This window comes from Photorhabdus stackebrandtii (assembly GCF_011189495.1).
In the GTDB taxonomy this organism is placed as follows: Bacteria; Pseudomonadota; Gammaproteobacteria; order Enterobacterales; family Enterobacteriaceae; genus Photorhabdus; species Photorhabdus khanii.
On record NZ_PUJV01000004.1, the window covers coordinates 1 to 57,671 of the forward strand.

A 57,671-nucleotide genomic window follows, 5' to 3' on the forward strand; every position below is an offset into this window, starting at 1 on the left:
TATCACGGCAGGTGTGATGGAGGTGTTCAAGTTCGGCTTTTTGTTCATCGGTAATGAATATTTTCATGACGGATACCCTGAACCTCATTTGGGCGAAAATCAAGCAGTTTCAATGAGCACAGGTATAAATCTATCAGTTAAAAATGAGAAAAAATTGGTTTTATTAATGCTTATATACCCCGTAAAAAAGACAAATAAGAATATTAAATAGATTAATCAGACAATATATTTAAAAAAAGGAACCGACTTTAATAATGTTTTCAACCGGGGAATAAACTTTCCCATAAGCCAGTTAAATAATCACATATTAGAATAGTTTTATTATGTCACTATCAAATTATCAATATTCTCTATGGAAAGATTACCGTGCAAGCAGGACGGAATATTACCCTGGCCAATACCACCCTGGAGAATAACGGTAACGTAACCGCGAACCGGGATATGCGGGTATGGGGTGACACCGTGCGTAATACTGGTGATAAAGCCTTACTGCAAACCAACGATAATCTGTGGATACAAAAAAATGCGCAGGGGAATAAAGGTCAGTTAATCGAAAATAGATCGGCGACGATAAAAACCGTGAATGGGGATTTGGTTATCAGGACAAAAGAGCTGAATAATACCCGCAATGTCTTTGTTATTCAAAATAAGCCAGTAACACCGGATTTTACAGACAGAGGCATGACCGTTTTTAATGATGTCAGTATTTTTGGCGATCCCTATACTATCACAGCAGAGCTGACACCACTTCCTGATAAATAATTTGGGCATGCCTATTTTAGTCGTCTTGGTATTGAGAATAACGGAACAGGAAAAGCTTATCTAAATAATACTCGAATTAAAAGCAGGGTATTAGAAAACTCTCTGCCGGGTTTTATCTTCTCGGGAAGAAATACCTATATTAACAGTGATAATTTATCCAATCAGATAAGTAAAGTTGAAGCTGGAAAAGACATTTTTCTGACTGGAAATAAATTTATTAATGAAAGTAAAAGAAAAAGTTCACTCAATCATTTTATTATTTATGATCTTAAACTTGAACCCGTCCCGACGGTCTATCCTTACAAAAAAGTGAAAGTTGCACAAATTTTAAAGGAAATCAGCTATTTAATATCCGAGATGGATGGGGTGAAAAAAGTGTGATCCAAATATTAGGTGAATCATTAATGAGAGGAGGTGGGAAAATGGATATACTCCTTGGCTACATTAATAGCTGGATAAAATATGAATATCAGAAATAAGCACTACATCTACAATTTAACCAAGATGGCTTATTGTGTGGTGCCCGTTTAATGTTGTGATAAATCTATATCCCAGCCTAAAAGTGGGGAGCTTCTTATAAACATTTAAAATATATCATAATCATCTTAAAAACAAAATGAATAGTAGTGATTTATGGAATCATCTCAGGATCGCCAGTAAATCTTATCGTAAACGATATTCAACTTAAAAATAAAAAAATGAATCACTTTCACTATCAAAAACTATGGAAATAATTCACATCCAGTCAATAAGATGCCCAATTATTATGGGCATCTTATTGATAATATTAAGCCAGTTCTGTCATCACTAACTTAGCTATTTCGAAATAAATAATCAGGCCAGTTCCATCAATAAATGTGGCAATAAAAGGCGCAGATACAACAGCCGGATCAATAGAGAACCTTTTCAATACCATCGGAATAATGGAAGAAACAATAGCACTCCAAACGGTGATAGCAATGATGGTCAAACTGACAACAATTGTCACCTCAATGCCTACACCTAATATCCAGGCACGGATAAGCGCAGCAAAACTAATTGTTACAGAAACTAAAAATGAAGTGGAAACCTCTTTGCGTAACACAGCCCACAGATTACGCAAACTCACTTCCCCCAATGCCATTGCTCTGACTAACGTTGAGGTAATCTGTGTACCACTGTTGCCCCCCGTTCCAATTAATAACGGGATAAAAAACGCCAGAGAAATTGCCGCTTCCAGTTGATCTTCAAAAGCTTTAAGTACCGCGCTGGTATAGGCTTCTGCAACAAATAATAACAATAACCAACCAACCCGTTTGCGCCATAATGTTATCGGACTAGTGCTGAGATAAGGTTCATTCAAAGGCAAGGTTGCCCCTTGCAAATGAGCATCTAATGTATTTTCATCTTCAATCAATTCAGCAATATCCTGTGGTCGCAGCACTCCCACTAATTTGCCAAAATGAATAACCGGTACACTATCCATACCACTGTGATTTATCAGACTATAAATATCATGACGCGACTGTTCCGGTGATACGGAAAAATAACTCTGCCTCATAATATCTGATACAAATAAATCATCGGCTACCGTCAATAACACCTTCACCGGTAATATGCCATTCAGATAGCCTTCATCATCAATAACATACAAATAGGTTGGGATCTGTTCTCCTTCAAGCTGATCAATCAGATTACTTTTTACCGATAAAACAGAGTCAGCAACGGATACAGAAATAAAACATTGACTCATATATGCACTGACAGTTGCATCTTCATTTTTCAATTGATGTTTCTGCTGCTGATCAGCATTTTTTTCATTAATGGAATGATTAGCCATAGCTAATACATCCACTTTTTCATGGGATGTGACTTTCATGATGTTAGTCCCTATTACTGTTGTGAACTTCAAACAGTACTCACATAGGGGCGAAACCAGATGAGAGAGAATGCAACAGCTATCTCCACGTCTCAGTTTTAGCACTATACAACGTATCCTGAATTCTCAGAAAGTTACATGGGGATATACCTTGGTTCGATATATCCTGTCCTAATCTTGGGCGTCTCTCGACGTCGTCAGATCAGCAACCTGTGTTTGTATAGGAGCCTCGCCTAACGAGATACTGCACTTAGAATGCGGCGCAAATTATAAGCAAAAATCAAAATAATTCAAGATTTATAGCCTGCTTGTTTAGATTTCATTTAATTTACTAACGATAATAAAAAAACGGCACAGATCTTCACCTTTTGCCGTTTAGTGCAAATAATCCTATGAAGGAATTATTTATTTTCTGATTTCTTAGCTTCAACGCTTTCAGCTTCAGTAATCAGTTGGTCAGCCGTTTTACCATCCAGGGATTTATAAAATTTTTGTTTCAATTCTTTTATGTCGCCATTAGCACCTGATTTGACTAAGTCATTAAAATCGATGCTATTAAACATAGCTGCCTGAATTGATTCATCAAACTTAGCTCTTTTATCACCGGGCAGCGCATCTCTTACCTTCTCAATGGACGTTTTCAACGCGATTTCATTAGAAGCATCAATTTTAGGCTGGTTATCACAGCCAGCTAATACAGATCCTAACAAACAAATTGCTAACAATTTTTTCATATTCACCCCCGCAGAATATCAAACAAGGGAATAATAACAGAAGCAGAAACAATAAACCGTTTATAATTAGCCAAACTGATAAAGAATAGGAATAAAATGAAACTTTTCATTTATTCTATTCCAAAACGATATCTCCCTGAATTGATAACTGCATGCCAGAAAATAGCCATTCACTATTTTTTTAGTAGCTCAGGAGTTCAGGTTGTTTGCTCTCATCGCATACAGAACATGATGTATTCCTTATAAATTACATTTAATATACATGTATAAGATTACAGTTTAACCTTTGATTGACCTCACTTGACTTCGAAAAGCGGCAGGGCTTAGGAGGAAACATAAAGTGATCGAATGGCAACAACCACTTAACTCATTGTTATTATTAAAAAATAAAAATATTATTTCCAAGAGATACTAAAACTATTTGATTAATATAAATTGTTATCATTATCATTCCGGGTTTAGCATAAACAGATTTGGACCAAATCAGATGAGATCGTACCTGCATTTATCGCCTTACTTAACTATTCTAATAGATAGCGTATTACGATTTTCCGTTGCATTTCACGGTCAATCACAATTTTCAAATATACAGACCAACCAAGAACGTTCTTTATTCAAGCAACAATGAGCTTCTGATACCGAAACTCATTTTGAAAACCAGCAGATAAAACTCAAAACAAAAGGAGAAATAATGTCAGTCATCCACCGTACTGCAAAATATTTTCTGACTGCCATATTGATACTATTGCCTGTCTTTGCTCAGGCAAAAAAAATTATCGTCAAGGATGTCGCCGGCCGGGAGGTTAACGTTAATGCACCGGTCAGTCGGGTTATGCTGGCTGACAGCCGGGTATTGATTGCTCTGAATATTCTTCATCCTGATAATCCACTTAAAGGTATTATCGCCTGGGATAATGCACTGGAAATCAAATCGCCTGACTTGGCAACCGCTTATGAGAAAGACTTCCCACAGTTACGAAATATTCCCATCTTTCCTAACCCTTATCAAAGCGATTTCAGCGTTGAAAAAGCACTGACTTATAAACCCGACCTGGTTATTTTTGATATTGGCCTCCAAGCCAAACTCAATGATAGCAGAACCATTACTTTACTTGAGAAAGCCGGTATTCCTGTTATCTTTATCGATTTCCGGCAATATCCACTGGCAAATACTATTCCCAGCATGACGTTACTTGGGAAAGTATTCGGCGAAGAAGAAAACGCACAAAAATTTATTACTTTCTATCAGGAGAGGATGAAAACAATTAATGAACGAGTGGGTACGTTGGGCAAAGAGCAGCGACCTCCTGTGTTTATCGAACGCCATGCAGGAATGTTTGGCGCGGAGCATTGCTGTAGGACTTTCGGTAATGGAAATTTTGGTGAATTTGTTACTGCCGCAGGGGGTGATAACCTCGGTGCCCGTTGGTTCCCAGGTATGGGTGGAGAGGTAAACGAAGAACAATTAATCGTCAGCAATCCTGAATTTTATCTGATGACCGCCGCAGATTGGGACAAAGTTCGCCCAGAAAGTCTTTCAGTGCCATTGGGTTATACCGGCAATCTGAAACAATCACAGGAACGGCTGGAAAAACTACTGACACGACCAAAACTGAATGTATTAAGAGCATTCCGCGAAAAACGGGTAATCGCACTGTATCACCAATATTACGACACGCCGTTTAACATTATTGCCGTCGAAGTTATAGCGAAATTCCTGCATCCGAATCTGTTCGAAGATATTGATCCACAAGCCGACAGCCTATATCTGCATAAAACCTTTACCGCCCTTGATGGTAGCGGAGTATTCTGGGTCACAGCAAAATAATATTTCCTTTCAATCCGTTGGAATATTCCAACGGATATTTAATTTCACTGTTTATTTATAATTTCCGCTTGTTAATATGCATGATATTTTATATAACATGCTAATAGACATCTATTATTTTTCACTCTACTATACAGGCACTAGAAAATATAAAACATAACAAAAAAATTTCATTAGGTAATAAATTTAAAGTACAAATACATTCACATAATGAAACTATATTAAGAGGCTATTTCAATAATGTTATTAATAATCACGGTAATAAAATAACCTAATGAAATAGATTCTAATTGTCACTATTATTAAACCAAAGTAACCGGAGTATGTTAATGAAACGATTACATGATATTGAGAAAGAAATGTTGCCTGTTGAATCCTATAAAATGCTTATCGGTGGGCAATGGGTAGATAGTGTATCTAAAGGAACAACGAAAAGTTATAACCCGGCGACAGGTGAATTACTGGCTGAATATGCATCCGGTAATGCCGAAGATGTTGATCTTGCTGTCAGTGCCGCGAAAAAAGCTTTCGCTACATGGAGTCAAACCTCCCCAATCGAAAGACAAGCTGTTTTACTGAAAATTGCTGACTTACTGGAAGCAGAACAAGAACGTTTTGCCATTCTTGAATCACTGGATTCAGGTAAGCCATTAAATGAATCCCGGAATATGGATCTACCCGCTTCCATTGATCATTTCCGCTATTTTGCAGGCGTGATCCGTGCCCATACCGATGAAGCTTCAGTTCTCGATAGTAATACACTCAGCCTGGTGATCCGTGAACCCATTGGTGTTGTCGGACAGGTTATTCCCTGGAATTTCCCGTTATTGATGGCAGCATGGAAACTGGCTCCGGCTCTTGCGGCAGGTAACACCATTGTGATTAATCCAGCAACAATGACCCCCATCACACTGCTTGAACTGGGCCGGATACTGAATAAAGTCCTGCCAGCTGGGGTGGTTAATATTGTTACAGGTCGGGGATCTGTCGTCGGGCAAGCTATTCTGGACCATGAAGATGTCGAAAAAGTGGCATTCACAGGCTCCACCAGAGTAGGTTATACCGTAGCCGAAGCCGCGGCCAAAAAGCTTATCCCTGCCACACTGGAACTTGGCGGTAAATCAGCCAATATTATCTTCCCTGATGCCAATATGAAAAAAGCCGTAACATATGCGGCCAAAGCTATTTTGCTGAATCAAGGGCAAGCGTGTGAATCAGGTTCTCGGTTATTCCTGCATAAAGATATTCATGATGAATTTCTTAAGTCGCTGAAAACAGAATTTGAATCTGTCCGGGTTGGTGATCCGTTGGAAAAAGAAACCCAAATGGGAAGCCAGATCAGCCAGGAACAGATGGAAAAAATTCTCAGCTATGTCGATATTGCGAAAAAAGAGGGCGCAACTATCCTGACTGGTGGCAAACGGATTACTGGCGAAGGTTATGATGATGGCTTCTTTATTCAACCAACCATCATTATCAATGCCACTAATGAAATGCAGGTAGCACGCGAAGAAATCTTTGGTCCTGTATTGACAGTCATTCCATTCAGTACAGAAGAAGATGTGATCAGAATGGCAAATGATTCTGATTATGGTCTTGGTGGTGCGGTCTGGACACAAGATATCAACCGCGCATTACGTGTCTCCAAAGCTGTCAGAACGGGCCGTATGTGGGTTAACACCTACCATGAACTCCCCGCTCACTCACCATTTGGCGGCTATAAAAAATCGGGCCTTGGCAGAGAAACACACAAAATGATACTGGATTCTTACACTCAGGTTAAGAGCATCTACATCAAAACCAGTGAAGAATAATATCAATCAGTGATTAGTGATTTAAAGAAGCCTTCCAATCTGGAAGGCTCAAACCGCTGACCAACCTCATTCAAAATAATGAGGTTGGTTTTTTTCATAATGAAAAAATGCTGTGTCCATTTTTCCCTATAGAGATTCGCCGCGGCCTGATAATACCGATATCCTCACAGCTAGTGGTGGTATATTATCTAATGATCACAGAAATCATTAGATAATTAGTAACTGCAATATCAATAGACAAGTCAAGATTCTTATTTGTAATCCCAAAAACTTAGCAGACCGTAGTGTTAATTTAATAAAAAATAGCCCATAGGTTTATAATATCTTGCTGGAACATAAAGATCATAGCCATTTTCTTTACAAAATAATCTTAACTCCATAACTGATCCAACAGAAAGTTTCTCATAGATATCTTCGAAATATTTTTCCACAATACGGCATGAAATACCCATTTTGACCGCGATATCTTTATTACTGAGACCACAGCAAAACAGGAAAATAACCCCCCACTCTTTATCTTTTAATATATCGTTCGGCGGTTTAAATTTAACAGGGGTAACCATATGATGTTTAATATAATGAGCCATTGCAAAATACTCTATTTCTCTGGCATGGGAAACCACACCAATACATTGATTATTTTCATCCATCAATGGGAATTTGTTATAAAAATAAGATCTAAATTGTTTACCTTTTCCTACTGGGTAAATCCCTATGGCTGATATTCGCTGCATATGCTTTAAGACCTTACTGTCGTGCTCTTCAAACAAATGGGCAACATCATGAAATGGTGTGAGTAATTCTTTTTCAGAATACCCAATAACATCAAAATCTTTAGGGAGTTGATTAACTTTAATAAATACCCTGTTTGCATAAATAAAACGGAATTCTTTATCTTTTGCGATCTGGGCGAGAAACAAAGCATTCCCTGACGGGCATATAACATTCCACTCCCTCTCGAGAGAGCGTATTCATTATTGAAGGGAAACGGCGTTCATGATGATAGAGAATATACCACGATTTCATATAGTTACCCAGACTTAACTTGTAGGACAGGCAACTCCTCCGCCCAACTCGTACCAGTCGGGAGTTGTCTGACGTTACATTGAAAAATTGAAATAAAGAAAAATAGTTATCGATGAAAATCGCACCAGATTAAGATACAAAAAAACATACAAACTGTCCTTTTTAATGAATTCTTTTGATTTTAAAATAATTTCTTAATAGAGTATAATTGCCGGATTGCCAAAACTCATTAGAGAATGAAAAATGTCCTTACCTGTCAAAAAAACAAGAGATAATATAGTCAAAAATATTAACTACTTAATAAAAAGCAGAGAAGAGTCCAAATTATCTTTCTCAGAAAAGTCTGGTGTAACAAGATCCACTGTGTATAAGATTCTTGATGGCAAGATAAAAAACCCTATTATCTTAGTGACGAGATGTTATTTATTCGCCATTTTTTTAAGGGTAGTGATGATGAATTGCTCGTAACAATTAGGAATAAAAATATTGAGATTAAAGGTGAAATAATCCCTGAAGACTTGTTGATTGGTTATATTATTGAGGAAAGGATTGATGAGAAAATTTAAGTTAATGGGATTTAAACGGGGAAAGTGTATAAAGACAATAATATTAGTTACTACAACAGGGAAAACATTTACATCTCCCTTGGATAAAATTGTAGAAAGCGACATAATTGAAAATCTTTCTCACAGGGAAAATAAGGAGATATACAGAAAGCTATACTCGATCGGAACAACAAAATCATATTATGAATTTGAGGAGAGAAACGAAAGGCACTGGTTTTCATATATTTACCTTTGCATCTTTTTATCAGTGTTATATCTATCATCTAATATTATTGGTATAAAACCAGCCCATGTATTTGGATTAACAGTTCCTGCCGCCATATTCATTTATCCATTAACATATATAATTTCAGATATACTTAACGAATTTTATGGATTATGTTTTGCAAGAAAAGCTATTAATTCTGCTTTTCTGAATAACCTTACATTTTGTTTTCTACTTTACCTAAGTACGAAAATACCGGCACTGGATAATTGGGAATTTTCTTCCAGTTTCAACAGTATTGTGTTCGATATGATCGGTGTTTTGTTTGCCTCATCTGCATCATACATAGTTTCTGAACACACAAATGCTTATCTTCTTTACCGGCTAAAATTATTGACAAAGGCAAGATTCCTCCCATTCAGGGTAATAACCAGCACGATCATCTCATCCTTTGTTGATAGTTTTATATTTATAAACGTGGCCTTCCACCACCTGGAGCAGCATATGATATGGAGTATGATTGGAGGTCAGCTTCTTATTAAACTCATTTATGCAATTATTGGCATCGTACCTATATACATGTTCAGATATCTATTTAACAAATTTATTTACCAGAAGTAAAAGGAACTAAAATGAGCAATTCCCATTTCACTATTTCAGAATTACCACTTGGTAAAGATACAACTTATCCAGAAAAATACTCACCAGACTTACTTCATGGTGTCCCCAGATCTCTCGGGAGATCGTCCTTATCAATTAAGGATGCACCTGAGTATGGCGAGGACATCTGGAATCTTTATGAGCTATCCTGGTTAAATAAAAATGGTTTACCACAAGTTGCCACAGGAAGAGTGACCATTAATTCTCACAGTAAAAATCTGATAGAATCAAAAAGCTTCAAGCTCTATTTGAACAGCCTGAATCAGACAAATTTTGAAAACTGGGACGATGTGCATAATACCATAGTTAACGATCTCGAAAATTGCGCTTCTGGACGCGTCACATTAGAACTCTATTCTGTCACTGACATCAGTGTTCAACAAGCAGGAAACTTTGAAGGGGTATGCATTGATGAGCAGGATATAAATATCGCTGATTTTAAATTCAGTAATGCTTACCTAAATAATGCAGTAGATAATGAGTATACAGAAGAAACGCTTGTCAGCCATTTGCTAAAATCGAACTGCCTCATCACAAATCAACCTGATTGGGGATCGGTTCAGATTCACTATCAGGGACGTCGTATCAATAGGGAAGCACTTCTTAGATATTTAGTATCATTCAGACAGCACAATGAGTTCCATGAGCAATGTGTGGAACGTATTTTTAATGACCTGAACTATTTCTGCAAACCAGAATATCTTGCAGTTTATGCTCGTTACACTCGCAGAGGAGGCCTGGATATTAATCCTTGGCGTAGCAATACGCCTTTTAAACCCTCCCATTTCCGACTAGCAAGGCAATAATTAGTATGCTGCAATCCCTTTCACCCTCTTTAAGCGATTGCAGATTTCAGGCGGAAAGAGCTGAGGAGGGCGTTCTTAATATGATAACCAGCTCCATTTGGTGAACGGAACTTAATTGAAACAAAGTGCCGGATAAAGAACCAGCACTTTGTCAGTCATCTGAGCCTTCCAGACTGGAAGGCTTTTATTCAAAGTTTTGCTTTAATATCAACGCAATCTGCATTCACATCTTTAATATGTTCTTTTGTTAGCCGGTAAACAACCGGGCTTAACAGTGCTATTGCAATCAGGTTCGGGATTGCCATCATTGCATTTAATGTATCGGCCAGTAACCAAACGAAATCCAACGATTGGGTGGCACCAACCATTAAAGCAACAATCCATACCACACGGAAAGGTGTAATTGCTTTTTGCCCAAATAAATACTGAATACATTTTTCACCATAGAAACTCCAGCCAAGAATTGTAGTAAAGGCAAATATGACCAACGCGCCTGCTACAATATAGTTTCCACCAGGAATCGCCGCAGAGAAAGAGGCCGCTGTCAGTGTCGCACCAGTCTGACCGGTTAACCAACCCCCCGTAATGACGATAGTAAAACCAGTGATAGAACAAACAATAATGGTGTCAATGAAAGTCCCGAGCATAGCAATCAACCCCTGACGAATCGGGTTTTGGGTTTTTGCTGTTGCATGAGCAATCGGCGCACTTCCCAGCCCCGCTTCGTTAGAGAAAATTCCCCGGGCCACACCAAAACGAATTGCCGCCCATACTGCCGCACCAGCAAAGCCACCTTGCGCCGCAACGGGTGTAAATGCAGATTCAACAATCAGGGCAAACGCAGCAGGAATTTCACTGAAATTCACGCCCAGAACAATAATCCCAGCAGCTAAGTAGGCAACCGTCATAAATGGCACTAATTTACCTGCCACATCAGCAATACGTTTAATACCACCGATAAGTACTGCACCAACCAGAATCGCCAGTACTATGGCGGTTACCATGGTAGAAATACCAAAGTTACTTTGCATTACATCAGCAACAGAATTCGCCTGTACAGTGTTACCGATCCCGAAACAAGCAATACTGCCAAATACCGCAAACAGCGTTCCCAACCAAGCCCACTTTTTACCCAGACCATTCTTTATGTAATACATAGGGCCACCAACATAGTGACCATTTTTATCAACCTCACGGAAACGGACCGCCAATACAGCCTCTGAATATTTGGTCGCCATGCCGACTAATGCGGTTATCCACATCCAAAAAAGCGCACCCGGTCCACCCAATACAACCGCAGTAGCGACACCAGCAATATTACCTGTACCAATGGTGGCGGAAAGCGCAGTCATCAGTGCGTTAAACGGCGATATCTGCCCTTCTCCCCTCTGATGATTACGCTCAAACAGTAATTTAAAACCCGTTCCCAGTTTACGTATAGGCAGAAAAGAGAGACGGATCTGCATGAAGATCCCAACCCCCAAAAGACCGACCATCATCGGTATCCCCAACACGACCCCATTAATAGCACTTAGCCATTCTGTGATTAGCCCCATAGATTAGACGCCCTCAAATATTCCATAACAAAATAACAACATATGCGCAGCAATCTAAATAAAGAATATTTATAGAAAATAAGCGAGGAAAAATTTCGTAAAAATGGAAAAAGATTTGATACTTGTGAATGATATCACTTGATAGAATTTTAAGACAGGAATACCCCAAATTTGTTATACCAAATTCATCACGAAATTTTCACATCTGCCCCCTCTCTCTTGCACACAAATAACTTACTGATATAAATAACTTTTTAACCAATTAAAATAAATATCGATTTTTATATTTAATTTTTCTGTTAATTAATAAGTTTATTTGTATTTAAAAAAAGGTAATGAGTTAAACAAATAACATATCAGTATAAGTTAACAGTAATTTTTTACGAAAAATCCTTTCTCCACCTATCGTGTTTTCCCTCTTAAACAAACCATTATCTGAAATAGGTCTATTACATCTGTCAGAAAAGCAATAGAAAAATATGTGTAATATTTTTTTATCATCATAAAACTATCGAATCTTTCTCGATCCGCTTCACAATAATTGAATAACCGCATTGTGTTATTGTTCTGTTCAACTCATTTTGTCGGCTTAAGTTAACGAATAAGAGGAGGATCGCATGGTGGAACAACAATATTTCATTGGTGTTGATGTTGGTTCAGCCAGTGTCCGTACTGCGGTTTTTGACCAACACGGCAAACGACATGCATTCTCTGTTCGCGCTATTCAACAATTTCATCCAAAAACCGATTTTATTGAACAATCTTCTGAGAATATTTGGGCACAAGTGTGTGCAACAGTAAAAGAAGCTGTCACATTGGCGAATATTAATCCCCTTGATGTTAAATCAATCGGTTTCGATGCTACCTGTTCACTAGTTGCTGTAGCGAATGAAGGGCTACCGCTTTCTGTCGCTGAAAATGGAGATCCTGAACACGACATCATCATGTGGATGGATCACCGGGCAACCAAAGAAACCATCACGATAAATCAGACCAATGATCCGGCACTATGCTATGCAGGTGGTGAAGTCAGTCCTGAAATGGAGCTACCGAAGATATTGTGGCTGAAAAACCATTTTCCTCAGCGTTATCAGAATGTATGGCGTTTCTTTGATTTAGCCGATTTTTTAGTATGGAAAGCCACTGCCGCTGATGTAGCCAGTATCTGTACTCTTACCTGCAAATGGAACTACCTGGCTCATCAAAAACAGTTCAGCGAAGATCTACTTCATGAGGTGGGTTTAGAAGATTTAACCGATAAAGTTCCATCTACCATTCTTGAGATTGGCGAGAAAGCCGGTTATCTGACCGCAGAAGTGGCTAAAGATTTTGGACTACACACAGGAGTTGTTGTCGCCGGTGGTATTATTGATGCACATGCGGGTGGGTTGGCACTGACCGGTGCATATCCAGAAGGCAGTCTGACCATTATCAGTGGAACTTCAAACTGCCACATGATTGTCAGTCCCCATCCTGTCATGGTGCCGGGTGTCTGGGGACCTTATTTCAGCGCAATGCTACCCGGTTACTGGCTCAACGAAGGTGGGCAAAGCGCTACCGGTGCATTAGTTGAGTGGTCAATTCGTCAACATAACAGCTGGCAGGAGCTGGAAGCAGAAGTTAAGGTATCTGGTCATCAATACTACCAGCTACTGAATGAAGCCGTTACGCGGTTAGAAAAACAAGAAAAATACCCAACTGTTCATTTACATATTTTAGCTGACCATCACGGCAATCGTTCACCAAGGGCAAACCCTAACGCCAAGGGAATGGTAAGCGGGCTCACGCTGGAAAATGGTCGTAATGCTCTGGCCCGCTATTACCTGGCAACCCTGCAATCTATCGCTTATGGGACCCGCCATATTATTGATACATTAGTAGAAGCCGGACACCAGATAAACAGACTGGTTATATGTGGTGGCGCAACCAAAAACCCATTATGGCTACGTGAATACGCCAACGCCACCAGACGAGAAATTCATCTGCCCCAAGAAGAAGATGCCGTTAATCTTGGCGCTGCCCTGCTCGGTGCTGTTGCCTGCGGTTTTTTTGAAAATTTCACTCAAGCAGCAAAATCAATGGTACATGACGGCAACGTTATCAAACCGGAAAAAGAGACCTTTTTATTTCATCAAGCTAAATATCAAGTCTATCTGCAAATGTACCGTGACCAACAACAATATAACAAAATCATGCAAACCTATTATTAATCTTTAATAATAAAAACCGGAATGTAGTAGAATAGAACATACATTCGTGATTGCAACTTATAAAATAAATCAACAGTCGGTTAAACCGACCGTTGATATTAATATATTCATTTAAATATTTTACCGCTTTATGGCGATAAGTGTTGCGAAATTTAATTTTATTCTGTTGCCATTTTCATCTGTTTTATGAAGATGACCAGGATTTTCATTATACTTAATCATTTCCCAATCAGCATAATAACTCTCCAACTCTCTTGGTTTTAAGAAACATTTAAATGGCAGTAATGAATATGGTGCAGAATCTGTTTCAACCGGACAAACAATCAAATTAACCCCACCCTCATTCGTCTGTTTCTGCATATTGTGAATAATATTAGCGATTTTTTCCCGTTGCAGAAACATCAGAACCACCGTTGAAATAATTAAATCGTATTTTTCTATAATATTGTGCGAGTTAATATCATAAACAGCGGTATGGATATTTTTAACCTGTTGATTCTCTTTAATAATATTAATTGCGTCAATATGTTGCAAACTGATATCCACTGCTGTAACGTCATAACCTCTTTCTGCCAGATAGAAAGCATTCCGGCCACGACCGGATCCCAAATCCAATGTTTTACAAGGAGGAATAATATCTGCCAAGTATCTGATCTCTGAATGAGGCAATGACAAGTTATTTTGCTTATAAAACAGATATTGTGGTTCGCATAGGAAAGAGAGCTGGCACTTAATATCATCACTCATCCATTTTATTTTATGCCAGACCTCTGGCTGAATAATAGGAGGTTGCTTTTGCACATGAAAGTATGCCGTTTTTTCCTGATCACCATCGAAAATCACAAACTCCAATTCACCTTCAAGGATTTCAAGACAAGCATGCGTCCCCTCCTTGGTGTTGTGTCTTTCAGTGAACATGTCAGGAATGGTGTTTTTTTGCCAGATTGGCATTCGCTTATAGCAAACAAGATCGCTCATAGGAGTTCCCCGATAATAAGATTCATTTTAAATGCATCTTATAACCACCTTCTGTCACTGTAAAGGCATAAAGTAACAGGAGAAAAATTTCGGTAGGCTTCGCCGTGGCTTTCTTCTTTTTACTCAAGCGAACTCATTTATTGCCAGAAAACAGTAAGATTTCATTGATAAAATTTCTCCGGCCTAAAGCCGGAGAAAAAGGTCAATCCTTATAACTGTATTGATAATGTCCGCCATAATAGAGACTGGAGTTTTTCTCTACCGCATTTAGCAACACACCCTTAATATGAGTGCCATTTTGCTCAAACCGACGAATAGCGACATCAACTTCTTTAACTCTCGTTTTATAATAACGGGCAATTAACAATGAAGTTCCTGCATATCTCCCAATAATCGCAGCATCGGTTACGGCTAAAATAGGTGGAGTATCTACCAAGACATAATCGTAATGCTCTTCTGCCCAGGATAATAATTCCTTGAATCTATTATGCATAAGCAACTCTGACGGATTAGGCGGAATATCGCCTCGACTGACAAAATCAAGTTCAGTAAGATAGGTTCTGGTAATAACCTCTTTTAACTGATTCTGACCAGCCAGATATTCAGAAAGCCCCAGAGATTGAGGACTTTCCAACACCTTATGCAAATGGCCTCTTCTCATATCTGCATCTATCAAAAGAACGCGTTTATTACCTAATGCCAATACTGCCGCAAGGTTCACCGAAATAAAAGATTTTCCCAATTCAGGGGCTGAACCAGAAAGAAGAATAACTTTATTCGCGGATTCCATCATTGAAAAATGCAGGGTTGTTCTAAGACTCCGCAATGCTTCAATAGCCAAATCAGTAGGATCATGAATAGCTAATAACCGCAATTTCTGACGATAAGTCCTCTTTTTCTGTTGCTGTTCAAGTTTAACCTGGGTCTCAGATAGTGGAATAGTTGCATAAACGGAAACCCCTATTTCTTCCAATTGCTCAGGGCTTTCAATTCCTTTACGGAACATTACCCTTAATAAAACGACTCCGATTGATAATATAAACCCTAACATCGTCATAGCGGCAACGATCAGTGGCTTTTTCGGTTTTACAGCTGAACTTTCTACAACAGCTTCATCAATAATACGTACATTACCAACCGTCCCAGCTTTCAGGATGTTCAATTCCTGCTGTTTATTGAGTAATTGCACATAAATTTCTTGCCCAACCTGGACATCTCGCGTTAAACGTAAAATTTCCTGCTGTGTTTTCGGTAACCGTTTGATTGACTGGTTCAGCTCCTTTTTAGTCTCAGCCAACGTCTTCCTTTTATCAAGCAAAGCAACATAAGCAGGATGTTGTTTGGTATACAATTGCTGTAACTCAGCTTCTTTAAAAGTTAACTCATTGAGCTGTTTCTCAATCTGGACCAATGTCTCCAGAGCTGATTTTGCTTCAAGTGATAAATCGACAGATTCATTAGCCTGACGGTACTGATTAAGCAACTCTTCAGAACTATTGAGCGCCATTTTAACTTTAGGCAAATGATTCTTTAAAAAACTAAGACTACTCTCAGCCTCTTCAGTTTTTCTTGTCACATTCTGTTGCAAATAATTTTTACTGACACTATCAAGTATTGATTTTACTCTTTTACGGTCATCACCTTCTATTTCAAGCGAGATAATGCCGGTATTATTTCCTTTCTCCATCACCCGTAAAGCTTGTTGCAGTGAACGAATGGCATCTAACCGGGGCCGTTTAACTAATGTAAAACTTTGCCCTGGAGAAGCTAAGATATTTGAGATAAGTAAATTTATGCCATCAGCATCAAGTACCTTGTTCACTTGCCCATGAAAAACCTGATTGTCAAACTCCAACTGATAATTTTCCGAATCATCGACATATATTTTTATAGCTTTACCAATATACTCTGATGATACCGTAAAATTTTTAATAACAATGTCAGGCTTTGGCATACCTCGAAGACGAGCAATTCCCTTGCCTATCACAGGAAAATAGTCGGCTGTAACCTGAATATCCAGACTCAAGTCCTTGACCGTCTTGCCTATTATCATCCGGGAAACTAATAGCTCCAGTTCTGCTGATGTATCTGACTGTCTTCCAGACAGCATATCCGTCATGTCCCCGACTAAAGATAGTGCGCTGCTTTTCTTTTCAACCTGTAATAAAGCATTCGCTTTGTATACAGGTGTCGCAATCAAGGAATAACCAAGACCAATAACCATGAATAAGAGAGTGATTCCGCCAATAGCCCAGCGATAATCGAATAAGGCACTAATAAGACGGCCTAAATCAATTTCATCACTATCCGTATGTGTGTGACTTGATTTATCTGATGTAGTCATAAAAAGCCTATAATTACTTTATTAAGAAGTAATGAAAAATAAAAAACCCAGAATTAAAAAATACTTATAAGTTATAATTTACCTAACCAACCATTAGCACTCTTAAATAATAATTGATATACATATTCATAAACCTCGATATCGGATTTATAAGGATCAGGAATCTCCATTTCACTTAGCCAATGACCAAAGAGCATTGTTTTCCCTCTTGCCCCTAGGTTTATCCGGTTTACAGCCTCAATATGTTTTTTTTCCATAACCAGAATCAGACTTGACTGCTGACATAATTCACTGGTTAGCTGGCGTGCGGTATGCCCTTCCAAAGACAATCCATGTCTGGACGCAACCTTACTTGAGAGCTCATGTGCAGGTTTACCCGTCAAAGCCGATATTCCCGCAGAATAAATCTCTTTCTGAGGAAATAGCTGCCGCAGTAAACGCTCCCCTATTGGAGATCGACAAAGATTACCCACACACACAATCAGAATAGAATTGAACATTACTTAGGCCACGTATGAATCCATCGGGTTGTTTCAGTCAGGTTGTTAATGCTTGATATCGTTGGCACCAACTGGCTGATAACCCGATTCCAACGAACAATTGGTGCACTGGTAACATAAACAATATCATAAGGTTGCAAATTAAACTCAGTTCCCAGGATCAATGCTGTTGCATCCTTAGCATTGAGCTGATAGATATTTGCTATTTTCCCATTATTATCAGGCACATTGCGTAATGAACGGATAACAAAAATTCCACTCGCATCGCTTGATAATTGATCCATACCCTCAGCGTTACCTAATGCTTCTGTCAAGGTCATTCCACTGCGATCCATACGTAGCGTGCTCTGTTTCCTGACTTCTCCCATAACGAATACTTTCAAATCATCATTGCGAGGAATGTATAAGATATCGCCGGAATAGAGCAGACGATTTTGCTTCAGATCACCATTTTGCATTAAATCTTGCAGAGAAATAATTGTCTCTTTTCCCTTATGAGTCAAAATGACTCTTTTCCAGTCAGCATTTTCTGTCAAACCACCAGCACGGTTAATCGCATCAATAATAGTTAAAGGCACATTGGTAATAGGCTGTTGATCAGACTTGGCGACTTCGCCTGTTATATAGGCTTTTTGTGAACGGAAAGCAGCAATATTTACATCAATCTGAGGAGATTCGATATATTTTGATAACTTCTCTGTAATCAGAGTACGCACTTGAGTGACCGTTTTCCCTTTCACATGAAGTTTTCCAATATATGGATAAAAAATCGTTCCGTCAGAATGCACCCAGTTACCCGTATCACTGGCACTACGATATTGCCCTGCCGGTATTGTCAATTCAGGATGATCCCAGACAGTAACCATAATGACATCACCCACACCAATACGATATTCATATTGCTGTAATTCTTTATCTAACTCAGGATTAGGACGTGCAATAGCAGAATTCACTCGCAAATTTTCAATTAACTGTGGTGTTACCGGATAAACATTTACCAAATTATTAATATCATAGTTACTATCATTATCATTGATTATTTCTTTATTATAAACAGGAAGACTACTCCCAGGAGCAACAGTACAACCACCTAATAGCATAGAACAAGATGATGCCAGAACTATAATTAATTCCTTAATATTCATCAGAAATTTATCCTTAAAAAATAATAAATAAAAAAAACATATCAATTAGTATTAATTATAATCTCCCTAAGAAAAGTAGATTATAATATAATAAGATATAATATAATATAAAAATTTTGCTTAAGTATCACAAGTCTCTATGTTACTGGTCATATCACTTTATAAAAGCAATAGAAATCAACTTAATACCTTTGAGAAACTCAAACTATTAAGTATAAAGATAAATCAAACAAATAATATATTTATTAACTATTTAATTATAGAATGTATTTTATAAGATATTATTACCAGCAGAAAGTAAGAACCACCCCAGCTGACTACAGGATAACAAGAACATTCATCAAAGTTTATCGAAACTGGATACATGTTTTAGATGACAAAAAATGAACACCAACTCGTATCAAGTTGGTATTCGCATAAGTGACTTTGTAATTTATATAATGATGGCAGACCCAAAAAACAGCTATTGAATTTGTCAAATAGACTAAAAAATTGTAAGACACTGAGTTTAATTATTTTATAAATAATATCTCGGTAGCATTAGCCACTTTCGGGCTAATAATCTAAAAATTTAACTTATCACACTTAAAAAGTGTTATGACTGTCAAGATCACCACTTTGTATTTGTCACGATTATCAACTACGATTATCGACTGTTTTATATTAGAAGTAACAAATCTGAGAGTTGAATATATTTAATAAAAACTTTATCAACTGGGACTATCATGAACAAATCAACCATCCTAAGAATAGCCAGACCAACCGATAACCTAAATCAGATTGCCAACATGTACTGCCAAGGCTTAAGGTTTACTATTTTAGGTCAATTTAAAAATCATGAAAACTTTGATGGCATCATATTAGGGCATCCAGATCATCTCTGGCATCTCGAATTTACACATCACCGCGGTACAATAGCAGGCAGAGCACCCACACAAGATAATTTACTGGCCTTCTATATATCAGACCATTCAGAGTGGTTACATCAATCATCATTAATGGAAGCCGCTGGTTTTATCACTGTCCCTTCTTACAACCCATACTGGGATGTTAATGGTAAAACATTTGAAGATATTGATGGTTATCGGGTTGTGTTACAAAACACAGTATCCCCTGTTTAACTTTAAGCATACTTGCCTGATAACCAACTCACTCCTACGCTGCTTTATATTGTGAAATAACATGATCAAAACTCAGCTACTGGCACTGAGTTTTGATATATTCCTGCAAGTATTTAGTTTGCTTTTTGTTCTCAACAATCATTCTTCGGAGATCGAAATAATCTTGTTCAGCTGCCGGGTTAAATCGTGGGGCTCCTGCATTGCCCATGCTGCCGGAGGAACCGGTTTCGCTTTGATTACAGGTGGCCGCGATACGCAACCGGAGGCGGCCAGCGGCAACATCACCACGAAGAGCATCAATTTCAGATTTGGCATTAGCAAGTTCCTTTGTATATTGATTATCCAGTTCAGACAGGAGTTTTATCCTCTCCTGCTGACTGACGATTTCATTCTGTTGCGCCAGTAACTCGCTCTGTAGCCGGACTGTCGTATCAAGCTGTTTGGTGTACTTACCGTAATAGTGATGAGCCACCAATGAGACAAGAACCAAGGCAACGAAGGTGTAACCGTGTGAGTTAAACTTCATCATTCCGCCCTACAAAAGTGAAAAAGCTTTATCAATGATCTCGTTGTTATAGGGCTGACTACCATTCTCTACGGTAATAATGGCCTTAATCAGTTTGGTCATAAATACCTGATTAAACACATCAACAACCTGGTCGCAGGTAACATCAGTGTCTTTACACACACGATTAATATAACCCTCGGTATTATTCTCATTGGGGGGCGCCCAGCGTGAAATGATCCCTTTCACTGTTTTGAGACCATATTTCCGATTGTAATTATGCAAAATTTTAATCATTGCCCGAATACCATATTCAGGACTGACAAACTGACAAAAAGCGTTATCAGTACGCTGTGATCCAGGAACCAAACCTTGCCAGTCATCACCCCAACGAATATTGCCAGGGTTATTGTTTCGTATGCCTCTGCTCATCGTTTACTCCTTCTACTTTATTGCCTGTTTTGTTATTAACCACTTTTCTTAAGATCTGACCGAAATAGTCAGTTCCCAGATAACCAATAATGACACTGCCGATGTAAGCCAAATCCGTGCTCATACCAAAGAAATCCAACACATCACGAATAAACCAGGCAATCATGGCACACATGATGGCATCCATAATTGTCGTCCAGAACTTACCTCCGTTATATCGACCTCTGAGATAAGCCATTGCAGCAGCCAGTGCCGCACCTATACCTTGCTCTTTGACTGACAGCAGCCATAACCATAGCTGCATCCAAATGTCAGGCTGTTTATCCATGTATTTCATCCTTTCCTCCCATTGATATAATGGGAATCCTTAGGCTGCCGTGTAGCCTTAAATTTGAGTTAATAGGAATACTGCGAAATCAGTAGAATAAGAAAAGGCCACACATAGCGCAGCCTTAAATTTTGTAAGGTGATTACTTACATTTAGTATAATACCGAGTTCATCAACAAACGTCGGTTGTGTATCATTATGTATCAGGGAATGATAACAATTAACACATATATAATTTATTAACGCATTAACTATTCCAACTAAATAATATCTCTCCTGACACTCATTATTAATTTCTCTATAAAAACAAATTCAAAATTTATTTTTTAACTCTTCAACATTGTGTTCTTAAATTAAAAGGCAAGGCTTATTACCCTGCCTTAAACTCTCTGTTTTCAAATAGCAAATGAACCATACACTTAAATTCTGAAACGTATTATTGACTTGTTATAGTGACCTCATTTCTGTTAATTAATTTACAAACAAAGTTGGAACTAAACCAAGCCCCCTCATCTCTACTCTTTTAATATAAACGCCTTTAATACACGATAAACCTCTTCAGGTTGTTCAAGTATCCCTAAATGGGTCGTGGCATTTTCCAACCGCTTCACCTGGAAGAATGAGTACTCAGAGGAAAACTTTTGCTGCTCAAGTAAATAATTATCACTTCTGTCCAAAGAATAAATATGCATACATTGATGCCTTCCGGAAAAAATTTTCAATCGTTCCAAGGGAGAACCGTATCTATTATATGCTCCGGCTATCGCCTTTCCGGCAGCTTCCCACACAGAGAAATCCATTTGTGACATTTCTTTAACTAAATGATCCAAAACAATTTTATTATTTCCTCCCCCCATCCAGAAATTAAATAAAGAATCCCTTGCTGAAATCCAATTTTCAGGATCTTGTATATCGCTAATTGACTGAAAAAATGCAGGGTCAGGGGTAGTCATAATCCAATCAAGAAATACGAATGCAGATACCCTCTCTGGCATTATTTCTGCTATATCAGCAGCAATCCAACTGGCATGAGCAACTGAGACCAGTATAAGCTGTTCTATATCTAATGAATTAATGAAAGAAGCAACATCATTTAATAACATCTCTGGCGTTAATGGCAACGCAGATTGGGAAGATAACCCATGATTACGCCAATCCAAACTAATCACTCTGAAAGTTTCCGCAGCTAACGCTTCAAATGGAATAAAAACCGTTTTAGGCTCACACCATCCAGGAAGCAGTAGCAATGTTATCGGACCGATTCCCTTGTTATTGTAATCTATTGTTATATTATTGCAGTGAAATTGACTCATAATCCTATCCTCAGCAAAGAGATTATAAATACCATTCTAAGTTTTTATTTCATTATCATACTCAATCTGCACACCGCATGATAACAAAACATGAACAATGCTACACCCGCAACCGATTGACACATTAATCTTACAATCTTCATCGCCAGCGTTAAACGTTGAGTTATCTGCCCCAATAAATTATGAAGCAACCAAGTAATCACGTCAGAGAAATTTACATTCAGAACATCGTAATCACCAATTAATGAATTTATTTAATAATAATATTAATTTACAACGTATAACAAACCATACCTCATGATAATTATGCACCCCAAATAATAAATCTCTCAAAGCAACTTGTCGAATAAAACGTTTCGCTAACAATCTTTTTAAAGCAGGATTTTTTATCTTTTTTCTATACAAAATAAAAAAACTTCCTGCCTCTCTTATTGCATGACGATTAAGTGATCTTCTTATAGAGAATTTTCATGTTACTGTTTCATGTAACCATAACAATTCAATTTTATTAATCCAGTAAATAAGACAGAGTAAAGTTCGAATGATTAAACAGTCATATCTCCATCCGATGAATTTTATGGAGCACATCATTATCCACTATTAATGTTATTATCTTAGTCTTTCAGCATGTCAGTCTTAGGAAAGAATGATAGGAAAGGTGTCGTTATAATCGGTAGAGAGTATCCAATAGACAATGCCGTATCTTAATTAATGCTTCAGATATCTTAATGCAAATTATGATCAGGAAATAGGGAAATAGGGAAATAGGGAAATAGGGAAATAGGGAAATAGGGAAATAGGGAAATAGGGAAATAGGGAAATAGTAATTTATACAATGTATTATTGTATAAATATTTAATATTGAAAATCAATTAAATTACATATTAGATAATATAAATAAGAAAATATCCCGTGAAATTATTCAATATAAAATAATGTAAATAGCCCAAGATATTGACTATTCAAGCTTATAGACACTCTGGATAACAAGGTAAAGGAGACAATTGCACTACAATTCTTTTTCCTGTCACAATTCGTTGTTGACTCTTTGCCTGTATCGCTCGTTTCCCATCCCAGCGCAGGCGGGTTCTTAAAAACAACTCATCATGGGAAAACTGTGGATTTAAACGCATAGAAAAAGTGAGGGGTAACATATCCAGACGATAATTCATCTCACCTACTGTCAATACTTTTCCTTCAACAACAGTAAGCAATGACAGCTCAACGTTTGCTGTTCTGAGCAGAGAAACTGGCATGGTTACATCCCCCTCAATCAACGGCGATGCGTCATTCTTGCTTACCTTACTGACACACCCGGTAATCAGCAAACACAGTAATACCAACCCTATTTTGGTCATAACAGGCTGATTCTACGTTGTGATAACGGGGTATACTGCCCATCCAACAAACGCTGTAACGCCGCCTCATGCTCAAGCTCTATTACAAGACTTCGACTCAATACTACAGAAAGCGGCTCATGAACGTTTTGCGGTACATGCCCAGGTATAACCCGGCGATCACAACAAAGATTATCATGCTCATGAGATACGTTTGTTAAATGAATAGGCAATGAATTATCAATTTTCATACTCGCATTCCCAGAGATTTACTCAGTTGAGAGTCAGTTGGAAGTTGAGCCTGCAATAACTCCTGCCAAAACTCGGTATGATCCAACATACTCGAAAGGCTCTCCTCAAAAGTTGTCAAACTGAGCCGACTGGCTGACATTTGCCGATAAAGCTGTACCATCTGAGTTGATTCATCAAAACCAAAGTGAAGGTCAAACTGATACCAATGACGATTGAAACTGGCTAATTGACGGAAAATTCCCTCCCCAACCGCAGTGATATCAGCAACATCTACCTGTAAAACGAGTTGATCACGTTCAGGAATTAAGATTAAAGAGAGGTTAAGATGCTCATCAAAACAGAGAGCAGACACACCTTCATGATTTAAAGCTAAATGTGGCAAGCCAAATTTGGCAGCAAATTCAGCCAAAACTTGGTTGATGATAACTATCACATCCATGGATTACTCCCGCTGAGAAGAAAATCAGGTAAACTTGAAGTTACCGCGCGGTTAAGCAAACGGGTTACTCCTGCAGAAAAGGGAGCTAGTTTACTACCATCATCTTTTATGCCTCTGTCACTCAAAGGCAGTTCTTTTAATAAAAAGGTCACTCTGGTGATTGTAAACCGAGTGCCAGATCATCGGTGAAGTGCTTTTTCTGTAACACATTCTGCTCTATAAAATGTCCTGCGAAGATAACTATTTCAAGTCAATACTGTCGTGAGATAGGTTCTCTTGGTCAACTTAGTTTTATACTAACCTTGGTAAATCAGAGTCCTGATCAAAAAACCAAAGCGTTATTAACAACTTGAGCGCCCTTCTTTTGGGCGCTCATACTTACAATATGCGTTTATCGGCTACCAGGATTACACCACACCAGCCGCCGCACGCCATGCCTGATTATGGCTCTGAGAGAGTTGTTGCAACAACTGCAAGACATCTTTCATAAAGTTGTTATTCAATGAGATCTGATCTTCACTCTTTTGTTTTTCGTGCTGGGCAACAGACGAATCGACTTCATGCTCCTTGGCTTTGGCCTGAGAAAGTCCTTGCTCTACCTGCACTGCATTATTAGACATATCTCTTAAACCGTTCATCACCGAACTGGAGATCTGCTGCTTGCTGTTACGATTATCAAAAACCAGTGTAAGAGATTTCAGAGCATTCTTGTCAGCATCTTGCGCTGTATCCCATACTTTACCAATCGCTGCCCGATCCGTATCGCTACTCTTACCCAACTGTTGCATCTTGATGTCGATTAATTCGTTACGGCCAGCAATATTATTGTCCAGCGTCTTCTGCTGCTTAATCGACTGACTATTTTTAAAAGCAGAGAAGCCACCCATCAATGCTGAACCAAACGCCATTACACCTGAAACAACAGCCATAGCAATCGTCAACTTGGCACTATGACGCATCTCATCTACTTGTGACTTCTGAGCATCAATCGTTGCCTTGTTTTCGGTATCACGCTGCAAGATACCCAATTCACGCATCTTCCTGGCGATCTCAAAAAGCAACGACATCATATCCAATGTGCTAGTCAATTCTTGCTTAACATTACCTAACCGACTGAGATCAAGGCCCTGTCGTGGTGCAATCAAATCAACCTTATCCATACGCCCGGTTTTTTCCGACTGCTGGATCGCTGCTTCATGTGTTGTTACCGCAGAATTTTTATCAATCACAACATCAGTTGTATTGCTGAAAGTGATCGCCTGAGAAACGTTGAAGCTATCAATAGTATTCATCTTTTTATTCCCTAAATTTTATGCGGTTGGCTGGCAAGATTGTTCATCATGTCACCCCTGGCATTGAGCATCTGAAAGACCATTTCCATCACATGTTGGAAAGATTCCACCATCTGGGACAATTCCTCTTTAAGCTTATCCATTACAGCCTGGAATGCCGTCAATTCGCTACGTGAAAGTTGTACATCTGCTTGTCGATTAGCCGCTTTACTCTGGAACGCAAAATTGGCAACTTGAGCACCACCATTAGCTAAATCAACAACCACGTCACTCACCTGAATACCTACTTTCACGCTACGAGACAGAGTATTAGCTGTATTAGCCGCCGTACTGGCGACTTTTGCCGAAAGCTCTGCCGCCTTTACTGCCATCTTAGCCGTCATTTCAGCCACTTTAGTGCCCATCTTAGCGCCCATTTTGGCTATCAAGCCAGCGGCTGAACCACCGAAACTGACTGCCGCTGCTGCCACCGCCATCGTAACCTCAATCGCAGTTATTACTGGCCCCAGCCACTTCATGGTTTCCTTGCTGATTAAACCGTCCTGAGCCGCTTGTTGCAGTCCCTGAGACACCACACCCATTACCCCTCCGGCAATCAGCATAGCGCCTGCTACCGCACCAACCCCAGTAGCAACCATGATCGCCCCGACCACAATTGAGGCAATCGCACTGATCCAACCGAAGATTTTGGAAAACAACCCAGATTTTTGCGCCTCTTTAGCAGAATTTTCTGCTTCTTTGATCTTCTGCTGGTTCTCATCCATTTTCTGCAAGCTTTCCTGACGCGCCCGCTGGATATTCTGGATATTGAGCTTCGTTTGAGTACGCTCGATCTCACTGGTCAGTTTGCCCAGTTCAATTTCTAATTCCGCAAGTGAGGACATCGCCAAAGAGGCCAACCGCGAAGTTTCTTTCAACTCTGCTGTCAGCTTTGTTGTCAGCCCTGTTGCCAACGCTACTCCTTGCGTAACCGATGCGACCAGACTAGCTATTTTCCCTTGTTGCTGAACATCAAGACGAGTATTACTCACTGCTAATGGTTCCGGCAATGATACCCCTCGTAACTTAGCTACATCAGACGATACGTTACCAGCCTGGCTAGGCGTAACGCGATAATCCTCTTTAGGAGGTGTAGCCACAGGGATATCATCAACCTGAAAACCGCCTCGCAATAGAGGAACTTGGTGTTCATTTGCTATCAGAGTCATCTTCCTGAGTCCTTTTTATTGTGATGGCTTCTAACATTGCGCTAGAACTGGCAGCTAAAGCAGCCTGTTCCGGCAAAGCTGCCGCTAGCTGTTGAGCCGAGTAGAAGCCACTCTCGGCCCCATCAAGCTCTCCCAATTGCAGGAGACATTCGGCAGCATGAAATGGAAAACGAGGCTCATTAATATCAAGCATCGCTCCATAACTATAACTTTGGATCGCCTGCTCTAATTGTCCCATTGCCTGACGGCATGCCCCCAGCCCAAGAAAAAACCGGGAGTCATAATGATCCAACATGCATAAGGCCTGGAATATCTTATGCGCATCCTGCCATTTACCTGACTGGTACTGATTGAACGCTAATGAATAAAGCTGTTCCAGCGTATCACTGGAGACATCCTTCAACATGGCAAGGGTACCGCCGTCGTGAAGAAAGGACTCCAATTCTTGTGCGTACTGGTCAGAAGTGGTAGGTGTTTCTTGGTGCTCCATAATTATTCCTTAAATTGCGCCGAGAATATTACGCATAATGCTGTCGTATTTCTGGATAAAACGGTTTAACGCTTCAATAGCAGCGTTGTAGCGAGAACTCACGTCATTTAAACGCGTGGTTTTTTCCTGGACAGTATTGTTTAGTGGATTTACGCGATCGTTGACCGAAGTAGAAAAGTTAGCCAGGCGATTATTGTCTTTGTCATATTCATACGAATTCTCCAGACTTTTCATAGCTCCACTCTGCTTGTTAGGACTTTCTAAAAATGTCTTAATGGAGATGGGGCCAGTACCAGAAGATATCTTGTTTAATAGCTTATATTCTGCACTATTCCTAAAAGCAGCTTCATCGCTAAAACCATATTTCCTATAGTCCCGCAAGTCGAAAGATGTACTGTCAATAGAAAGCTTCTGCTCACCATCCTTAGCTGACAATTTCGCATTAATCTCCGACTGAATAACGCTGTAAATCTTTAGCTCCGCAGTTAATGCAGCCAACTCATCACGCAACTCAAGTCGTTTTTTATCATGACCCGACATCACAGAAACAAATATATCGATTACATCATCATCCAGACGATCCGGAGTCAAATTAAAATGAACCGTAGCCAGGAAATCTCTTAACGTCCAAGTTTTTAATGTATTCGTCGGACTATCCAAGAAGGATTTAAGATTCTCGATCCCATTTTTTATTTGGCTATCTAAGTGACCATCCTTGACAACAGCATCCGCTGGTAGGAAATAGGCAATCACTTTTTTCAGAAGCTCTTCATCGTCAGTAATAGTCCTTGTATCAAATTTTACCGTATCCCTAGCCGGATCATATTTTGCTTCAATTTTGATCTTATTTTTACTAATAAGCTCAACTAATTTATCAAGCTCAGAAGATCCAGAACCTTGTAGTTTATCCAGCGAAACCTTCTCCAGATCTGCCAAGAAAAGCTGTGGGTCATTTTGATATGGCCTAATTTCCACCTTAAAATCCTTATACAATAATGCCACGCAGACGAGGTGGGCGACGGAGACGCTTTCCCTCTTCCAAAGAGTGAGAATGGCTGCTTCGTAAGCGATTAACTTCTGTCAGCAGCTCCTGCTCAGCATCCTGAACCAAAGAAGTATCAGCATGACCAAACAGCTCTGTACCCACATTTGGGTTGATGCCAAGAGACTGCCACATCTCCTGTAACAATTGCAGTCTGTGATCACTGTCCTTAATGGCTTCCTCAGCTGCTTGCAGTACTTTGGCATTGGGTTCCTCTTGCATCAGTGACTCCTATAATAAAGAGAGATATTGATTCTTCCTGTCAGAGTTGGACTTTTTTTTGTTGTTTTCTCATCTGATGTAACGAGATAACGCGACTGACTTCTAACTCGAACCAGCCAGGCGCGACCTCACTCGCGCCTGTCCAGCGGTGATAGAACCGAGCTAAACGTTCATCATTAAGGGGAGAGTCAACCAAAGTATTAACTTGACCATAAAGTCGGCTACCCGGCCCAAGCACAGCCATCGTTGCTGTTGCCAACAGATAAAGAGGCGCAAATGGATTAGCAAGCCCTCGGCGCTGCCAGGTACGGCGTAACATCACGATCCAAACTCGCGGTGCATCATAGCGCCAGGCAATTTCGCAGCCTTCACACCATACACGCCAGCCCAGAGGAATTGGGCTACTCCCCATACAGTGAGGCTGTACCGAATAACCTTGATCCTCAAACCAAGAGATAAGCGGATCACGGTTCATAGACAAACCCTGCCAAGAGGCTGAATATTGATTTGTTGAGTTAGCTCCTGATACGAGAGCACCGGCAAGCCATGGTGATCACCTTCAATTAACTTGCGCACATAGCGACGAATATCCATTGATACGATCAACACCGGCTTATTCTGCATCTGTGTTAAATCACCCACCGTTTTTTTCATCTGTTCAAGGAAACTTTGCGTCACCGCCGGGTCCAGCGCCAGATAACTCCCTGCGCTTGTCTGGCGAATGCCTCCTCGGATCTGCTCCTCTACTTGCTGATCCAACAAATAAGCGGGCAGGATGTTGTTACCATTAGCATACTTGTAACAGATGTAACGCTTGAGGCTACTGCGAATATATTCCGTCAACTGCACTACATCTTTCTCCTTTTGCCCCCATACCACCATGGCCTCAAGAATTGCACGTGTATTACGAATAGAAATATCCTCTCCCACCAGCCGTTGCAGTATTTCAGTCATCCGTTGCAATGGGATGATGCGCATGGCCTCCTTGACCAACTCGCCATAGCTGCCCTCCATCTGCTCCAGAAGATAGCGGGTTTCCTGCACACCAATAAAATCTTCAGCATACTCCCGCAACACATGTGACAAATGCCAGGTGATCACCTGAGACATGGATAAAACTGCCATCCCGGATTTAGCCAAACGTTCCTGATGTGCTTCGGCTACCCACAAAGTAGGCTGATTAGGTAACAGTGGTTCTCCTTCCTCATAAGGGATAGCCAGTAATTCCAACTGACTGACCGGCTCCTGTACCAACAGATGTTCTGAACGCAGCCGACCACGGGCAACGGGTACCTCTTGCAGTTGGATCAGGTATTCTCCTGCCTTCATACCCTCATTAAAGCGTAAGTGGATACCTGGAAAGGGTACTCCTAAATCCAGATAGAGCGCGCGCCGCACCCGTATTAATTCATCGTTAAGCGAAATGGCTTCCAACTCAGCCTGTAATCCGGCATCCACATCAATAAGTAAAGGAACTGTCATCGCGAATTCCTCTTTCTCACCGAGTTTTCCGCCTTTGGTTTTACTGCCAACCTTGGGCTTAGATTTAGCCGCCGGGGCACCTGCCCCTTGAGCCAACAGGCTGGGAAGATCAGCTTGCTGACTAGCATTGGCTTGCCGCTGACGCTGGAACAGAAAATAACCCCCACCGGTCACCACCAACGCAAGCATAAAAAAGATTAATGTCGGGAATCCAGGAATAAGGCCAAACAACACCAATAAAACACCACCAATTAGTAGCGCCTTTGGTTGAGCAATGATCTGTTCGCCAATCTCATTCCCCAGATCCGAGGAATCTTCCGACGAAACCCGGGTAACAATAATACCTGCCGTGATGGCAATCAGCAGAGCTGGCACCTGAGAAACCATACCATCACCCACGGTCAAAATGGCATAGAGCTGCAATGCATCAGATGCTGACATCCCCTTCTGAGTAACGCCTATGGTTATTCCGCCCAGAATATTGACAAAGATGATGAGGAGACTGGCAATAGCATCACCCTTAACAAATTTCATCGCACCATCCATCGAACCAAACATCTGGCTCTCTTTCTCGATAGTGCTGCGTCTTTCCCTGGCTTCATTGACGTCGATAACGCCAGCACGCATATCTCCATCGATGCTCATCTGCTTACCAGGCATAGCATCAAGGGAAAAACGCGCGCTAACCTCAGCCACACGCTCTGAACCTTTGGTGATGACGATAAATTGTACGATGGTAATGATCAAAAAGATCACTATCCCTACGATCAGGTTTCCACCAACCACGAAATTACCAAAGGTATAAACAATCTTCCCGGCGTCAGCCTGCAAGAGGATCATCCGGGTGGTACTGATTGAAAGTGCCAAACGAAACAGGGTTGTTACCAGTAATACCGCAGGAAAAGCGGAAAACTGCAAGGGGGAGTTAATATAAACCGCCATCATCATTAGTACGACAGAGATGGTCATATTAATGGCAATCAGAATGTCCAGCAGGAAAGGAGGAAGTGGCAGAATCATCATGAAGACAACCGCCAGCAATAGTATTGCCAGCATAATATCTTTACGCTCGCCGATCCGGCTTAATAACTCAAGCCCGCGATTCATAGTACGGTCCCTTGAGAAAGATAACGCTGATAAGCACTGCGTGCTTCTTCCAGGTTCCCTTCCTGTTGGCAGGCGCGACTGACACAAAGCCAAAGAGCCTCACTTTGTTCTCCCTGATCCTGTAAGAGAGCACAATGTTCTTTCGCTACACTCCCCTCTTGCAATTTAAGTAATGAAACCACCAAAGCACGGCGTCCTTCCTGATGTTCAGGATGCAAAGCCAGTAATGCATCCAATAAAATACGGGCTCGGTCAGGATGACCATACTGGAGTTGAAGCCAGCCGAGCAGCAGCAAAGCGCTTTGCTGTTTATAACTAAGAGTCATGGTTATACCTTGTGCAACAAGTGCAGGGCCATCTGCAACAACTGTTCATCTTGATTCATCTTTTCCAGCAGGGAGACAGCATGCTGTACCCTGATGTCATCATCTTGTTGCAAGGTTGCACGCAAGCTATTGACAGCCTGACGGAAGTCATGGGGACGTAACAGAGAATGAAACCCATCTTGTGGGCAGGCAAAGGCCAACAAAGCCTGATCAGCTTTATTGGCTGGATAAAGACGCGCAGAGTGAGTTTCAACGGATTGACCATCGGGCAATAACGCATAGCGGTCAGGTAAGCCAACCCCTATCTCTTCCCGACTGATCGCCGTCAGTTGCTCAATTCCTATATGGGCGGAGGCGATTCTGCTCACGAAGCGAGCACCTCACGTTGTACTCTTAGTAAGGAGCGAAATGCCTGATGCAGCAAAGGCAACGTTATATTCCGTTCATCCAATGTCACAAACAACAACAAGCGATCTTCCCCCAACCAACCACAACGCAAGGGCAGTTCTGGCCCCTGACCGCTGAAGGTGAGTAACATCGCCTTAACCATCGCCTCTCTCCCCTGATGCCAGGGAATTTCACGAGCCAGCCAAAGCGTTAATGATCCACCATAGCGCTCAATCTGTAATGTGCCAGAATATTCAAAATCGATTTGGATCAAGGGACTGGAAGCATCAAACATCTCCATACCCAAATCCTGACAAAACTGGAGCAATTGTGGCTCTATCCAGTTCATGATGCTCCCTCTCCTGACCACAATTCGTCTTCTTCTCTCTCAATTGCTGTATCAAGCGCCAGTTGACAAGAATTAAGCAGGTTTTGCCGCTGTTCTTCATCACTGAACACTTCCACCGGAATCAATCGAATCAATCGCTTCAACTCCCGGTAGAAATGAATTTGAGTTTGACTATTCTGCAAGCTCAAAGCATGACCGAGCATTTCAACATCCCGCACATTGGCCCAACGTTTCTCAATCAAAGAAACGACATCACCCATAAGGTCAGAAGGCCCGTATGCCATGATTTTCCCCCTTTACCACGCTTTGCCATAACTGCTCAACCTGAACCGACAAACTGTTAAGCAGACGGAGCTTATGCATGTCACTCATCACACGTTCCAGCTTAATAGGATCAAGTTGTCGCGGTTGGCTGTCCAGATCAGCGCTCAGGGCTTTCATGATGAATCCTGTTACTTCCATCAGGGAGCTGCTCTTGAAATTGGCTTGGATATCTCGCCAGGCCGCTGACAGCCCTTGATAATCCATAACAGCATCACGATAGATGTTACGCAATGCCTGCAAATTACCAACCCCATCTCTGGCTGCTGTCGAGGCATCAGGTGTAATGCGAGCTCCTAACTCGATAGCGATACCTTGCTCTTGTGCTAAACGTGACAACTCCTGTTCAACCAATGTCAATATGGCATGCGCCTCTGGCCTACCTGCCAACGCATCACGGGCCTGACTCAGCGCATAGAATTGCTCACTCACCTCTCCAGAGAAACTTTCCAGATAAGCCTGTAACTGAGCAATATTCGTCAGCTGGCTGCTATTTAAATGAGAGATCAACGCATTAACCTTTTGTTGGCGTTCCAGATCCGGCACCTTCTGTAAGTATTCACCCACCAATGCCTCAATTTCCCGCACTCTGGCATGTCCATCGCTAACTTTACGTCTGGAGAGCGGCATATCCTTGCGTTCCGAAAATGCAAAAGTCAGCTCTTCGGCCGCGTCAGCAAAAGACTGGGATGCAGTAACCAGTACCACTTTCTCTCCCTGAAACTGACCGACCCTGGCCTGCTCCTGTTGTGCTGTAATCCCGGCATCAGGTTCTGACAAAGTTATTGAATGAAGATGATTCTGGATAATATCCATAGCCTATCCTGTCATATCAGAGTTAATAATGGACAAATTATAAAGATACCGTCCCGGTGCCTATGCCAAAATCAGCCGTGAATTTTTAGCAAAATCCGCCGTAAACTATCGTCAAGGGCAGGATTCACCATTCATCTGCCCATTGAAGCTGATGTAAGATGCATCAAGCATAAGCAGCAACCCATAAATCAGGAAGCTTCACTGATCAAAGCTGGGAACAGCTACGCAAACTCCAACCATTTTCTAAAAACTCCCGACTCAGGTTGCAATCTCTTCCGCTTTCCCTTCTTTATAGTACTCGCAGCAGAGGTTATATAAACGATCATGAAGCTTTCCCTTGACCATATTCCTGGCCAAATGCGCCATGCTATTAATGAATGTCGACTAATTCAGATTCGCGGCAGGGTTACTCAAGTCACCGGTACATTACTTAAGGCTGTCATCCCCGGTGTGCGGGTAGGTGAACTTTGTCATTTACGCAATCCTGACAATACACTGTCCCTCCTGGCAGAGGTTATTGGGTTTCAACAACATCAAGCCCTGTTGACACCACTTGGCGAGATGTTTGGCATCTCTTCAAATACCGAAGTGAGTCCAACCGGAGCCATGCATCAGGTTGGCGTAGGTGATTATTTATTAGGACAAGTTCTTGACGGGTTGGGTAATCCATTTTCCGGCGGACAGTTGCCGGAACCACAAGCTTTGTATCCGGTTTATCGGGATGCTCCGGCACCCATGAGTCGAAAACGGATTGAACACCCACTTTCGCTAGGCGTGCGGGCTATTGACGGCTTGCTAACCTGTGGTGAAGGTCAGCGTATGGGCATTTTTGCCGCGGCGGGCGGTGGCAAAAGTACGCTGTTATCTACGTTGATTCGTAACGCGGAAGTTGATGTGACTGTGCTAGCACTCATCGGTGAACGTGGTCGCGAAGTGCGGGAATTTATCGAATCGGATCTGGGTGAAGAAGGGCTGAAACGTTCAGTGCTGGTAGTCGCTACCTCAGATCGTCCGGCGATGGAGAGGGCTAAGGCTGGGTTTGTAGCGACCTCAATCGCTGAATACTTCCGTGATCAAGGTAAACGTGTACTCCTGCTGATGGATTCCGTGACCCGTTTCGCCCGAGCGCAACGAGAAATAGGTCTGGCTGCCGGTGAACCGCCAACCCGACGCGGTTATCCGCCGTCAGTATTCGCGGCGTTACCACGGTTAATGGAACGTGCCGGTCAATCTGACAAGGGATCAATTACCGCCCTTTACACTGTATTAGTGGAAGGGGATGACATGACAGAACCCGTAGCGGACGAGACCCGCTCGATCCTTGATGGTCACATTATTTTGTCACGCAAGCTGGCTGCGGCTAACCATTATCCAGCTATTGATGTGTTACGTTCCGCTAGCAGGGTAATGAACCAAATTATCACTCCTGAACACCAGGCTCAGGCGGGTCTGTTGCGTCATTGGCTAGCTAAGTATGAAGAAGTTGAGCTTTTGTTGCAGATCGGAGAATACAAGAAGGGGCAAGATCCCGTTGCCGACAATGCCATTGCACACATTGAAGCAATACGTAGCTGGTTACGCCAAGGCACTCATGAAACAAGTGATTTGCCGCAAACTTTAGCGCTCTTGCAGCAGATAACGAAACAATGATTAGCCGTTTACAACGCATAAAAGCACTGCGTGTTGAACGCGCTGAACGACATTTGTCCCTGCAACAAATGAAACTTCAAACGACGCGTCAACACCATCAACAGGCTTTGCAAGCCTTACAAGATTACTGTCAATGGCGAATAGAAGAAGAGCAACGTCTTTTTAAACTGTGTCAAGGCCAACCCATTGACCGCAAAGGCCTTGAGCGCTGGCAACAACAAATTGCCCTGTTGCGCGAAAATGAAGCCCAGTTGGAAAAGGAAGTCGCTGAAATGACCGAAAAAGTGGAACTGGAACTCCGTAAACTACAAGAATGCCAACGTATACTGCACCACGCACGTCAGCAGCAGGAAAAATTTAACGAACTGGGTCGCCTGGAACAAGAGGCGATCCGCGCCCAAGGTGAATACCTGGAAGAGCGGGAACAAGAAGAGTTCCATCGCCAAGAAAGAGTGTAAAACAGAAGAGTATGAACCCACTGACAGCTATCGGCAAAGGTGTTTCCTCCCTCCCAACGTCCCCCGCAACGGCGGATGCAGATTTGCAGCGCCGTTTCGAACTGGCTATCGCCTCTCACGCCACCAATACGCGTCCGTCAACAGCACGACGGGTGGATCAATCATTAACCGACACGGCCACAAACAGCAAAACAGCGGATCTCCATTCCACGCATGATGCAAATGAGGAACTTCCTCCATTCGATTCCACACATCAGGCAACTGATGATCCGCACAAACACACCTTACCGCTGCCATACCATAGCACCTCTTCTTTTTCACATAAGAGAGAAGAGAACCAAGCTAACCTGAAGCATAAAGAAGCTTTAGCAGAATTTGGCCGCCCCATTGAGATAAAAGAGTCCCAGGAACACGATATGAGGGCAAACTCTCTGGCGACACCAGACCTCCCAGTACACACTCCCAATCTGGAGCCGGTCAACATGACATCTACGGTTGTGCCTCATCCGGACACAGCAATTCTTCATCCATTACCAGGACGAGACGTACCCACACAACCTCAAAATCAGAAAAAAAGCTTATTGGCCTCTGTTAATCGTCTCAATGAGATCGCTAACGAAATAAAAGAATCTCTGCCAACGCCCAGTATCCTGACGCGCCAATCTGCTCTGAACACACAATCTGCTGACCTAAAGCCGGTTGATATCACGCCCTCTGTCGCAGCCTATTCTGGCACAACAGCGATTCCTGCACAGAAAGACGCAAACGATGAACCGGTATATTATGCAGTGGCGCAAATAACGCCCGGCATATCCAGATCTCAGCAAGATACACAAGAGCAAAGCATATTTCCCCGCCAGCAGGCGGATCTGGCTTTTCCTATTCCCCATGCTGATGAAATCAGCATCACGGAACAAAAGATTCTTACCGAAATCGAGACATACCATTTATCGGCATCAAAGCCAAAAGAGTCTGACATTCAGCCCTCCGATGCTGGCGAATCAGCAGGAAAAGTGCCCTTCTTTCCACAAACACAGCTCCTGCCTGGTGAGCGCATACTCGCTACGATGCAAGCAACCTCAACCATTTCTCCTTTTTTGGAGACGTTGATCGATAAATTGAGTGTGGAGATCAGTATCGAACTAACACGGCAGCAACGCCCGCCAACATTACATTTGACACTCCCTAATCTGGGTGCTCTTGAGATTCAACTAACCAATGAGAATGGCAAACTTCAAATAGAGATTTTGGCGAGTCCGGCAGCTCAACAACAACTGAAGCAGGCACGCTTTGAGCTACTTGAACGTCTACAGCTCCTTTATCCAACACAAACGGTCGAACTCTCCCTCCCGTCTCAAACGGATAGCGAGCACGGATCACGCCAGAGTCGCAGCATATATGAAGAATGGAAAAACGATGCATGAATAGCCTGACGCTACTACCCAAAGTCTCATTGGAAGAATTGACTCTGCGTCAAACCCTGAGTCGTCATCAGCAACAATTTAGCTGGGCTAATGGTCATCTCACCCTGGATATCGTTTCCCCTCCCAAAACACTGGACAAGGTGTTGATCACCCACTGGAAAGGGCATACTTTCTCTTTTTTCTGCCATGCAGCCGAACTGTCTCTGTGGCTTGCCCCCGATCTACAACAAGCGGATTTAACCTCACTCCCTCAGGATCTGCTGCTAGCATTGATGGAATACCAGAGCAAAGCACTACCCGACCTGTCATGGTCCGCACTGCGAACTACATCAGAATTCTCTTTATCAGCCTGCTTATTACTACGCTTTGAGCGGCCAGGTGCCATATTGCCACTCTGGTTACCAGAACCCTCGCCCTTATTTGCCATATTACCAAAACGTCAACCAGGCGAATACTTGCCTATTCCATTACAACTTTCTCTGCAATGGGGAACAATAAGCCTGACTTTAGACGAGTTTCACACCCTGGAACCAGGGGATGTGCTGCTCCTGCCCCCACAGCAACAACCAGATGCCCCTTTGTTAGCACATCTGGAAGGACGACCTTGGGCCTACTTTAAATACCATGAACATAAACTGGAGTTAATCACTATGCACACACTCTCTCCTGACAGTCCTGACAATACTCTGCCGGTAACGGACTTAAACAGCCTGGAGGTTCATGTCAGTTTCGAAGTTGGTCGTCAGACCTTGGATTTACATACGCTTACCAGTCTGCAACCCGGTTCACTACTTGACCTTGGTGTTCCGCCAGACGGTGAAGTACGTATTCTCGTCAATCAGAAATGCCTCGGTTCCGGGCGGTTGGTGGACATTCAGGGGCGTTTAGGTGTAAGAGTTGAACATCTCTTTACGGAGAAACAATCATGATCCAACTACCAAACGAGTTGGATCTTATCATCGGGCTGGCCTTATTGGCTCTGCTCCCCTTTATTGCAGTTATGGCCACCTCTTTTCTCAAATTGGCAGTGGTATTTTCTTTGCTGCGTAACGCCTTGGGCGTACAACAGATCCCCCCCAATATGGCTATGTATGGATTAGCCATTATCCTTACTATCTATGTTATGGCCCCGGTGGGCTTCGCTACTCAAGATTATCTGCGCCAGAATGAAGTTTCATTCAGCAACTCTGAATCGATAGAAAAATTTATGGAAGAAGGCATCGCACCTTACCGGAACTTTCTCAAACAACATATTAAGCCCAGTGAGCGCACTTTCTTTATTGATAGCACCCGACAGATTTGGCCAAGCCAGTATGCTGACCGGCTAGAGCCAGATAGCCTGCTGATCCTGCTGCCAGCCTTTACAGTCAGTGAATTAACCCGTGCATTTGAAATTGGGTTTCTTCTTTATCTGCCATTCATTGCAATCGATCTCATTATTTCTAATATTCTGCTCGCGATGGGGATGATGATGGTTTCTCCCATGACCATCTCTCTTCCTTTCAAGTTACTGCTATTTGTCCTGCTTGATGGCTGGACACGCCTGACACACGGCCTTGTCATCAGTTATGGAGCCTGAATATGAGTAATGCTGATATTCTGCACTTCACCAGCCAATCCCTCTGGTTGGTATTAATTCTTTCCCTACCACCGGTACTGATGGCTGCCGCAGTGGGAACATTAGTTTCATTGATCCAAGCACTGACCCAAATACAAGAACAAACGCTGGGTTTCGTCATTAAATTAATTGCGGTCATTATTACCCTGTTCGCCACGGCGACCTGGCTTGGTAACGAGCTCTACAGCTTCGCCAACATGGCCTTTCTCAAGGTACCATTGATCAAATGATACAAGAGCTACAGCAACAAATCCTTGCTTATACCCTGCTATTGCCCCGCATCATGAGCTGTTTTGTGATATTTCCTGTACTCAGCAAACAGATGCTGGGTGGTGGACTGATTCGCAACGGTGTGGCTTGCTCACTGGCTCTCTACGCTTATCCAACAGTAGCAGGTAACCCACTGCCAACATTTGGCAGCCTGGAATTGACGCTGTTGCTCGGTAAGGAAGTCTTGCTGGGTCTGCTAATCGGCTTTATCGCTTCTATCCCATTTTGGGCCATGGAAGCTACCGGTTTTATTATAGATAACCAACGGGGAGCAACAATGGCTTCGGTACTTAACCCATCTCTGGGAAGCCAAACTTCACCCACTGGCCTGCTATTAACGCAAACTCTAATCACGCTTTTTTTCTCCGGCGGCGCTTTCCTTAGTCTGCTTGGTGCCCTATTTCAGAGTTACAACAGCTGGCCGGTAGCTCAGTTTTTCCCCCACATTACCAGCCAATGGATCAGTTTTTTCTACGGCCAATTCAGCTATCTGCTGCAACTTTGCGCCCTGATGGCTGCCCCTTTATTAATTGCCATGTTTCTGGCAGAGTTCGGGCTGGCTCTGATTAGCCGCTTCGCCCCATCTCTCAATGTTTTCGTATTGGCGATGCCAATCAAGAGCGCAATTGCCAGCCTGTTACTCGTTATCTATATCCGATTGCTGATGCATCATGCTTACGATAAAGTATTGCTAACGCTCTCTCCAGTGCGCATGTTAATTCCTGTCCTGGAGGCACCATGAGTGGAGAAAAAACCGAACAACCTACACCCAAAAAACTCAGAGATGCCCGTAAGAAGGGCCAGGTAACCAAAAGCAACGAAGTAGTATCGACCTCCTTAATTCTAGGGCTGATCGGCATGATAATGGTCATGTCTGAATACTATTTGGAACATCTGAGTAAACTGATGCTAATCCCGGCTAGTCTACTGGAAAAACCCTTTCCCCAAGCCTTAAATCATGTCGTTGAAAACCTGATGCAGGAGCTGGTTTACCTCTGCCTGCCAATTCTAAGCGTTTCCGCTTTACTATCTTTAGCATCACACCTTGCCCAATACGGCTTCCTGTTAAGTGGAAATTCCATCAAGCCTGACATCAAAAAGATCAATCCTGTTGAAGGGGCCAAACGAATCTTCTCTATCAAGAGCCTGATGGAATTCGTCAAATCAATACTCAAAGTAACGCTGCTCTGTATCCTGGTCTGGGTTACCCTGGAAGGTAATCTACAGGCGCTGCTGTACCTGCCGGAGTGTGGGACAAGATGTATTATCCCTGTACTCGGTATGATGTTAACCCAACTAATGACCGTATGTGGTATCGGGTTTATCGTGATTTCTATTGCCGATTATGCCTTCGAACACTACCAACATATCAAGCAGCTCAGAATGAGCAAAGACGAAATCAAGCGCGAATATAAAGAGAGTGAAGGCAGCCCGGAGATCAAAAGCAAGCGACGCCAATTTCACCAGGAATTACAATCAAGCAATATGCGCGCTAGCGTCAAAAATTCATCGGTGATCGTTGCCAACCCAACTCATATTGCCGTCGGTATCCGCTATAAGAAAGGAGAGACACCTTTACCTCTTATTACGCTCAAGTTCACTGATGCGCAGGCCCTGCAAGTCCGGCGTATTGCCGAAGAGGAAGGTATTCCAGTGTTACAGAGAATTCCTCTCGCACGGGCACTTTATCAGGATGGCCTCATCGATAACTATATTCCTGCCGATCTCATCCAAGCCACCGCAGAAGTTTTACGTTGGTTAGAACAGTGGCAAGATCGTTCTCCTGAGCCGTAACCTGCCTCAAATAGCATTACTTGAGGTGTAAGATGCGCCATGCTGACCATACGATAAGTCAATGTTCGCTATATGTCGATCATTCCCGGCAGCTCGGTATTTAAGATTTATTCAGTTTATAGCGCATTGAACCACCTTTCCGAAGCAACCTGATAAAAACTCGACTCAGGTTCACTTCTTAATTCATTGTGACCAAACCACATAATTGCAACAAATTTAAGATAAATAAAGATGACTACTGATAGCTCAGTGTTCCTTAAACGATATTATAATAAACAATCCAATTCAGTTAGGTTGATTCTTTCTTTTTATCAATTGATAAAATCGTTCAAACCAGATTTGAAATTCCTATCAAGTGATCTACTATTATGCATGGGTTATTTGAGCTATTAGATCTTGCTGCATACTGACTTCTGTGCCCTTTAATCAATTAATACTCAGATAACCATGACAATAATTGACGTATTCTGAATCATCCATACATTATCTGAATAAAAAGGAGAAAACTAATAATTGAGACAGAATAAAAAGCCCAACTTATGACTCAGAATGAGGAATCTACAAGCAATCTTTACTATGTAAAAAAATTGATCTCTTTTCATCTGTCGTTTATAAAATGTGAGAATAATACTGTTATTCATATCATCGAGAACATTAATATGCTACCAGAAGAAAAACTGTTTTAATTAAAAGGCCTTACAACTCACTATCCCGTTAAACACATAAAACTATTCTTCCTGTCTATTGCAGGTAGTAAAACCAAAGAAAACATATATTTAATATCAATAAAAATAACGTAATTTATATTTTTTTAAGACAACACCAATAGATCCAGGACAATAAAATGAACGGCATCACAACATCAGGGAAGGGAATGGATATCACTCTATTCCAGCGTAGCATGCCTGCCTTCAACGTTATAGAACATCATCAGGAAGGGATATATATCCTGCTCGAAGGTGAGATGACATGGCAGGACAGTACCAATACCTACGATCTCTCCCATAATGAACTGCTTTTTGTTCGTCGTGGCAGTTACGCAGCAAAAACTCGGAGTGATACCTGCAAGCTACTCTGGTTACCGTTGAGTACAACTTTCCTTCACGGTTTTCTGCAACGTTTTGGCACTCTGCTCAGCGAAGTCGAGCGACATAATGTACCAACACCCGAGTTGATTGCATTTACCTCATCTCCGCTATTATCCCAAAGTGTTAGTGGACTGCTCGATCTATTGGCTCATGATTATCCCCCAGCCTTGGGTCAATTAAGAACAGAAGAATTGCTGCTGTTGATGTCATTTGGCGAGCAAGGGGTTTTGCTCATGTCGGTATTACGACAATTGAGCAATCGCCAGGTAGAACGTTTACAAAGCTTTATGGAAAATCACTACCTCAAAGAATGGAAACTCAGCGAATTCGCTAAAGAATTTGGCATGGGATTAACTACTTTCAAGGAATTATTCCGCTCCGTATACAGCATATCACCACGAGCCTGGATCAGTGAACGCCGTATCCTTTATGCACATCAGCTACTACTCAATAGCGAAATGAGTATTGTTGATATCTCAATGGAAGCCGGATTCTCCAGCCAATCCTACTTTACTCAAAGCTATCGAAGACGCTTTAATTGCACCCCCAGTCGTGCCAGGTATGGCAAAGAGTAACGATTGGCTAAAATAATCTGACGTTTTTTACAAGTTAACCATTGGCCTGACAGATAAAATAAGGTCATTCCTAATCTAATCGACAAGAGTGACTAGCAGCAAGATGAGCATAGCATGAGCCAGCAAGACCATAATCAGACTCGAACCAGCATGTTTCTCGGCCGCAAGATCTCTGTCATGCAGTCTGGGGTCCCGCGCCGAGAGCAATTAATCGGAAAATCATCGGTTATTCAGTACCAGAATAGAGACATTATCAATAACCAACAGTTTGTTCTGTTACAACGCCTTTTGCCCAGACATCTTCTGGAAAGCCTAATGAAATCTGTTTGGTTTCGCAGACGGTTAAATTGTGGGCAAGTGTTGAAACGTAATGACCTGCAACAACTAATCAGAGCGGCGGCAAAATCAGAATGTGACTGGGACACGGTACTGGGTGACCACATTAACCTGGCCGACAGGCATCTTTTACAGTATTGGATACTACAGCCACTATTTGATTGGTGGCTCCGCCTGTTAGACCCAGAGATAGAACTCTGGTTTATCGAACTTGATCAGTTGCAGATTCAAGAACGGCAATTGCGCGCTAAGGCGCATTTTTGGCAACAGGTTGAAGACGTATCATCTCAATGCAGGGAGCAACACCACCAAGAGATTATATCCTTGCAAACAGCACTCGACCAACGTAAGCAGCTATTAGAAGAGCTACTGTTGACAGCGGAAACCCAGGCCCATGAAACATGGCCCAACTGGTTTACCGGGTTGGATGTACTCCAGACCGACGACAATCTGACAGCTTTCACCCCGGTTCCTGAAGCACTGTCACCCTGCTGGACATGGTTGACCACCTTAAAGTACGACACAGAGGCTGCTATCCACTTGCAACAATGGCTCTGCTCTCGTGCCCTGTGCCTGCCACAGGACAGTTTTTATTGGCAATCGACGACGACCTAATCATTAGAGGAAACATGCAAACTCTACTCAATCATTTGGCCAGCCGCCTGGGCCAGAAACCTTTTGTTTCCGACAGACAAGGGCATTACCATTTGCACATTGATAACTACAACCTGTTTCTTCGCCAACAAGGAACTGAACTTGTATTATCCAGCCCTCTAAACTGGCGCCATAACCCAAAAGATCCATCAGGCACTGAACTACTGAAGACACTGCTGCAACAGGTCACTCGTTGGGGACGCCATGCTCCCCACGCACTGACCCTGGATGAATCAGAGAATCTTATTCTGGAGGCTCGCCTTGATCCTGACAGCTTGGATGTGCAAATCCTGGAACAGATGCTAACTATGCATGTCGATCTACTGGAACAAATTATGGACTTATTATCGGAAACGCAATCTTCCCCTCAATGGAAACAAGTAATATGGCAGCCATGAAACAGTTCCAACGGCTGTGCCGTTCCTTACTGTTGTCGTTGAGTATCAGTAGCATGATGCTCCCCTCGGCTTTCAGCCAGGATCTGGATTGGTTGCCCACGCCTTATGACTATTTGGCAAAAGGGGAAAGCCTGCGGGATGTGCTGGTTAATTTCGGCGCTAACTATGACGCATCAGTGGTTGTCAGTGATAAGGTGACCGATCAGGTTAACGGCCATTTTGAACAGGATGGCCCTCAGGAATTCCTGCAACATTTATCCTCTCTCTATAACCTGGTCTGGTATTACGACGGGAGTGTGCTTTATGTATTCAAAAACAACGAAATACAATCGCGTCTCCTTAAGCTTGAACAAACCAACGCAACAGAGCTACAACAAGCCCTGAAACGTTCCGGTATTTGGGAACCCCGCTTTGGCTGGCGCCCAGATCCAAGTAACCAACTGGTTTACGTATCAGGCCCTCCCCGTTATCTTGAACTGGTCGATCAGACTGCGTCCGCATTGGAACAGCAATCATTGCTACGTAGCGAAAAAACCGGGGCGTTAACAGTGGAAATTTTCCCTCTTAAATACGCCTCCGTCACAGACCGTCAGATCCAGTATCGTGATAGTAATATTGAGGCGCCGGGCATTGCCACTATTCTCTCCCGCCTGCTCAGTGATGCTAATGTGACAACTGTCACGGGTGAAACAGCATCGTCTATGGGAGGAGGCCATTCAAGCCGTGCTGTTGTACAGGCAGAACCGTCCCTAAACGCAATCATTGTACGGGACACCCCGGAAAGGATGTCCATGTACGCACATTTAATCAACGCACTGGACAAACCCGCTGCCCGTATTGAAGTTGCACTTTCCATCGTCGACATCAACGCCGACAACCTTTCTGAACTGGGTGTCGACTGGCAGGTGGGTATCAATACCGGTCCTCGCCATCTTATCGATATCACCACTACCAGGGAGAAAAAGGAAAAAGGGGAGAGCATCGGTTCAGCGGCATTGGGTAGCTTAGTTGATCGCCGAGGCCTGGATTATCTACTAGCCAAAATAACCCTGTTAGAGAGTAAAGGCAGTGCTCAGGTGGTTTCCCGCCCGACGCTTTTAACTCAGGAGAATACTCAAGCGGTCATTGACCACAATGAAACCTATTACGTAAAAGTTAATGGTGAACGGGTTGCCGAGCTTAAAAGCCTCACCTATGGCACGATGCTGCGCATGACCCCCAGAGTCATCCAAATCGGAGATTCTCCTGAAATCAGTTTGAGTCTGCATATTGAAGATGGTAACCAGAAGCCCAACAGTTCAGGCTTGGATGGCATTCCTACCATCAGCCGAACTATTGTCGATACCGTTGCCCGGGTTGGACATGGCCAAAGTTTGCTGATCGGCGGCATCTACCGTGACGAGATGAGTGAAACCCAGCGCAAAGTACCATTTTTAGGCGATATCCCCTACTTGGGTGTTTTGTTCCGCAGTACCACTGAACAAGTTCGACGATCAGTACGACTATTTATTATTGAGCCACGGCTGATTGATGGTGGGATAGCTCATTATCTGGCTCTTGGTAACGGACAAGATCTGCGCCATCGGTTACTGGCAACACAAGATATCTCTAATCAGAGCGTTTCTCTGAGTAAAGTACTGGCTGGCTCGCAATGCCAACCTTTATCCCCTGCCCGTCAAGTGCAAGAAACGCTACGGCAAGCAGGTAAAAGCTCATTTTTGGCCTCATGCCGAATGGGCAAGACTTATGGATGGCGAGTCATTGAGCAACAATGTTCACTAAAGGATACCTGGTGTGTTCGTGCGCAAGATAAGGCGATCAGATGAGTTGGAAAATTCGCTTCTACCGCGGACTGAATAAAAGTATTGAGGTCAATTTAGCTGAAGGGCGCTTAGCCATCGGCTCAGACCCCTTACAGGCAGATATCGTTCTGGTGGATGAAGATGTTGCCCCTGTACACCTCGTCTTAGAAGTAGAAGCAGACTCAATCCGCCTGTTGGAATGGGCCGGTGAAACAACGCCAAATCAGAATGGCGAACCCCTATCACCGGGAGCTTCACTGCAAGCTCTGGCTCGCCAAGAGACAGGGCCGTTATTGTGGGCTTTCTGTGACCAACAACAGACATTCCCAGACCAACTCGCTGAACCGGCAGTAACACCACACCAGCGCCCTGCCCGGCAAAACCGTAGCCGGGCTGCTGGCGGGATGCTGATACTCTGTCTGGTACTGGCACTCGCCTTTCTGGCGCTGCTTGGACATGAAGGGTGGCAAAGGCACAATCCATCCCATGGTATGGCCGAACAGGAACTACGCCGTTTCCTTAATGAAGATTCAGCCTATCGTCAGGTTAGTGTGCACATGATGCCCAATAATGGGCCGCTGCTGCTCAAGGGTTATGTGAACTTCAACCACCAACGATTGGCACTGCAACAGTATCTTGATACTCACTCCCTCAGTTATCGGCTGGAGTTACGTACCATGGAGGAATTACGCCAAGGGGTAGATTTCATTTTACAAAAATTAGGCTATACCCAGATCCAAAGCGGTAATGGCAAACAACCCGGCTGGATCCGCCTTACGGGAGAATTAACTGATCCTGATCAGCAATGGAATGACATTGAGTCACTGCTCAAACGTGATGTTCCGGGCCTACTCGGTATAGAAAACCAGACGCGGCTAACCGGTGGTCATCTCAAACGACTGGATATGCTATTGGCTAAACATGATTTACCGAACTCGCTGACCTATCAGGATAAAAACGATCGTATCGAGTTCACAGGTCAATTGGATGAACTCCAGACTCATAATTTCTACCGCTTACAGCAAGTATTTAAGCAAGAATTCGGCAACCGGCCAACACTGGTATTGCTAAATAACAACCGGCTCTCCCGCAATGATGAACTCAATTTCGATGTCCGGGCGGTTTCTCTGGGACGTGTACCTTACGTGGTACTAAAAAATAACCTGCGTTATCCCGTCGGAGCAACAACAGAAAATGGTTTGAGGATCGAAGCTATCCGTCGAGACGCCATTGTTATTATCAAAGGTGAGCAGCAATTTATCGTCAAACTTAACAGGAGCCCAGCTTTATGATGACATCCCTGGAAGCACGACTGTTCGGTGCTGATCCCACTTATGTCAACGAAATTCAACACCGCCTCTCTCAGGCGTTGAACGATATCAAACAACGCCTGAGACGTGGTGGTTCGGTACAAGAATATCAACAATGGCAGCAAGAGGCTGACGCCCTACAAGCTGCGATCGCAATACTTAACACAACAGAAGGAGGCCATAATGGCCCAGATTTTTAGTTCCGCAACAACGGTTAATACACTCGATAAAGTTGCTGACCAGCTTAAAACCCAAGCTAACAAGGCCAACAGCGACGTCAATGATGCAATCGCCGAACTCAACAACGGTCCAGATAACCCTGCCTTGTTGGCAGATTTACAACACAAAATCAACAAGTGGTCAGTCATCTACAACATTAACTCCACTGTCACCCGGTCCATGAAGGACCTGATGCAGGGTATATTACAGAAGATCTAATCATGACACGTTCACTCAAAGGGCTATTGGCAGATATTGCTCTGGTTGGGAGCGGCCACCACTGCCATAATGAAGCCAATATTATTGCCGACTGGCTGATGTTAAACGAGGAAGGACAAGAAGCAGGAAACCTGATTCGGCTCTCTTCTCTGACGAACCAAGGCAAATATCAACAGGCTCTGGATCTTGGACGGGATCTTCCCTGGCCCAGTCTGGAGCCCTGGTTAGCTTTGTGTGAATGGCGCCTAGGGCTGGCCTCAGCCCTGGAACAAAGGCTAACGCGAATGGCGGGCAGTGACGACCCGCAATTGCTATCCTTTGTTGACGGTATGAGAGAGCAACTGACTCATGAATAGGATCGAAGGACCATCCTACAATATACCATCGCAACCAACAGCACTGTCTTCAGTCAGCGTTGTGCACAAGCACGACTTTGAACAGGTACTCGAACTCATGCCTGATCAACAGACGCTGAAAGAGAGACAACAACGCTGGATACGGGGGGAGCCTCTGGAAAAAGTCTTAAACGACTTTGATCCAGCGACACAGAGAAAAATCGCTTGGCAGTGGTATCAGACCCTGCTACCTGATAGCCACCCCTCCCAGCGTGTTCAGTTAGAGGCAACGCTTGTTGCTCCCGTACAAGAACATCTGTGGTCGCAGTTCGGCGGCCTGACATTACCCGTCAAGCCACAACTGGATTTGCCAGAACTCAGAGCGATTGTTCGTGAATTCGCGCCCACAGGTCGACAACAAGAAACTGTCTTTCTCAAGGTACTCGGCGAGATTAAATCTCTAGACGGTAATGAGTACCTGAGTGATCTAATCCGACGTGAGTTGAAAACGCTTATCCCCCGTAACGGTATGGTGGATAACCTGATACGAAACTCACACAAACTCGATTTGGAAGAATAATGGACCAACCACAACTCAGTGAGACACGGATAGACAGTCTAAATAAATTCAACACACCTCAAATTTGGAGGAACAATGGATCTACCTCAGATAAGCGAGACACTGATAACCAGCCTGGATGAACTCAACACACCTCAGGCCAGTGCCGAAAATGTTGCACATTTTGAACTGGCTATGTCCAATCAAGATCAGGGGCTTGGAAACAACCTGCTCAGTGAACTGGGCCAGTATAGACAACAACTTACTCAGGCTAAACAAGAGTTGGAAACACAGCTGGCAGTCCCCGGCAGTGATCCCAATAGCCTGATGCAAATGCAATGGTCTCTAATGCGGATCACCCTGCAAGAAGAGCTGATTGCCAAAACAGTAGGACGATTGAATCAAAACGTTGAAACCCTAATGAAAGCCCAGTGAGGAGCCGTGAAGAAACACCCTATAATCTGCATCCTGTTAGCCGTATTCATGCTAACAGGATGTAAAATCGAACTCTATACTGGAGTTAGCCAAAAAGAAGGCAACGAAATGCTGGCTTTGCTCAGGGAAGCAGGCATTTCCTCGGATAAGCAACCGGACAAAGATGACAATATCAAGCTATTAGTCGAAGAATCCGATGTCGCACAAGCTGTTGAGGTACTAAAACGCAAAGGGTATCCACGGGAGAATTTCTCCTCTTTACAAGATGTTTTCCCTAAAGATGGCCTTATCTCCTCACCGGTAGAAGAGCGGGCGAGGCTCAATTTCGCCAAAGCGCAGGAGATTGCCCGAACGCTTTCTGAGATCGATGGCGTACTCGTGGCACGGGTACATGTGGTCTTGCCGGAGGAACAAGACAGACTGGGTAAAAAGTTATCGCCGGCCTCTTCTTCTGTGTTTATCAAACACGCAGCTGACGTTCAACTCGATACTTATATTCCCCAGATAAAACAACTGGTCAATAACAGCATCGAAGGACTGAGTTATGACCGCATCAGCGTTGTATTAGTCCCCGCGGCGGGTGTGCGTCAGGTACCGTTAGCCCCGCGCTATTCCACACTATTTTCTATCCAGGTTACTGAAGAGTCACAAGGCCGCTTGATCGGAATTCTGGTTTTATTGTTAGCCTTGTTATTCATCAGCAATCTGGCTCAGTTCCTGTGGCACCGAAGCAGGATGCAATAATGGTAACAGCATTAACGCCCTATCAATTTCGGTTTTGCCCTGCCAGTTATATTCATGCGGGCCATCTATCACCAGATTGGCTTTCAGTCTTGTCTTCCCTTCCTGAATGGCGTAGCTCTCCCAGAGTCAATGGACTACTGTTGACTCAATTTGACCTGAACGTAGATTATGAGTTACCAGCCGGATTGGGAAATATTGCCTTGCTGGAGCAATCATACTTAGAACAACTTCTTACCTGGCTGGGAGCCTTACTTCACGGGCAAGCTATTCGCCATTGCCTGTTGGCGGCAGAACTTCGCCATTTACATGACGCGCTTGGGAGAGAGGGACATCACTTTTGCTTAAAGTACCTTGACATCATTATCGGCAACTGGCCGGCTGGTTGGCAACGTTCACTGCCACCAGTAATCAGTACAAACTATTTTTGTACCAGTGCCTTACAGTTTTGGCTAATGGCTATGGAACCCCTTCCTGCCGATTTCGCCAAACGCCTGAGCTTACGGCTTCCCCCTCATGACAATCTCCCTGCCTGGCCTGTCAGCCAGGCAGAACGACCACTGGCACAGGCATTGTGTCTCAAATTGGCTAAACAAGTGAATACAGAATGTTACCTTTTATTAAAATAACAAAAGAACATCTTCAATTTTCTCCTGAACTTCTGATATTGCGTAAAGCAGACTATCAAACCTGCCTCAGTGCCCAGTCTCTGCTTGATGCCGCTCAGATCCAGGCTCAGGAAATTGAACGTGAAGCCCAGACCGTTTATGAGCAACAAAAAGAATTAGGCTGGCAGGCCGGTATTGATGCTGCCCGCGCAGAACAAGCCAACTTAATTCACCAAACCCAGCTTCAGTGTCAGCAATATTACCGACAAGTCGAGCAACAAATGAGCGATGTAGTATTGCAAGCTGTTCGTAAAATCCTGAAGAATTATGACCAAGTTTCCCTTACCTTACAGGTAGTTCGTGAAGCCCTTTCATTAGTCAGCAACCAAAAACAGGTCATCCTGCGGGTTAATCCTGAACAGGCGGCAACAGTACGCGAACAGATATCCCGGGTACATAAAGACTTTCCTGAGATCGGCTACTTAGAAGTCACGGCGGATGATCGCCTCGATCAGGGCGGCTGCATTCTGGAAACAGAAGTCGGGATCATTGATGCCAGCTTAGATAGCCAACTCGACGCACTCATGTCCGCGATTAATAATCAATGGCAGAGTTGACTATTTCGCCACCCAAATGGATAAAAAAGAGAGTTGGAACCTTTCTGGAATGAGAGTCTTACAACATTCCAGATATACAACTGGTTTTCGACGGAAAGTGAAAATTTCTTCTGCCGTTATTAATATTCTCTATTTCGACAAAACATTATGATTCACTCTATCTAACATCCAGGTTCATATTCCCTGGAATAATCTTGCAAAAAACTATTCAAGGAGTGGCCATTGTCTCCCATCTCAACTATTAATCACCAAAGAATATTTCCTACCCAACAACTCGACACCACAGCCGTTAATCAGTTACAGGGCGAACTCTCTGGTCGATCCCTGAAAGTCTCTTCCCCCAGACCTGGGTTGCTAGAACGCCTCTCAGCTACGATTCAACGTAATCTTCCAGGCCACTCCATGCTCGATCGCCAACTGACGACTGATGGCAAGAAAAACCAAGAGAGCCGCTTCACCTTCAGCATGATAATGGACAGAATCATTCACTTTGCGGTCAGCACTAAACTGGGGAGCGTCCGGGATTCTGCGGGTAAGCATGGCGGCGAAGTCACCTTCAAATTTGCCCAGACCAAAGGCGCCTTTCTGGACCAAATCATGAAACATAAAGACACCGCCGGCGGTGTCTGTGAATCCATATCCGCCCACTGGATAAGCGCCCATGCCAAAGGTGAGAGCATCTTTGATCAACTCTATGTAGGAGGCCAGAAAGGTCAGTTCCATATCGATTCTCTGGTTTCCATCAAACAATTACAGATGGATGGCATAGATCCGTATGCCGAGCAAGCCAAAATAACCGAATCCTGGCTCAGTGAGAATGGCATCCAACCACGAAGCCCACTTGAAGTAAGCGGCGAAACTGGCAACAAAGGCACAAAAAATCTACTAAACGCCATCCTGGATACAGGTGACAAAGGATCGAGCTATAAGAAGATCAGTTTTGACGGAAAAATGGCTGGGCACACAGTAGCAGCCTATGTAGATGACCAGAAAGGGGTCACCTTCTTCGATCCTAACTTCGGCGAATTTAACTTCCTGGACAAAACCTCATTCTCCAACTGGTTTACTCAGGATTTCTGGTCTAAGTCCATGTATAACAAGGAAATCGGTCTGGGACAATATTTCCAAGTTCTTAACTACGAGCCTAAAACACAATGACACATGACTACCACCAGCTAATAGAAACCCTATTCTCCAAACTTGGCCTCCCAGCATCCCCTACCGACGATGACATCTACACTTTGGAGGTCAACGGACGTTTTCAGGTACTGATTGGCCTCTATCACGATGACTGGCTACAGTTGTTCTGCGAACTAGGCTCCGAAGTTAGCCGCTCTAACAACCTTTTTGGACAACATTGGCCTGCCCATGTCCAAGGTGATCTAGATGGACAAGCAATCCTGTGGTCACAACGCCCTTTGCCCGAGTTGGATGTGGTTGAACTCCAGACTTGGTTAGAGCGTTTCATTGACGACATTGAACAACGCCTTACACCTGACACCCACCAGTCCAAAGATCTGCCTCCTTCCCTGATGCGGGTCTGACAAGGAACGACTAACGGGCTATAAACTCAAGGGAAATTTCAAGATTTGGTGCCCTTTAAGCTGCCAAAAAAGTCGTGCTGATCGTTTGAGAGAAATATTGAGCGATCTTATACCCGTAGGATAATCCGGTATACATTTCTTATACCGGATTTTTTCTATAACAAGCAAGGAATAGCATGTAACATTTGGGCGAGTACATATGCGAAAAACCCGCAATTAAGCGGGTTTTTACTGATTAACAACTTTAGCTGCTCAGGATATTACCTTCATCGCTATCGTAAAGTCGTTAACAGATTTAAGCAGTTAAGTCAAATCAAGATAATACGATAACATTTACTGCTGATGGACCTTTAGCACCATTCTCAATAGCGAATGAAACTTCCTGTCCTTCTTCCAGTGTTTTGAAATTATTGCTCTGAATTGCAGAATAATGGACAAAAACGTCCTTGCTGCCATCTTTTGGGGAAATAAACCCAAAACCTTTATCGTTATTGAACCATTTTACTGAACCAGTCATTGCGTTAGACATAGAGTTTTCCTTTAATTTTATTTAAGTTGCCATAAGGCGTATTTAGGTCTGTTTTTCAGTTTTACTTATGGGTACTAATTAGAAGGAATTCGCAATGAAGTGGTATCGTGGATAACGCTAAATGGTGAACTGCTTTAACTTGCTTTTCATAAAGTAGGTCTGTACTTCCAAACCAGTGAAGCCATTAAAACACATATACTGACATTTAGCAAATTTTAATTTCATTTATTTTTTTCTATTTGATGTTTCCCTTTTCCAAAATTGCTGATTTATGAATACTGCATAGCACCACCAACGCTATAACTGACTAATTATAAAAAGCTCTTATCGTGGCTGCTCACCGCCCTAAAGGGCGATGCTTCCCCACTTCACAGGCCGTGACGGATTTACGCTGGCCTCCGTGGGCAGAGTGCACGACGAGTTCCGCCGCACATAAATCCATAATGCCCTTGCACTTACTTATGTGAATCTACCCATGACTACTATTATGGCCTATCAATGGAATTGATAGATATCCACGCCATCCAGAATTTACATTATATGGCTCATTCAAGCTTACTTTTATAAATAAAACTCTGAATGGACCTTATCCAAATTAAGAGTTTATTCCAGTAGTAGATGTAATTGTTGCAGACGGTTCTTGTGAATAAATGGTGAATATGGACAACACGCAAAGACTAGGAAAGGAAATGACACATACTTCAACCCTTTAACAAACCAGTATATCACCAGCCCCATTTAGCCCCTTGCTCGCACCCGGTAACAATTTATACTCAAAATAACGGTATTTCTGTCACACAGAACCTGTTATTTCTGGTTTACATACCATCAAACTCATTATTTTCTCACAAAATATTAACAAGTCGTCACTATATACCCTGCCTGGAAAAGTAATCATGTAGGTTATGCCAACAATCTCTTTAGCTATACTTATCATTTTCTATTTGGTTGAGTAGAAGGGAGGGATACCCAGAAAGGAGAAATTAGCGAGATCGATGACAGCATAAACATGCTATCCAAGGCATTATGCGAAGCTAAAACGCTTAATGAACTTATTATTAGCCGTATAAAATACCGCTGATGGTGTCATTCCCATCGATATCTATGGCTGCGTCACGATGATTAACCCTGCCGCCGAAGATATCACCGGATATTGGTGTAAGTTGGATAAAACCGATACGGTATGCACGTTTCATAACGTCACATACTACATAGGAAAATATAAAAAATGAAAAAATTAATCATTTTAACCGGAAAACTGCCTTCCTCCCTGAAAGACAGGATTTATCAGAGGCTAACTAATGAAAAATAAACTCATTAGCATACAGCAAACCACCGAGCATTTTTATGATGGAATGACCATCATGGTAGGTGGTTTTATTGGAGTAGGCACTCCTCTTGGTTTAATCACAGCATTACTAAACGCGGGTGTAAAAGATCTGACCCTGATTGCCAACGATACCAGCCGTGTCGACTTTGGCATCGGCCCTCTTATCGTTAATAACAGAGTGAAAAAAGTTATCACCTCGCATATTGGCACTAATCTGGAAACCGGACGCCAAATGATTGCTGGAGAATTAGACGTAGAACTGGTTCCTCAAGGCACATTGATTGAACGCATTCGCTGCGGCGGAGCAGGTTTGGGCGGATTCCTGACCCCCACCGGTGTGGGTACTTTTGTAGAAGCCGGAAAACAAAAAATAACCCTCAACGGAACAGACTACCTGCTGGAACTCCCACTGCGTGCTGATCTGGCGTTGATTCAAGCCCAACTTTCCGATCATCAGGGCAACCTGACTTATCAGTTAAGCGCCCGTAATTTTAACCCAGTGATCGCTCTGGCTGCGGATATCACGATTGCCGAGCCAGACGCACTGGTTGAAGTGGGTGAGATTGCACCGGACTGCGTTATGACACCTGGCGCACTGATCGACTACATCGTTTATCCGAGAGGAAATTCATAATGAACGCCAAACAACTTATTGCCCATCGTATTGCGCTTGAGCTACAAGACGGCGATGTTGTTAACCTCGGCATCGGTATTCCCACGCTAGTCGCGAATTATCTGCCCGATAACATTCATATTACCCTACAATCAGAAAACGGCTTTCTGGGCCTTGGCCCGGTTACAGAACCTCATCCAAATCTGGTCGATGCCAGTGGAAAATCCTGTGGCATCCTGCCAGGCGCTGCCATGTTTGACAGTGCATTCTCTTTTGCCTTAATACGCGGTGGTCACATAGATGCTTGTGTGCTAGGTGCTCTGCAAGTTGACCAACATGCCAACCTAGCCAGTTGGATAATACCGGGAAAAATGGTGCTCGGTATGGGGGGGGCGATGGATCTCGTTACGGGTACCCGCAAAGTGATTATTGCAATGGAGCACTGTACCAAATACGGATCCGCAAAGATCCTCAAGCAATGTACCCTGCCACTAACCGCTGTCAACAAAGTTAAGATGATCGTCACCGAACTGGCCGTCTTCTACTTTGAACAAGGGCAGTTAATCCTGAAAGAACATGCGCCAGGTATCACACTAGAAACTCTACAAGAAAAAACCGAAGCCGAATTCAGCGTCGCACATGACCTCAAAGTCATGTCCGTTCCAATGCAGAAAAAAGATGAAGTATGATTGGTCATATTTCCAATATACCAACTGGTTTTGTCAGCGGTTATCTCCTAGATTTACAGAGCATTACCACACCGCTGACCACACTTACTTGTGACTTGCTAGCTCCAATTATTGGGTAAAAATAATGTTGATGCGATAGATGTGCGCGCGTTGAGAGCATTATTCACGATTGCTGAAAATTCATTGATCCCTATTGACAAAGGCTCATATCGCAACCATCCCAAAGTGCAGTCAAACAGTGCTTCCAGGCGTACCACAAATTCAATCGCATCGCGTGGAGGGATCTCCAGCTGTCCGCGCTCAATTAATTCTTCTGCATTATCACCTGTCGTGTCGCAAGCAACTTTGATAATCAATTGCCGAATGTAATTAACTGATATTATTCTGACTTCTCCCAAAACCTTTCTGCATGACAAGCTATCTGATTTGCATTGAAGCACGCTTGCGCCAGACTCCGTACTAATGGCACGAATAATAGCAATAGGGTCAACTTCAGCCAGTTTAAAACGGCCTTTTTCCTCTGCTGCTGTGTGAGCCAGAGCACGTTGAATAGAGATTTCAATTTCCTCAGTTATGCCATAGGGCACCAGTCCGAGCTGTTTAACGCATTGATGGCATTGGCTGTCAGAAAGTAAATTGGCATGATAGGCAAGCAGATATTCCTTGCAACGCTTAAACTTACTTTGCCAGCCTATGACTTTATCTGCAATTGTAGAGGCAGAACTTGCGCTCACAGCGATTTCAGGAACATGGTGCAACACCAAATCACGCAAGGTAGCATTTTCCGGCACTGTAATCAGCTGTTGCAACGTGGCAGTCAGGTCACGACGATGTAACAGACTGACACCAATCCGTTCCGCGGCAACAGGTGATAGCGGCACTTGTGTCATCCTCGCCAGTGTCTGTTCCGGCCACATCGCTGAAAGCAACAATCCCAGTTGCCCTGCTGTAGTGTAAAGTATCCCCCACTGGTTTTGGTCAGTTACAGTTCTCTCCAATTTTTCAACAATGCAATGAAAAGCTTGCCAAGCGATGTCAAAACCGGCAATGCAGGCTCCAGTTACCTCATCACGTACAGATTGATTCAGGCAGAGAGCTGCCAGCGTTGTGGCAAAGGGCAATGAATAGACGGTGATACGTTGAGTAGAAAAATCAACCGCAGCCCGGTAAGTAGCATAAGCGTGAAACAGCTCACGCCAAAGAGGATGACCAGCCATTTCATATACATGTGACACTTCATCGTTAGGAACATACGAGAAGTCGTAAGCTGTATCGAACAACATTCGTAACCAAAGCACCAGTTGATGTAGATCCTTGGCTTGCCACCCTGCGCCATCAATACGCTGCATGCGCAAGAAAAGTGTCCAGGTACCTAACTGACAGACTCGATTCAGTGATACCCGCCATACAGGTTCCCATTCGACGATACGCAACGCCAACGCTTCGAATACATGTAAACGACCAATATCCTCTTCTGGAGCGTTCGGTAGTTCGGCAAATTCAACAATTAATTCTTTCTCATTAAAAAGGAAGCTGGCCTTGTGTACCACAAAGGGGAGTGAGATCTCTAAAATGTTCCGTGTTAACCTCAGCAGGCAAGAACACACATCGCCAAAACCATCTGCGATATTTATCAGTTTGCGTAGAGGAACAGGCAGTTCCGAACCTGATCCGGTTCGGAAACGAGCCAGCATCCACTGATGCAAAAGGTTATGTAGTTGATGTGCATTTTCTATAGGGAGTTGATCAGGAACCATATTGCCGGCAATGGGTATTAAAACTTGCCAGCGCAAGAAGTCGTCGCCCAAAAATTCCGCAATATTTTCTTTTAATTCCAGAAAAAAATTGTCTGGCATCGGTTGATAACGAGCACTCTCTATCCATCTGAGGAAAGAGAGCAGTGCAGCCTCCTCCGCGGCAGAAAGAGTTGACAGTTGGGCAAAGGCAATCCAACCACTCAACAGATCCAGGTAACGTTGATATGCAATGGGATCACGCCGATCTACCACATCGATTAATACAGCTTTAAGCACTTGATCATAAGTATCCACCAGATCAATGCGGCAGAGCCCTTTCAATGTGGGTAAATTTGCGT

Annotated in this window: 64 protein-coding genes and 1 riboswitch (1 of these 65 running past the window's edge); of the genes, 33 read left to right on the forward strand and 31 right to left on the reverse strand. The window is 42.9% G+C overall.

Annotated features, from left to right (window positions below; all coding sequences use genetic code 11):
- Nucleotides 1–211, forward strand: a 211-nt coding sequence (locus tag C5470_RS22420; RefSeq protein WP_207626901.1) for a hypothetical protein, incomplete at its 5' end; no start/stop codon positions are given.
- Between the two features lie 155 nt (nt 212–366).
- Nucleotides 367–762: a hypothetical protein gene (locus tag C5470_RS04595; RefSeq protein WP_207626890.1), complete on the forward strand. Its 396-nt coding sequence runs from the start codon at nt 367–369 to the stop codon at nt 760–762.
- Between the two features lie 787 nt (nt 763–1,549).
- Here C5470_RS04595 and C5470_RS04600 read toward each other — a convergent pair.
- Together C5470_RS04600 and C5470_RS04605 are read right to left on the reverse strand one after the other, a co-directional pair.
- Nucleotides 1,550–2,620: a magnesium transporter gene (locus C5470_RS04600; RefSeq protein WP_166286362.1), complete on the reverse strand. Its 1,071-nt coding sequence runs from the start codon at nt 2,618–2,620 to the stop codon at nt 1,550–1,552.
- 76 nt (nt 2,621–2,696) lie between these two features.
- Nucleotides 2,697–2,868: riboswitch (M-box (ykoK) riboswitch) on the reverse strand.
- A gap of 153 nt (nt 2,869–3,021) precedes the next feature.
- The gene (locus C5470_RS04605) at nt 3,022–3,354 is read right to left on the reverse strand and encodes a DUF6694 family lipoprotein (RefSeq protein ID WP_166286364.1); all 333 of its coding nucleotides are present in this window, start codon (nt 3,352–3,354) and stop codon (nt 3,022–3,024) included.
- A 691-nt stretch (nt 3,355–4,045) separates the two neighbouring features.
- Between C5470_RS04605 and C5470_RS04610 the strand changes: the two genes are divergently transcribed.
- Together C5470_RS04610 and C5470_RS04615 are read left to right on the forward strand one after the other, a co-directional pair.
- Nucleotides 4,046–5,182, forward strand: a complete 1,137-nt coding sequence (locus C5470_RS04610; RefSeq protein ID WP_166286366.1) for an ABC transporter substrate-binding protein — start codon at nt 4,046–4,048, stop codon at nt 5,180–5,182.
- A gap of 329 nt (nt 5,183–5,511) precedes the next feature.
- Entirely contained in the window at nt 5,512–6,996 is a 1,485-nt protein-coding gene (locus C5470_RS04615; protein WP_166286368.1) for an aldehyde dehydrogenase family protein, read from the forward strand.
- 287 nt (nt 6,997–7,283) lie between these two features.
- Here C5470_RS04615 and C5470_RS04620 read toward each other — a convergent pair whose 3' ends face one another.
- The gene (locus C5470_RS04620; RefSeq protein WP_207626891.1) at nt 7,284–7,916 is read right to left on the reverse strand and encodes a helix-turn-helix transcriptional regulator; all 633 of its coding nucleotides are present in this window, start codon (nt 7,914–7,916) and stop codon (nt 7,284–7,286) included.
- Nucleotides 7,888–8,022 (reverse strand): transcription termination/antitermination NusG family protein, encoded by a 135-nt coding sequence (locus tag C5470_RS23555; RefSeq protein ID WP_207626892.1) that lies wholly within the window; start codon nt 8,020–8,022, stop codon nt 7,888–7,890. Before C5470_RS23555 ends, C5470_RS04620 begins: the two co-directional genes overlap by 29 nt.
- A gap of 552 nt (nt 8,023–8,574) precedes the next feature.
- On the opposite strand from C5470_RS23555, the gene C5470_RS04625 reads away from it, so the two are divergent.
- The gene (locus C5470_RS04625; RefSeq protein ID WP_166286370.1) at nt 8,575–9,414 is read left to right on the forward strand and encodes a queuosine precursor transporter; all 840 of its coding nucleotides are present in this window, start codon (nt 8,575–8,577) and stop codon (nt 9,412–9,414) included.
- 11 nt (nt 9,415–9,425) lie between these two features.
- Nucleotides 9,426–10,259 carry an NADPH-dependent 7-cyano-7-deazaguanine reductase QueF gene (gene queF / locus C5470_RS04630; protein ID WP_166286372.1) on the forward strand — a complete coding sequence of 278 codons (834 nt, stop codon included), beginning with the start codon at nt 9,426–9,428 and terminating at the stop codon, nt 10,257–10,259.
- Nucleotides 10,260–10,447: 188 nt separating this feature from the next.
- Here the strand turns inward: queF and C5470_RS04635 are convergent, their stop codons facing one another.
- Nucleotides 10,448–11,815 carry an alanine/glycine:cation symporter family protein gene (locus C5470_RS04635; protein ID WP_166286374.1) on the reverse strand — a complete coding sequence of 456 codons (1,368 nt, stop codon included), beginning with the start codon at nt 11,813–11,815 and terminating at the stop codon, nt 10,448–10,450.
- 620 nt (nt 11,816–12,435) lie between these two features.
- On the opposite strand from C5470_RS04635, the gene C5470_RS04640 reads away from it, so the two are divergent.
- Nucleotides 12,436–14,025: an FGGY family pentulose kinase gene (locus tag C5470_RS04640; RefSeq protein WP_166286638.1), complete on the forward strand. Its 1,590-nt coding sequence runs from the start codon at nt 12,436–12,438 to the stop codon at nt 14,023–14,025.
- Between the two features lie 120 nt (nt 14,026–14,145).
- On the opposite strand, the gene tehB is transcribed toward C5470_RS04640, so the two are convergent.
- The 4 genes from tehB to C5470_RS04660 form a co-directional block, all read right to left on the reverse strand.
- Nucleotides 14,146–15,003 carry an SAM-dependent methyltransferase TehB gene (gene tehB, locus C5470_RS04645; RefSeq protein WP_166286377.1) on the reverse strand — a complete coding sequence of 286 codons (858 nt, stop codon included), beginning with the start codon at nt 15,001–15,003 and terminating at the stop codon, nt 14,146–14,148.
- A gap of 202 nt (nt 15,004–15,205) precedes the next feature.
- Entirely contained in the window at nt 15,206–17,347 is a 2,142-nt protein-coding gene (locus C5470_RS04650) for a polysaccharide biosynthesis tyrosine autokinase (RefSeq protein ID WP_166286379.1), read from the reverse strand.
- Nucleotides 17,348–17,418: 71 nt separating this feature from the next.
- Nucleotides 17,419–17,847: an arsenate reductase/protein-tyrosine-phosphatase family protein gene (locus tag C5470_RS04655; protein WP_166286381.1), complete on the reverse strand. Its 429-nt coding sequence runs from the start codon at nt 17,845–17,847 to the stop codon at nt 17,419–17,421.
- Nucleotides 17,847–18,992, reverse strand: a complete 1,146-nt coding sequence (locus C5470_RS04660; RefSeq protein WP_166286383.1) for a polysaccharide export protein — start codon at nt 18,990–18,992, stop codon at nt 17,847–17,849. Before C5470_RS04660 ends, C5470_RS04655 begins: the two co-directional genes overlap by 1 nt.
- A 725-nt stretch (nt 18,993–19,717) precedes the next feature.
- Here C5470_RS04660 and C5470_RS04665 point away from each other — a divergent pair.
- Complete coding sequence (locus C5470_RS04665; protein WP_166286385.1) at nt 19,718–20,113, forward strand: VOC family protein; 396 nt, start codon at nt 19,718–19,720, stop codon at nt 20,111–20,113.
- Nucleotides 20,114–20,189: 76 nt separating this feature from the next.
- Here C5470_RS04665 and C5470_RS04670 read toward each other — a convergent pair whose 3' ends face one another.
- The 19 genes from C5470_RS04670 to sctW form a co-directional block, all read right to left on the reverse strand.
- Entirely contained in the window at nt 20,190–20,642 is a 453-nt protein-coding gene (locus tag C5470_RS04670; RefSeq protein WP_242687810.1) for a lysis protein, read from the reverse strand.
- Between the two features lie 6 nt (nt 20,643–20,648).
- Nucleotides 20,649–21,050, reverse strand: coding sequence for a structural protein (locus tag C5470_RS04675; protein WP_166286387.1), 402 nt, complete (start codon nt 21,048–21,050; stop codon nt 20,649–20,651).
- Nucleotides 21,025–21,387, reverse strand: a complete 363-nt coding sequence (locus C5470_RS04680) for a phage holin, lambda family (protein WP_166286389.1) — start codon at nt 21,385–21,387, stop codon at nt 21,025–21,027. The genes C5470_RS04675 and C5470_RS04680 overlap by 26 nt, the downstream gene beginning before the upstream one ends.
- Nucleotides 21,388–21,893: 506 nt before the next feature.
- Entirely contained in the window at nt 21,894–22,691 is a 798-nt protein-coding gene (locus tag C5470_RS04685; RefSeq protein ID WP_166286391.1) for an alpha/beta hydrolase, read from the reverse strand.
- Between the two features lie 968 nt (nt 22,692–23,659).
- Nucleotides 23,660–24,049, reverse strand: a complete 390-nt coding sequence (locus tag C5470_RS04690) for a YscW family type III secretion system pilotin (protein WP_166286393.1) — start codon at nt 24,047–24,049, stop codon at nt 23,660–23,662.
- Nucleotides 24,046–24,279, reverse strand: coding sequence for a T3SS regulon translocated regulator ExsE family protein (locus C5470_RS04695; RefSeq protein WP_166286395.1), 234 nt, complete (start codon nt 24,277–24,279; stop codon nt 24,046–24,048). Before C5470_RS04695 ends, C5470_RS04690 begins: the two co-directional genes overlap by 4 nt.
- Nucleotides 24,276–24,719, reverse strand: coding sequence for a type III secretion system chaperone (locus tag C5470_RS04700; protein ID WP_166286397.1), 444 nt, complete (start codon nt 24,717–24,719; stop codon nt 24,276–24,278). Before C5470_RS04700 ends, C5470_RS04695 begins: the two co-directional genes overlap by 4 nt.
- 407 nt (nt 24,720–25,126) lie before the next feature.
- Nucleotides 25,127–26,011: a YopD family type III secretion system translocon subunit gene (locus C5470_RS04705; RefSeq protein ID WP_166286399.1), complete on the reverse strand. Its 885-nt coding sequence runs from the start codon at nt 26,009–26,011 to the stop codon at nt 25,127–25,129.
- An 11-nt stretch (nt 26,012–26,022) separates the two neighbouring features.
- Complete coding sequence (gene sctE, locus C5470_RS04710) at nt 26,023–27,219, reverse strand: type III secretion system translocon subunit SseC family protein (RefSeq protein ID WP_166286401.1); 1,197 nt, start codon at nt 27,217–27,219, stop codon at nt 26,023–26,025.
- A complete protein-coding gene (locus C5470_RS04715; protein ID WP_132352488.1) occupies nt 27,200–27,709 on the reverse strand; it encodes a SycD/LcrH family type III secretion system chaperone in 510 nt (169 codons plus the stop codon). Before C5470_RS04715 ends, sctE begins: the two co-directional genes overlap by 20 nt.
- A gap of 9 nt (nt 27,710–27,718) precedes the next feature.
- A complete protein-coding gene (locus C5470_RS04720) occupies nt 27,719–28,684 on the reverse strand; it encodes a virulence-associated V antigen (RefSeq protein WP_166286403.1) in 966 nt (321 codons plus the stop codon).
- Nucleotides 28,685–28,694: 10 nt separating this feature from the next.
- Entirely contained in the window at nt 28,695–28,973 is a 279-nt protein-coding gene (locus C5470_RS04725) for an LcrG family type III secretion system chaperone (RefSeq protein ID WP_166286405.1), read from the reverse strand.
- A gap of 40 nt (nt 28,974–29,013) precedes the next feature.
- A complete protein-coding gene (locus C5470_RS04730; RefSeq protein ID WP_036842638.1) occupies nt 29,014–29,448 on the reverse strand; it encodes an LcrR family type III secretion system chaperone in 435 nt (144 codons plus the stop codon).
- The gene (sctV, locus tag C5470_RS04735; protein ID WP_166286407.1) at nt 29,445–31,562 is read right to left on the reverse strand and encodes a type III secretion system export apparatus subunit SctV; all 2,118 of its coding nucleotides are present in this window, start codon (nt 31,560–31,562) and stop codon (nt 29,445–29,447) included. Before sctV ends, C5470_RS04730 begins: the two co-directional genes overlap by 4 nt.
- A complete protein-coding gene (gene sctY / locus C5470_RS04740) occupies nt 31,559–31,888 on the reverse strand; it encodes a type III secretion system chaperone SctY (RefSeq protein WP_166286409.1) in 330 nt (109 codons plus the stop codon). The genes sctV and sctY overlap by 4 nt, the downstream gene beginning before the upstream one ends.
- A 2-nt stretch (nt 31,889–31,890) precedes the next feature.
- Nucleotides 31,891–32,256 carry a YscX family type III secretion system protein SctX gene (gene sctX, locus C5470_RS04745; protein ID WP_166286411.1) on the reverse strand — a complete coding sequence of 122 codons (366 nt, stop codon included), beginning with the start codon at nt 32,254–32,256 and terminating at the stop codon, nt 31,891–31,893.
- Nucleotides 32,253–32,624, reverse strand: coding sequence for a type III secretion chaperone SycN (gene sycN / locus C5470_RS04750; RefSeq protein WP_166286413.1), 372 nt, complete (start codon nt 32,622–32,624; stop codon nt 32,253–32,255). Before sycN ends, sctX begins: the two co-directional genes overlap by 4 nt.
- Nucleotides 32,621–32,908, reverse strand: coding sequence for a TyeA family type III secretion system gatekeeper subunit (locus C5470_RS04755; protein WP_036842622.1), 288 nt, complete (start codon nt 32,906–32,908; stop codon nt 32,621–32,623). The genes sycN and C5470_RS04755 overlap by 4 nt, the downstream gene beginning before the upstream one ends.
- The gene (gene sctW / locus C5470_RS04760; RefSeq protein ID WP_166286415.1) at nt 32,889–33,761 is read right to left on the reverse strand and encodes a type III secretion system gatekeeper subunit SctW; all 873 of its coding nucleotides are present in this window, start codon (nt 33,759–33,761) and stop codon (nt 32,889–32,891) included. The genes C5470_RS04755 and sctW overlap by 20 nt, the downstream gene beginning before the upstream one ends.
- 324 nt (nt 33,762–34,085) lie before the next feature.
- On the opposite strand from sctW, the gene sctN reads away from it, so the two are divergent.
- The 23 genes from sctN (at nt 34,086) to C5470_RS04875 (ending at nt 52,415) form a co-directional block, all read left to right on the forward strand.
- Nucleotides 34,086–35,411 carry a type III secretion system ATPase SctN gene (sctN, locus tag C5470_RS04765; protein ID WP_166286417.1) on the forward strand — a complete coding sequence of 442 codons (1,326 nt, stop codon included), beginning with the start codon at nt 34,086–34,088 and terminating at the stop codon, nt 35,409–35,411.
- Nucleotides 35,408–35,869 carry a type III secretion protein gene (locus C5470_RS04770; RefSeq protein WP_166286419.1) on the forward strand — a complete coding sequence of 154 codons (462 nt, stop codon included), beginning with the start codon at nt 35,408–35,410 and terminating at the stop codon, nt 35,867–35,869. The genes sctN and C5470_RS04770 overlap by 4 nt, the downstream gene beginning before the upstream one ends.
- An 11-nt stretch (nt 35,870–35,880) precedes the next feature.
- On the forward strand, nt 35,881–37,293 hold the full coding sequence (locus C5470_RS04775) for a type III secretion system needle length determinant (RefSeq protein ID WP_166286421.1): 1,413 nt from the start codon (nt 35,881–35,883) through the stop codon (nt 37,291–37,293).
- Nucleotides 37,290–38,222: a type III secretion system cytoplasmic ring protein SctQ gene (gene sctQ, locus C5470_RS04780; protein ID WP_166286423.1), complete on the forward strand. Its 933-nt coding sequence runs from the start codon at nt 37,290–37,292 to the stop codon at nt 38,220–38,222. The genes C5470_RS04775 and sctQ overlap by 4 nt, the downstream gene beginning before the upstream one ends.
- On the forward strand, nt 38,219–38,872 hold the full coding sequence (gene sctR / locus C5470_RS04785) for a type III secretion system export apparatus subunit SctR (protein ID WP_166286425.1): 654 nt from the start codon (nt 38,219–38,221) through the stop codon (nt 38,870–38,872). Before sctQ ends, sctR begins: the two co-directional genes overlap by 4 nt.
- A 2-nt stretch (nt 38,873–38,874) precedes the next feature.
- Nucleotides 38,875–39,141 carry a type III secretion system export apparatus subunit SctS gene (sctS, locus tag C5470_RS04790; protein ID WP_021323784.1) on the forward strand — a complete coding sequence of 89 codons (267 nt, stop codon included), beginning with the start codon at nt 38,875–38,877 and terminating at the stop codon, nt 39,139–39,141.
- Nucleotides 39,138–39,923, forward strand: coding sequence for a type III secretion system export apparatus subunit SctT (sctT, locus tag C5470_RS04795; protein ID WP_166286426.1), 786 nt, complete (start codon nt 39,138–39,140; stop codon nt 39,921–39,923). Before sctS ends, sctT begins: the two co-directional genes overlap by 4 nt.
- Nucleotides 39,920–40,975 carry a type III secretion system export apparatus subunit SctU gene (gene sctU / locus C5470_RS04800; protein ID WP_166286428.1) on the forward strand — a complete coding sequence of 352 codons (1,056 nt, stop codon included), beginning with the start codon at nt 39,920–39,922 and terminating at the stop codon, nt 40,973–40,975. Before sctT ends, sctU begins: the two co-directional genes overlap by 4 nt.
- 844 nt (nt 40,976–41,819) lie before the next feature.
- Nucleotides 41,820–42,638, forward strand: coding sequence for a helix-turn-helix transcriptional regulator (locus tag C5470_RS04805; protein ID WP_166286430.1), 819 nt, complete (start codon nt 41,820–41,822; stop codon nt 42,636–42,638).
- A 114-nt stretch (nt 42,639–42,752) separates the two neighbouring features.
- Nucleotides 42,753–43,589, forward strand: a complete 837-nt coding sequence (locus tag C5470_RS04810) for a T3SS regulon anti-activator ExsD domain-containing protein (protein WP_166286432.1) — start codon at nt 42,753–42,755, stop codon at nt 43,587–43,589.
- 14 nt (nt 43,590–43,603) lie between these two features.
- Nucleotides 43,604–44,026, forward strand: a complete 423-nt coding sequence (locus tag C5470_RS04815; RefSeq protein WP_166286434.1) for a YscB family type III secretion system chaperone — start codon at nt 43,604–43,606, stop codon at nt 44,024–44,026.
- Nucleotides 44,014–45,852, forward strand: a complete 1,839-nt coding sequence (gene sctC, locus C5470_RS04820; RefSeq protein WP_278249174.1) for a type III secretion system outer membrane ring subunit SctC — start codon at nt 44,014–44,016, stop codon at nt 45,850–45,852. Before C5470_RS04815 ends, sctC begins: the two co-directional genes overlap by 13 nt.
- The gene (gene sctD / locus C5470_RS04825) at nt 45,849–47,120 is read left to right on the forward strand and encodes a type III secretion system inner membrane ring subunit SctD (protein ID WP_166286438.1); all 1,272 of its coding nucleotides are present in this window, start codon (nt 45,849–45,851) and stop codon (nt 47,118–47,120) included. Before sctC ends, sctD begins: the two co-directional genes overlap by 4 nt.
- The gene (locus C5470_RS04830) at nt 47,117–47,338 is read left to right on the forward strand and encodes an EscE/YscE/SsaE family type III secretion system needle protein co-chaperone (protein ID WP_166286440.1); all 222 of its coding nucleotides are present in this window, start codon (nt 47,117–47,119) and stop codon (nt 47,336–47,338) included. The genes sctD and C5470_RS04830 overlap by 4 nt, the downstream gene beginning before the upstream one ends.
- Nucleotides 47,322–47,576, forward strand: coding sequence for a type III secretion system needle filament subunit SctF (gene sctF, locus C5470_RS04835; RefSeq protein WP_166286442.1), 255 nt, complete (start codon nt 47,322–47,324; stop codon nt 47,574–47,576). The genes C5470_RS04830 and sctF overlap by 17 nt, the downstream gene beginning before the upstream one ends.
- A gap of 2 nt (nt 47,577–47,578) precedes the next feature.
- Nucleotides 47,579–47,932, forward strand: coding sequence for a YscG family type III secretion system chaperone (locus C5470_RS04840; protein WP_166286444.1), 354 nt, complete (start codon nt 47,579–47,581; stop codon nt 47,930–47,932).
- On the forward strand, nt 47,925–48,491 hold the full coding sequence (locus tag C5470_RS04845) for a YopR family T3SS polymerization control protein (protein ID WP_166286446.1): 567 nt from the start codon (nt 47,925–47,927) through the stop codon (nt 48,489–48,491). Before C5470_RS04840 ends, C5470_RS04845 begins: the two co-directional genes overlap by 8 nt.
- A 75-nt stretch (nt 48,492–48,566) precedes the next feature.
- Nucleotides 48,567–48,905 (forward strand): type III secretion system inner rod subunit SctI, encoded by a 339-nt coding sequence (gene sctI, locus C5470_RS04850; RefSeq protein WP_166286448.1) that lies wholly within the window; start codon nt 48,567–48,569, stop codon nt 48,903–48,905.
- Between the two features lie 6 nt (nt 48,906–48,911).
- Nucleotides 48,912–49,649, forward strand: a complete 738-nt coding sequence (sctJ, locus tag C5470_RS04855; RefSeq protein ID WP_071880956.1) for a type III secretion system inner membrane ring lipoprotein SctJ — start codon at nt 48,912–48,914, stop codon at nt 49,647–49,649.
- Nucleotides 49,649–50,275, forward strand: coding sequence for a Yop proteins translocation protein K (locus tag C5470_RS04860; RefSeq protein WP_166286450.1), 627 nt, complete (start codon nt 49,649–49,651; stop codon nt 50,273–50,275). The genes sctJ and C5470_RS04860 overlap by 1 nt, the downstream gene beginning before the upstream one ends.
- Entirely contained in the window at nt 50,254–50,871 is a 618-nt protein-coding gene (locus tag C5470_RS04865; protein WP_166286452.1) for an HrpE/YscL family type III secretion apparatus protein, read from the forward strand. Before C5470_RS04860 ends, C5470_RS04865 begins: the two co-directional genes overlap by 22 nt.
- Nucleotides 50,872–51,093: 222 nt before the next feature.
- The gene (locus C5470_RS04870; protein ID WP_166286454.1) at nt 51,094–52,029 is read left to right on the forward strand and encodes a YopT-type cysteine protease domain-containing protein; all 936 of its coding nucleotides are present in this window, start codon (nt 51,094–51,096) and stop codon (nt 52,027–52,029) included.
- Nucleotides 52,026–52,415 carry a CesT family type III secretion system chaperone gene (locus C5470_RS04875; protein WP_166286456.1) on the forward strand — a complete coding sequence of 130 codons (390 nt, stop codon included), beginning with the start codon at nt 52,026–52,028 and terminating at the stop codon, nt 52,413–52,415. Before C5470_RS04870 ends, C5470_RS04875 begins: the two co-directional genes overlap by 4 nt.
- Nucleotides 52,416–52,728: 313 nt before the next feature.
- Here C5470_RS04875 and cspE read toward each other — a convergent pair whose 3' ends face one another.
- Both cspE and C5470_RS23560 read right to left on the reverse strand, forming a co-directional pair.
- Nucleotides 52,729–52,944: a transcription antiterminator/RNA stability regulator CspE gene (cspE, locus tag C5470_RS04880; protein WP_166286458.1), complete on the reverse strand. Its 216-nt coding sequence runs from the start codon at nt 52,942–52,944 to the stop codon at nt 52,729–52,731.
- Between the two features lie 1,058 nt (nt 52,945–54,002).
- Nucleotides 54,003–54,140 carry a hypothetical protein gene (locus C5470_RS23560; protein ID WP_166286460.1) on the reverse strand — a complete coding sequence of 46 codons (138 nt, stop codon included), beginning with the start codon at nt 54,138–54,140 and terminating at the stop codon, nt 54,003–54,005.
- A 105-nt stretch (nt 54,141–54,245) separates the two neighbouring features.
- Between C5470_RS23560 and atoD the strand changes: the two genes are divergently transcribed.
- Nucleotides 54,246–54,908, forward strand: a complete 663-nt coding sequence (atoD, locus tag C5470_RS04890; RefSeq protein WP_166286462.1) for an acetate CoA-transferase subunit alpha — start codon at nt 54,246–54,248, stop codon at nt 54,906–54,908.
- Complete coding sequence (locus C5470_RS04895) at nt 54,908–55,576, forward strand: CoA transferase subunit B (protein WP_166286464.1); 669 nt, start codon at nt 54,908–54,910, stop codon at nt 55,574–55,576. The genes atoD and C5470_RS04895 overlap by 1 nt, the downstream gene beginning before the upstream one ends.
- Before the next feature lie 98 nt (nt 55,577–55,674).
- Here the strand turns inward: C5470_RS04895 and C5470_RS04900 are convergent, their stop codons facing one another.
- Nucleotides 55,675–57,671 carry the end of a DUF6137 domain-containing protein gene (locus C5470_RS04900; RefSeq protein ID WP_166286466.1) on the reverse strand. The gene runs 2,035 nt beyond the window's last position, so 1,997 of the gene's 4,032 nt are visible here — the last part of the coding sequence; its start codon lies off the right edge, out of view; it ends in the stop codon at nt 55,675–55,677.

Bases quoted from the DNA above. Each gene is read 5' to 3' on its own strand.
- C5470_RS04770 (WP_166286419.1), top strand. From the start codon at position 35,408: ATGATTAGCCGTTTACAACGCATAAAAGCACTGCGTGTTGAACGCGCT.
- sctR (WP_166286425.1), top strand. From the start codon at position 38,219: ATGATCCAACTACCAAACGAGTTGGATCTTATCATCGGGCTGGCCTTA.
- sctQ (WP_166286423.1), top strand. From the start codon at position 37,290: ATGAATAGCCTGACGCTACTACCCAAAGTCTCATTGGAAGAATTGACT.
- C5470_RS04680 (WP_166286389.1), bottom strand. From the start codon at position 21,387: ATGAAATACATGGATAAACAGCCTGACATTTGGATGCAGCTATGGTTA.
- C5470_RS04830 (WP_166286440.1), top strand. From the start codon at position 47,117: ATGATGACATCCCTGGAAGCACGACTGTTCGGTGCTGATCCCACTTAT.
- C5470_RS04840 (WP_166286444.1), top strand. From the start codon at position 47,579: ATGACACGTTCACTCAAAGGGCTATTGGCAGATATTGCTCTGGTTGGG.
- C5470_RS04650 (WP_166286379.1), bottom strand. From the start codon at position 17,347: ATGACTACATCAGATAAATCAAGTCACACACATACGGATAGTGATGAA.
- C5470_RS04670 (WP_242687810.1), bottom strand. From the start codon at position 20,642: ATGATGAAGTTTAACTCACACGGTTACACCTTCGTTGCCTTGGTTCTT.
- C5470_RS23555 (WP_207626892.1), bottom strand. From the start codon at position 8,022: ATGAAATCGTGGTATATTCTCTATCATCATGAACGCCGTTTCCCTTCA.
- sctE (WP_166286401.1), bottom strand. From the start codon at position 27,219: ATGACTCTGATAGCAAATGAACACCAAGTTCCTCTATTGCGAGGCGGT.
- sctV (WP_166286407.1), bottom strand. From the start codon at position 31,562: ATGAATCGCGGGCTTGAGTTATTAAGCCGGATCGGCGAGCGTAAAGAT.
- C5470_RS04605 (WP_166286364.1), bottom strand. From the start codon at position 3,354: ATGAAAAAATTGTTAGCAATTTGTTTGTTAGGATCTGTATTAGCTGGC.
- C5470_RS04700 (WP_166286397.1), bottom strand. From the start codon at position 24,719: ATGGATGTGATAGTTATCATCAACCAAGTTTTGGCTGAATTTGCTGCC.
- C5470_RS04895 (WP_166286464.1), top strand. From the start codon at position 54,908: ATGAACGCCAAACAACTTATTGCCCATCGTATTGCGCTTGAGCTACAA.
- sctY (WP_166286409.1), bottom strand. From the start codon at position 31,888: ATGACTCTTAGTTATAAACAGCAAAGCGCTTTGCTGCTGCTCGGCTGG.
- C5470_RS04810 (WP_166286432.1), top strand. From the start codon at position 42,753: ATGAGCCAGCAAGACCATAATCAGACTCGAACCAGCATGTTTCTCGGC.
- sctW (WP_166286415.1), bottom strand. From the start codon at position 33,761: ATGGATATTATCCAGAATCATCTTCATTCAATAACTTTGTCAGAACCT.
- sycN (WP_166286413.1), bottom strand. From the start codon at position 32,624: ATGAACTGGATAGAGCCACAATTGCTCCAGTTTTGTCAGGATTTGGGT.
- C5470_RS04685 (WP_166286391.1), bottom strand. From the start codon at position 22,691: ATGAGTCAATTTCACTGCAATAATATAACAATAGATTACAATAACAAG.
- C5470_RS04615 (WP_166286368.1), top strand. From the start codon at position 5,512: ATGAAACGATTACATGATATTGAGAAAGAAATGTTGCCTGTTGAATCC.
- C5470_RS04660 (WP_166286383.1), bottom strand. From the start codon at position 18,992: ATGAATATTAAGGAATTAATTATAGTTCTGGCATCATCTTGTTCTATG.
- C5470_RS04610 (WP_166286366.1), top strand. From the start codon at position 4,046: ATGTCAGTCATCCACCGTACTGCAAAATATTTTCTGACTGCCATATTG.
- sctC (WP_278249174.1), top strand. From the start codon at position 44,014: ATGGCAGCCATGAAACAGTTCCAACGGCTGTGCCGTTCCTTACTGTTG.
- sctS (WP_021323784.1), top strand. From the start codon at position 38,875: ATGAGTAATGCTGATATTCTGCACTTCACCAGCCAATCCCTCTGGTTG.
- C5470_RS04635 (WP_166286374.1), bottom strand. From the start codon at position 11,815: ATGGGGCTAATCACAGAATGGCTAAGTGCTATTAATGGGGTCGTGTTG.
- C5470_RS23560 (WP_166286460.1), bottom strand. From the start codon at position 54,140: ATGAAACGTGCATACCGTATCGGTTTTATCCAACTTACACCAATATCC.
- tehB (WP_166286377.1), bottom strand. From the start codon at position 15,003: ATGAGCGATCTTGTTTGCTATAAGCGAATGCCAATCTGGCAAAAAAAC.
- sctF (WP_166286442.1), top strand. From the start codon at position 47,322: ATGGCCCAGATTTTTAGTTCCGCAACAACGGTTAATACACTCGATAAA.
- C5470_RS04725 (WP_166286405.1), bottom strand. From the start codon at position 28,973: ATGCAAGAGGAACCCAATGCCAAAGTACTGCAAGCAGCTGAGGAAGCC.
- sctD (WP_166286438.1), top strand. From the start codon at position 45,849: ATGAGTTGGAAAATTCGCTTCTACCGCGGACTGAATAAAAGTATTGAG.
- C5470_RS04690 (WP_166286393.1), bottom strand. From the start codon at position 24,049: ATGACCAAAATAGGGTTGGTATTACTGTGTTTGCTGATTACCGGGTGT.
- cspE (WP_166286458.1), bottom strand. From the start codon at position 52,944: ATGTCTAACGCAATGACTGGTTCAGTAAAATGGTTCAATAACGATAAA.
- C5470_RS04715 (WP_132352488.1), bottom strand. From the start codon at position 27,709: ATGGAGCACCAAGAAACACCTACCACTTCTGACCAGTACGCACAAGAA.
- C5470_RS04665 (WP_166286385.1), top strand. From the start codon at position 19,718: ATGAACAAATCAACCATCCTAAGAATAGCCAGACCAACCGATAACCTA.
- C5470_RS04705 (WP_166286399.1), bottom strand. From the start codon at position 26,011: ATGAATACTATTGATAGCTTCAACGTTTCTCAGGCGATCACTTTCAGC.
- C5470_RS04845 (WP_166286446.1), top strand. From the start codon at position 47,925: ATGAATAGGATCGAAGGACCATCCTACAATATACCATCGCAACCAACA.
- sctN (WP_166286417.1), top strand. From the start codon at position 34,086: ATGAAGCTTTCCCTTGACCATATTCCTGGCCAAATGCGCCATGCTATT.
- sctU (WP_166286428.1), top strand. From the start codon at position 39,920: ATGAGTGGAGAAAAAACCGAACAACCTACACCCAAAAAACTCAGAGAT.
- C5470_RS04865 (WP_166286452.1), top strand. From the start codon at position 50,254: ATGTTACCTTTTATTAAAATAACAAAAGAACATCTTCAATTTTCTCCT.
- C5470_RS04815 (WP_166286434.1), top strand. From the start codon at position 43,604: ATGCAAACTCTACTCAATCATTTGGCCAGCCGCCTGGGCCAGAAACCT.
- C5470_RS04695 (WP_166286395.1), bottom strand. From the start codon at position 24,279: ATGAAAATTGATAATTCATTGCCTATTCATTTAACAAACGTATCTCAT.
- C5470_RS04730 (WP_036842638.1), bottom strand. From the start codon at position 29,448: ATGAACCGTGATCCGCTTATCTCTTGGTTTGAGGATCAAGGTTATTCG.
- C5470_RS04625 (WP_166286370.1), top strand. From the start codon at position 8,575: ATGAGAAAATTTAAGTTAATGGGATTTAAACGGGGAAAGTGTATAAAG.
- C5470_RS04775 (WP_166286421.1), top strand. From the start codon at position 35,881: ATGAACCCACTGACAGCTATCGGCAAAGGTGTTTCCTCCCTCCCAACG.
- sctT (WP_166286426.1), top strand. From the start codon at position 39,138: ATGATACAAGAGCTACAGCAACAAATCCTTGCTTATACCCTGCTATTG.
- C5470_RS04755 (WP_036842622.1), bottom strand. From the start codon at position 32,908: ATGGCATACGGGCCTTCTGACCTTATGGGTGATGTCGTTTCTTTGATT.
- atoD (WP_166286462.1), top strand. From the start codon at position 54,246: ATGAAAAATAAACTCATTAGCATACAGCAAACCACCGAGCATTTTTAT.
- C5470_RS04875 (WP_166286456.1), top strand. From the start codon at position 52,026: ATGACACATGACTACCACCAGCTAATAGAAACCCTATTCTCCAAACTT.
- C5470_RS04675 (WP_166286387.1), bottom strand. From the start codon at position 21,050: ATGAGCAGAGGCATACGAAACAATAACCCTGGCAATATTCGTTGGGGT.
- C5470_RS04860 (WP_166286450.1), top strand. From the start codon at position 49,649: ATGGTAACAGCATTAACGCCCTATCAATTTCGGTTTTGCCCTGCCAGT.
- C5470_RS04655 (WP_166286381.1), bottom strand. From the start codon at position 17,847: ATGTTCAATTCTATTCTGATTGTGTGTGTGGGTAATCTTTGTCGATCT.
- sctI (WP_166286448.1), top strand. From the start codon at position 48,567: ATGGATCTACCTCAGATAAGCGAGACACTGATAACCAGCCTGGATGAA.
- queF (WP_166286372.1), top strand. From the start codon at position 9,426: ATGAGCAATTCCCATTTCACTATTTCAGAATTACCACTTGGTAAAGAT.
- C5470_RS04805 (WP_166286430.1), top strand. From the start codon at position 41,820: ATGAACGGCATCACAACATCAGGGAAGGGAATGGATATCACTCTATTC.
- C5470_RS04600 (WP_166286362.1), bottom strand. From the start codon at position 2,620: ATGAAAGTCACATCCCATGAAAAAGTGGATGTATTAGCTATGGCTAAT.